This window comes from Enterococcus sp. GC34 (assembly GCF_040886645.1).
Classification (GTDB): domain Bacteria; phylum Bacillota; class Bacilli; order Lactobacillales; family Enterococcaceae; genus Enterococcus; species Enterococcus faecalis.
The window spans coordinates 115,343-163,709 of the sequence record NZ_JBFOEF010000008.1 but is presented as its reverse complement, the minus strand read 5'-3'; the positions used below and the strand labels follow the sequence as shown (position 1 = coordinate 163,709).

Sequence of the window (48,367 nt, the reverse complement as noted above, 5' to 3'; positions counted from 1 at the left end):
TAGTTATATACGGGAAGTAGCTCAGCTTGGTAGAGCACTTGGTTTGGGACCAAGGGGTCGCAGGTTCGAATCCTGTCTTCCCGATAATAATTTTCATGGGGCCTTAGCTCAGCTGGGAGAGCGCCTGCTTTGCACGCAGGAGGTCAGCGGTTCGATCCCGCTAGGCTCCATTCTTATTTTAATATAAGAGTTTCGCGGTGTAGCTCAGCTGGCTAGAGCGTCCGGTTCATACCCGGGAGGTCGGGGGTTCGATCCCCTCCGCCGCGATTATACATTTGGAAGAGCCTGGACCTTTAGCTCAGTTGGTTAGAGCAGACGGCTCATAACCGTCCGGTCGTAGGTTCGAGTCCTACAAGGTCCATTGTGACGTTGTTTATAGTATTATTTTTATCATGGAGGATTACCCAAGTCCGGCTGAAGGGAACGGTCTTGAAAACCGTCAGGCGGGTAAAACCGTGCAAGGGTTCGAATCCCTTATCCTCCTTTCTTAGGAATTAAATTTCCTTAGTCTAATTATCGCGGGGTGGAGCAGTCAGGTAGCTCGTCGGGCTCATAACCCGAAGGTCGTAGGTTCAAATCCTGCCCCCGCAATTGCTTTTGATTTCAAAAGCACATAAAAAGAAAAGTATGGTTTGGTAGTTCAGCTGGTTAGAATGCCTGCCTGTCACGCAGGAGGTCGCGGGTTCGAGTCCCGTCCAGACCGCCATGCGGGTGTAGTTTAGTGGTAAAACCACAGCCTTCCAAGCTGTTGTCGCGAGTTCGATTCTCGTCACCCGCTTTTCTTTTTGGGCCTATAGCTCAGCTGGTTAGAGCGCACGCCTGATAAGCGTGAGGTCGATGGTTCGAGTCCATTTAGGCCCATAATTTTATAAAATGGCCCGTTGGTCAAGCGGTTAAGACACCGCCCTTTCACGGCGGTAACACGGGTTCGAGTCCCGTACGGGTCATAGTTTTGTTACGGAGGATTACCCAAGTCCGGCTGAAGGGAACGGTCTTGAAAACCGTCAGGCGGGTAAAACCGTGCAAGGGTTCGAATCCCTTATCCTCCTTTCTTAGGAATCAATTTTCCTTGGTCTAATTATCGCGGGGTGGAGCAGTCAGGTAGCTCGTCGGGCTCATAACCCGAAGGTCGTAGGTTCAAATCCTGCCCCCGCAATTGCTTTTATTTTTTAAAGCATACATTTGCATAAAGCAAAAACGAATTGGTTTGGTAGTTCAGCTGGTTAGAATGCCTGCCTGTCACGCAGGAGGTCGCGGGTTCGAGTCCCGTCCAGACCGTTTTTGGCTCGGTAGCTCAGTTGGTAGAGCAATGGATTGAAGCTCCATGTGTCGGCAGTTCGATTCTGTCCCGCGCCATCCAAGAAAAATTTGCGGGTGTAGTTTAGTGGTAAAACCACAGCCTTCCAAGCTGTTGTCGCGAGTTCGATTCTCGTCACCCGCTTTTTTCTTATTTGGGGCCTATAGCTCAGCTGGTTAGAGCGCACGCCTGATAAGCGTGAGGTCGATGGTTCGAGTCCATTTAGGCCCATTTATTTCTTGGGGAAGTACTCAAGTGGCTGAAGAGGCGCCCCTGCTAAGGGTGTAGGTCGGGAAACCGGCGCGAGGGTTCAAATCCCTCCTTCTCCGTTTTTTCTTTTTAATGGCCCGTTGGTCAAGCGGTTAAGACACCGCCCTTTCACGGCGGTAACACGGGTTCGAGTCCCGTACGGGTCATAGTGAAGCATACAAACATTGTTTGTATGCTTTTTTTATTTTTATTACAAAAAAATGTCGTTGAAAGCGTTGACATTTGTTGTAAATATGTTATTCTTTGGATGTAGGGATAAGTAAATAGATGGATAGTGATTGTTTAAAGACAAGCTAAACCTAATTTTTTCATGAAGCGACAGGTGTGTCGTTCTTTTTGAAGAAATTGGGTTTTTCTTTTTTCAACGAAACACAAAGGAGGTGGGGCATTGATTATTCACAAAATTTTAAACAATAATGTGGTTATTACATTAGATGATGATAAACGAGAGCAAATTGTTATGGGCAAAGGAATTGCTTTTAAGAAACGCATTGGTGATTGGGTTCCTGATGAAAGCATCGATCAAGTTTTTTATTTAGCCAATCAAGAAACATCACTTAAGTTTCAAGAATTGTTAGGAAATATTCCTTTAGAGATGATGAAACTCTCGGATGACATTATTGTTTATGCAAAATCAACGTTGAAAAAGAGTTTGAATGATACCATTTATATTTCTCTGACGGATCATTTGTACACAGCTTTAGAAAGAAAAAAACAAGGAATTGCAATTAAGAATTTATTATTATGGGATATTAAACGTTTTTTTCCTGAAGAGTACGAAGTAGGAGTAAATGCTTTAAAAATGGTACAAAAGCGCGTAGGAATGGAATTGTCAACGGATGAGGCAGGTTTTATCGCATTGCACTTGGTGAATGCGGAGATGGAGGAAGAAGTCGGTAATATTTACGAATTGACAAAGTTGATGCAAGAGATTACAAATATCGTCAAATACTATTTTAAGGTAAGTTTTGATGAGGACTCTGTCTACTTTTATCGATTTAGCACACATTTAAAATTTTTCTGTTATCGCTTATTACACCAACGTGAAGTTGTCGAAAATGATGATGAAGAACTGTATGCGGTAATTAAAAAGAAATATCTCAACGCCTATCGTTGCGTGGAAAAGATCAGCTTGTATTTAAATGAGAACTATGACTATCAAGTTTCAAATGAAGAACGCTTGTACCTAACGATTCACATTGCACGAATTGTACAAACAACGGAACAATAAACGCACCACTTTGGATAGTGACATTCAGTTGGCTAAACCTTCAAATGAAAATAAATTTTTGGAGGAAAAAAAGATGGGAAAATATCATGAACTAGCAGAAAAAATTGTAAAAAATGTCGGTGGGCAAGAGAATATTAATAGTTTGACACATTGTATCACACGTCTTCGCTTCAAATTAAAAGATGAGAGTCAAGCGAATGATGATGTCTTAAAAAATATGGACGGTGTGGTAACTGTTATGAAAAGCGGTGGACAATACCAAGTCGTTATTGGGAACCATGTTCCAGCCGTTTATGAAGAAGTAGTTAGTATTGCAGGCTTGTCAGGAGAACGTGAAGAAGAAGCTTCCAGTGGGAATTTATTTGATCGCTTAATAGATATTTTAAGTGGTTGTTTCCAACCCTTTTTAGGGGCGTTAGCAGCGGCTGGGATGGTCAAAGGGTTAAATGCCTTATTGGTTTTCTTAAAGCTCTATACGGCTACGTCAGGGACTTATACCATGTTAAATGGGATTGGCGATGCAATTTTCTACTTTATGCCAGTTATTTTAGGTTATACAGCAGCTAAAAAATTCCGGTTGCATCCAATGGTAGGGATCGTGATTGGCGCAGCTTTATGTTACCCAACGATTCAAGGAAGTGCATTACAAACGGCCTTTGAAACAACAGCGGGTGCGGGAGCCGCAGCGCCGTATAATTTATTCGGCTTACCTGCCTATGATACATTTATGGGGATTCCTTGGGTCGGTGCGAACTATACAAGTAGTGTCGTACCAATCATCTTCATTATTGCTTTTGCGGCACAAGTTCAAAAAGTGTTTAAACGTATTATTCCAGAAGTTGTTCAAACGTTCTTAGTACCGTTTTTCGTCTTGTTGATTGCCTTACCAATTGGTTTCTTAGTAATTGGGCCAATCGTTAGCATGCTAACAGATTTATTAAGCGCTGGCTTTACAGCATTAATGAGTTTCTCACCAGCTTTGTATGGTTTGATTCTTGGTTTCTTCTGGCAAGTCTTAGTTATTTTTGGTTTACATTGGAGCGTTGTGCCATTAGCTATTATGCAAGTGACACAAGAAGGTTCAAGCCAAGTATTAACGGGATCATTTGCAGCTAGTTTTGCGCAAACAGCGGTTGTTTTAGCGATGTTCTTCAAATTGAAAGATAAAAAGTTAAAAGCTTTGTGTCCGCCAGCAATTATCTCTGGTATTTTTGGTGTAACAGAGCCAGCAATTTATGGAATCACTTTACCAAAAAAATGGCCATTTATTTATTCAATGATTGGTGGCGCTGTCGGTGGTTTATATTTGATGATCAACAATGTGACAGCTTATACAATGGGTGGTTTAGGAATTTTTGGTGTGCTAAACTTTATCAATGGTGATGATGCAAGTGGGATGATCCAGTCCTTTATTGCAATTGCCATTGCAGCGGTCGTTGGTTTTGGTCTAACATTCTTCTTCTGGAAAGACAATACAGTTGAGGAAGAAGAAGTGATTATTGATAAAACAACGATTAAAAAAGAAAATATTACAAGTCCAGTCAAAGGACGAGTGTTATCTTTAAAAAATGCAGAGGATCCTGCTTTTGCAAATGGAGCATTAGGAAATGGGGTCGTGATTGAACCAACGGAAGGTAAAGTGGTTGCACCCTTTGATGGAACGATTGTCACACTATTCCCAACAAAACATGCATTAGGTTTGATTTCAGATAACGGCACAGAATTATTGATTCATATTGGGATTGATACAGTTCAATTAGAAGGCGAAGGCTTTGAAGCTTTTGTAAAACAAGGTGACCGCGTGAAAAAAGGTCAAACATTAGTAACCTTTGATTTAGAAGGAATTAAAAAATCTGGGTTTAGTACACAAATTCCAATCGTTGTGACGAATACAGCGGATTATTTAGATATTTTGGAAGTCGGCAGTAATGAAGTTTCAACAAGTGATGATTTGCTGACCGCTTTAATATAAAAAGATGTGGAGGAAGAGAATTTATGGCATTTAGAAAAGACTTTTTATGGGGTGGCGCAACAGCAGCCAATCAATGTGAAGGTGGCTATAACGAAGGCGGACGCGGTTTGGCAAATGTCGATTTAGCGCCAACGGGTCCAGATCGTTTTCCAGTAATCACTGGTGAAAAGAAAATGTTTAACTTTGATGAAGAACATTTCTATCCTGCACAAGAGGCAATTGATATGTATCATCGCTATAAAGAAGATATCGCCTTATTTGGTGAAATGGGTTTTAAAACATACCGTTTATCCATTGCTTGGAGTCGAATTTTTCCAATGGGAGATGAAACAGAGCCGAATGAAGAAGGCTTGAAGTTCTATGAAGACTTATTCAAAGAATGTCATAAATATGGGATTGAGCCACTAGTAACGATTACACACTTTGACTGCCCAATGCACTTAGTGGAAGAATATGGCGCTTGGCGTAGTCGTAAGTTAGTAGGTTTCTATGAAAATCTTTGCCGTGTAATTTTCAACCGATATAAAGGATTAGTCAAATATTGGTTAACGTTTAACGAAATTAATATGATTTTACATGCACCATTTATGGGAGCTGGTCTATACTTTGAAGAAGGCGAAAACAAAGAACAAGTGAAATACCAAGCGGCTCATCATGAACTACTAGCAAGTGCAATTGCGACAAAAATTGCTCATGAGGTAGATCCTGAAAACCAAGTAGGTTGTATGTTAGCGGCTGGTTCCAACTACGCTTATACTTGTAAACCAGAAGATGTTTTCGCTGCTCGACAAGCAGATCGTGAAAATTATTTCTTTATTGATGTCCAATCACGTGGGGAATACCCTGCGTATGCTTTAAAAGAAATGGCCCGTAAAGGTATTCAAATTGAAATGGAAGAAGGCGACGAAGAACTTTTAAAAGAACATACGGTGGACTTCATTTCGTTCTCTTATTATTCTTCTCGTGTCACATCAACAGATCCAGAAATTAATGAACAAACAGCTGGTAACATCTTTGCCTCTGTGAAAAATCCTTATCTAAAAGCCAGTGAATGGGGTTGGCAAATTGATCCACTTGGTTTGAGAATTACGATGAATGACTTATATGATCGTTATCAAAAACCACTATTCATTGTTGAAAATGGCTTAGGAGCGGTAGACACACCAGACGAAAATGGTTATGTAGTCGATGATTATCGTATCGATTATTTGGCGGCGCATATTCAAGCGATGAAAGATGCCGTTGAACAAGATGGTGTCGACTTGTTAGGCTATACGACTTGGGGCTGTATTGATTTAGTATCAGCTGGAACAGGTGAAATGAAAAAACGCTATGGCTTTATCTATGTGGATCGCGATAACGAAGGAAATGGTACGTTAAAACGAAGCAAGAAGAAATCGTTTGATTGGTACAAAAAAGTAATCGCAACAAATGGTGAAGATTTAAGTAATTAATAAAATTAGCAACTATTAAAGGGCGTTTGACGTTGGTAGAAAAAACAAGGACTCTTCTGCCAGTGTCAATTCCCTTGATGGTTTCTTTGTGATGCCTAAAAACAGAGGGAAAGAGGGATTTTATGGGATTTCCAGAAAATTTTTTATGGGGCGGTGCAACAGCTGCTAACCAATATGAAGGTGGCTACCTTTCAGGAGGCAAAGGTCTGAGTACATTAGATGCAATTACTGGTGGTAGTCAAACAGAACCGCGACGGATTACGTATTTAACTAAAGAGGGCCAAAAAGCTTCGTGTACGCGCGATCAAGCATTACCCGAAGGAGCGATTGGTTATATCGATGAAGAGTTATACTACCCTAGTCATGTAGCGACGGACTTTTACCATCATTACGAAGAAGATATCGCCTTATTTGCAGAAATGGGTTTCAAATGTTTTCGGCTGTCTATCGCCTGGAGCCGGATTTGCCCAAATGGAACAAAAGAGATTAATGAAGAAGGCTTAGCCTTTTATGATAAAGTTTTTGATACTTTGCTGCGCCATGGAATTGAGCCCGTTGTGACGATTAACCATTTTGATATTCCGATGTATTTGGCCGATGAATATGATGGTTGGAAAAATCGTGAAGTGATTGATTTCTTTGTTTTCTTTTGCGAAACCATTTTTACGCGTTATCAGGATAAAGTGAAGTATTGGATGACTTTTAATGAAATTAATTTTTTAAGAAGTTGGACGCAAATTGGGATTCACAATAATGATAAACAAAGTAAATATCAAGCAGCGCATCATCTATTTGTAGCAAGTGCGAAAGCAGTTGAATTGGGACATTCCATCAATCCAGATTTCCAGATTGGTATGATGGTGGCTTATATCCCAAGTTATCCTTTGTCCTGCAAACCTGAGGACGTGATGGCAGCTGTTCAATTTAACCGAGAGCAAGAATTTTATATGGATGTCCAGGCTAAGGGCTATTATCCAGCGCATAAGCTCAAAGAATTTGAGCGTGAAGGAATGACAATTCAAATGGAGTCAGAGGATTTAGCGATTATTCAAAAAGGAACAGTTGATTATATCGGGTTTAGTTATTATATGTCGACTGTTTCGACTGCTTATCCCGAAGAAGTAAAATATGTCGGAGGCAACCAAATGCCTGCGGTTAAAAATCCTTATTTGCAAGAATCTGAATGGGGTTGGGCTGTCGATCCTTTAGGGTTAAGAATTTCATTGTGTCAGTTGTCAGATCGTTACAATATGCCATTGTTTGTGGTTGAAAACGGGTTTGGTGCGGTGGATACATTGCAAGAGGATGGCTCGATTGTCGACGATTACCGCATTGATTATTTTAAACAACATATTGAAGCCATGAGAACCGCAGTAGAAGAAGACGGGGTTAACTTAATTGGTTATACGCCATGGGGTTGTATTGACTTAGTTTCAGCAGGGACTGGCGAAATGAAAAAACGTTACGGTTTTATCTATGTAGACATGGATGACGAAGGTCAGGGAACCTTGAAACGAACTAAGAAAAAATCATTTAATTGGTACAAACAAGTTATCGCTAGTAATGGTGAAAACTTAACAACTGAGTAGAAAATGAGGGGAAATAAAAAATGAAAAAACGATTGACGATTGTGGGGATGCTTTTTCTGGCCATTTTAGTAATGGTTGGTTGTGGTAAAAATCAGCAAGCAACGACAAAAGAAAAAGAGACAAAACCTGAAGAACTAACTCTTTACATTGTGCGCCATGGAAAAACCATGTTAAATACGACGGACCGCGTACAAGGATGGTCAGATGCGGTCTTAACACCAGAAGGTGAAAAAGTTGTGACAGCAACTGGGATTGGTCTGAAAGATGTTGCCTTTCAAAATGCATATAGTAGTGATAGTGGCCGCGCCTTGCAAACTGCTCAACTTATTTTAGATCAAAATAAAGCAGGCAAAGACCTTGAAGTCGTGCGTGACCCAGATTTACGTGAATTTAATTTTGGTAGCTATGAAGGGGATTTAAACAAGACAATGTGGCAGGATATTGCTGATGATCAAGGTGTTTCCTTAGAAGAATTTATGAAAAACATGACTCCTGAATCCTTTGCCAACAGCGTAGCTAAACTGGATCAACAGCGCGAGGAAAGCAAGAATAACTGGCCTGCAGAAGACTATGCTACAATTACCAAACGTTTAAAAAAAGGCTTAGATAAAATTGTTGCCACAGAATCAGCCAATTCTGGGAATGGCAATGTTTTAGTGGTCTCTCATGGCTTGAGTATTTCAGCGTTGTTAGCAACTTTATTTGATGATTTTAAAGTCCCAGAAGGCGGTTTGAAGAATGCTAGTGTTACAACGATTCATTACAAAAATGGCGAGTATACTTTGGATAAAGTCAATGATGTCAGCTACTTAGAAGCAGGCGAAAAAGAATCAAAATAATCCCTGGCATCGAGAAACGGTCTAGTTAGGAGTTGGTGGAGCAACAGAAGGATTGCTTCACCAACTCCTATTGTTGTGTTCTTTTTTTATTAAAGGTAGAATCAGAAAGAAGAATTTTTTCATTGGGAGGAAATGAGATGAAAAATAGAACAAAATCACGTTGGAAAAAAATTGTCCTAGGACTCGGGCTTTTTTTAGTAATCTTAATCATCGGTTTGACTATTTTTATTAAAAATAGTACGTATCAAGCAACCGATTCAGCCTTAAAAATAAGCCAAAGTGCCACGCAAGAAAAAAACTATGATTATTATACAAACGGGCAAAAAAATGATACAGCACTGATTTTTTATCCAGGTGCATTGGTTGCGCCCGCTAGTTATAGTGAATGGGCGCAAGAAGTTGCTACGAAAGGTTATGATGTCTATGTTGTTCATTTTCCTTTGAATTTAGCGGTTCTTGCACCAAATGCTGCAGAACAAATTATAAAGGATCATCCACAACAAAACTTCGTTTTGGCTGGGCATTCTCTGGGTGGTGTGATGGCTAGTCGTTTTGTAGCGGAAAATGAGCAACGAATCAAAGGCATGATTTATTTAGCCAGCTATCCTGACGAAAAAGGTGCACTAAACAAGCAAAAACTGCCGGTTCTGTCAATAACAGCCACAAACGATGGTGTTTTAAATTGGACTAGCTACCAAAAAGCCAAACAGTTTTTGCCAAAAGATACGCAGTATGTATCTATCAAAGGTGGTAACCATGCAGGGTTTGGTAATTACGGTGTCCAAAAAGGAGACAACAAAGCGACAATTTCTAACGAGCAACAGCAAACAGAAATCAGTCAATTGATTGTAGCGTGGCTACAATCACGCCCCAATAAATAATTCGATGAGCCGAAATGTTATTTTTTCGGCTCATTTTTACTGCGATAAACAGAGGGGGTTACGCCTGTTTCTTTTTTAAAAGTGGTGGCAAAATATGCTGCGGTTTGGAAGCCAACTTTTTTCGCGATTTGTTGAATCGTAAGGGGTGAATGGAGAAGCAATTCTTGGGCTTGCCTAATTCGGACACTTGTTAAATAAGCTAATGGGGTTTGTTTCGTCTGTTCCTTAAAGGTTCGCTGCAAATGAAAGGGACTACCGTGGCAGGCTTGCGCTAAATAGTCTAAACTTAAAGGTTCCGCTGAATGCCGATCAATAAATTGCTTAATTTGAGCAACCCATTCCTTGTTAGGAACGACTTGCCCGGTTGGTTGACATCTTTTACATGGACGAAAACCAAGTGTTAAAGCTTCCTGAGCCGTTTTGAAAATCAGAACGTGGTTCTTGTTGGGCACACGGGAAGGGCACGAAGGACGACAAAAAATTTTAGTTGTGGTCACACCATAAAAAAAATCACCATCAAATTGCGTATTATTATTTTGAATGGCTTCCCAACGTTTCTGAGTAAGTCGATACGTTGTTTTCATTGTAAGCACACCTCCCGTTTTCTTCATTGTAAAAGAATCCCTAATAAAAACAAGTAAAAAGTGATAGGAGCGCAAGATTTTGAAAGCCAAAAGAATTATAATGAAGATAAGAAAACACGAGAAAGAAGTGTAGAAATATGGCAAAAAAGATTTATTATGCGCAACAAGAATGGCAGAACGATCACTATTATCTTGGTGTGACAGACGCTGGACTAGCTTTTGTAGGTTCAGCCAATCAATCGATAGAAGAGCTGAAAAACTGGTACCCTCAAGCACAATTAGAAGCTTCTGAAAAAAAACTGCGCCTTATAAAGAAGCATTAATAAGTTATCTTAACCAACATTCGACAACGTTTGCTTGCCCCATAGACATCGAAGGAACGCCCTTTCAAAAAGAAGTTTGGCAGGCGTTGCAAGAAATCCCTTATGGTGAGACAATGACCTATCAAGAAATTTCAGAAAAAATTGGGCGTCCACGTGCGGTTCGAGCAGTTGGCACAGCGATTGGGAAAAATCCTTTATTAATGGTCATTCCTTGCCATCGAGTCATCGGCAGCAAGGGACAATTAACCGGTTACCGTGGTGGTTTAGCAATGAAACAAGCATTATTAACATTTGAACAGTCTTAAAAGGAGGCGGCGATGAACAACTATCAATGGTATACAGAACAATGGGGAAAACCGACAAGAGAGGATGATTTGCTGTTTTTATTGTTGACGGTGGGTGTTTTTCAAGTTGGGTTAAGTTGGAAAGCAGCAGCAGGGAAAAAAGTAGCATTCATGAAAAATTTTTGCCAAATGAAGCCGGAAAAAGTTGCCGCGCTGTTGCCTGACGAAGTCGATCGAATAGTAGCTGATCCAGATATGATTCGCAATCGGCGCAAAATTGAAGCAACCATTAAAAATGCGCAAGCAATTTTAAAAGTACAAGAAGAATTTGGCAGTTTTGCCAATTATCTATGGCAATTTGTAAAAAACGTCCCCGTTTTATCTATTTATGAAGAAGCATACCAAGTCCCACGCACACAGCTTTTGTCAGATAACGTAGCAAAAGACTTAAAAAAAAGAGGATTTTCTTTTGTAGGTCCGATTGTCACCAATATGTTTCTGAAAGCTAGCGGGATTATCCAGGTGGAAATTTTAAATCCAGAATAAAGGAGTGTTAGGATGTTTGAAAATGAATCTCTTAGTTTTGAAGAAAAAATAATTATTCAAGCAGCAGAGCGTTATGTTCAACAAGAATTAGCCAACGAAGCAAGTGGCCATGACTGGTGGCATATTTATCGAGTGACACAATTAGCAAAAACAATTGCAGAGAAAGAACAAGCAAATTTATTTTTATGTATATTAACAGCATTGTTACATGATATTGGCGATGAAAAATTTAACGAAAGTGAAGAGGCTGGCTTGCTAAAGGTGCAACAATGGTTGGAAGCGAATGACGTATCAACAGAGCAAACGAATCACATCCTTTCCATTATTGCTAATATGTCCTTTAAAGGAGGAAATACTGGGAAAACAGTCACTACATTAGAAGGAAAAGTGGTCCAGGATGCGGATCGACTAGATGCCATCGGCGCAATTGGAATTGCACGGGTGATGGCTTATTCGGGAAATAAAGGCCGTTTAATTCACGATCCTCACAAACAACCTCGTGAACAGTTAACCCAAGAAGAATACCGGAATGGGGAAGATACTGCTATTATGCATTTTTATGAGAAACTTTTAAAGTTAAAGGAACAAATGAATACAAATTATGGTCGCTTATTGGCGGAAAAGCGTCATCAATTTATGGAACTTTATCTGGAGGAATTTTATCAAGAGTGGGATGGACACCGATAAATGAGGGCCAACTAAAACAGTCAGTACATTTCTTTTTGAATTTTAAGAGAACTCTTTTTTACAAATACCTCAGAAGTGGTAAAATGATGGATGAATAAACGGGTGGTTTATCTTAGTTTTACGTTACATATAGGAGGTAATTATGGAGACAAAAAAATCGAGTGGCATGTTTGCAGTTATTGCCGCACTGATTGCGAATATTTTAGTAGCGATTAGTAAATTTGTTGGTTTTGCTTTAAGTGGTAGTACCGCTATGATGAATGAAAGTATCCACAGTGTCGTGGACTGTAGTAATCAGGTATTATTACTTTTTGGGAATAAGCGCGCTTCTCGTGGACAAAGTGCGTTACATCAATTTGGAGAAGGCCGTGCAAAATACTTTTTTAGTACAATTGTTGCAACGATGCTCTTTTTTGGTGGGGGTGCGTTAGGCGTAATGGAGGCTATTCAGAAGTTACTGCATCCCTCTCATGAAGTAGAAAATGTGACTATTGTCATTGGTATTTTAATTTTTGGTTTGCTTGTGGAAGGTAGCTCGTTGCGTGTAGCGATGAAAGAAATCAAAGAATTGAATACAGAGAAGTTATCGCTCTTAAAATTTTTGCGAGAAAGTCGTCACAGTGAAATTTTAATTATTTTTACGGAAGACTTTTGTGCGGTTATTGGTTTGTGTTTAGCTTTGGTGGGGACCCTTTTAACGATGGTAACTGGGATTGCTGCATTTGATGCTATCAGTGGTTTACTGATTGGTTTACTATTAATGTGTGCAGCCATTTTCTTAGCGAAAGAATTTTATAGTTTGATTATAGGTGAAAGTGTGACCGCTACAGATTTAGCAAAAATTAAAACCGCATTTGATCGGGCGGATGTTGAAAAACTAATTGATGTAAAAACCGTTCATTTAGGCCCAACTGAAATTTTAGTAGCGGCAAAAATTGATGTGGTAGAACCAATGGAAGAAGATGCACCTGATGTTGTGAATGCGATTGAACGAGACATTCGCAGTAAAATGCCTGATAAAAAAATCTATATCTATATTGAAGTTGACGATTATGATGTGAATTACGTTCGTAAATAACAAATGAAAGAATAACTTTAAAAAACAATATGGGGGAAGAAACGATGCAAGAGGCAATTATAACAAGTACAGTAGATTTAACCAGTGGTGGTTGCAACGCCTGTGGTTTAGTGGAAGATACCGTCTACACATTAGCAATGAATGGAGTGGACATTCCGTTAGATGGCTTGACTGTTGCTCATCTAGTTTCTGCTGTTGTTGCCAGAAATGGATTTAAACAGGAGCTGCAAATGGATATGCTAGATGACGAATATATCCTTTATCGAAAAGAAGACACAGCAGTAACCTTTAAAGAAACGTACAATCATTTAAGCTACGATAACGGTTCTGAAAAAATCCAATCTAAAAATAAACTGGAAGATTTACCAAAACTTTTTGAACAAGTCAATCAAATCCTAACAACTGTTTTTGGAATTGAAACTGTCAATTTTATTATAGAATAAAGTACAAAATAGAACAGAAATTGGACAATCAATGAGTGAAAGAGATTGTCCAATCTCTGTTTTTTAATGTATAAATAGAAAATAAAGACAAAAAATGATTAAGTTAAGTGAACGCCTTTATCGACATAAATGATGTCACCGACCACACCACTAGCTAGTTCACTGACTAAAAAGGCACAAGTGTTTCCGACTTCTTCAATGGTTACACCTGTTTTATCTGGTGTCCGCTCATTAGAAATACTAATCAATTGATCGTAGTCTTTTACACCAGTCACAGCCAATGTTTTAATCGCTCCTGCGGAGATTCCGTTGACACGAATTTTATCTGCAGCTAATTCAAAAGCTAAATATTTCACGGCAGTTTCTAAAGAAGCTTTAGCAATCCCCATCATATTGTAGTTAGGAATCGCACGTTCGGAACCTAAATACGTCAATGTGACAATTCCTGAACCAGGATTTAAAAAAGGTTTCGCATAATGAGTGACTGCTAAAAGAGAGTAGCTACTAATATCTTGTGCTAATAGGAAACCATCACGAGTGATGTCACTAACGTTTCCAGACAATTCTTCTTTTTTGGCAAAAGCAATCGCATGGACTAGTCCATCGATTGTGCCCACTTCGTTTTTAATTGTTTCAAAGGCTGCTTGAATGGACGCATCAGAAGCAACATCGCACTCCACCAACAAATCATTTTCATCTGCTAATTTAACCACTTGCTTTTTCATGCGTTCGTTTTGATACGTATAAATAACATTAGCCCCTTGATCTTTTAATGCTTTTGCACAGCCCCAAGCAATACTTTTTTTGTTGGCAACACCCATTACGACGACATTCTTATTTTGTAAAAACATATAAAATCTCCTTTAATAAAAAATTTTTGTTGATAGAATAGGCTTTTCTTCATCAAAATGTAAAAGTTACATTTATTGAGTTGACGAATAAAATTTCAACTGGTATTATCTGTGTGAGAATGATAACAAAATCTTCTCAATTTTCTAATCTTGAAAAAAACAGACATTTTTCCTGATGTCTGAATTATTAACCAAAATACTTTGAAAGTCAAACTATTTTTCTTATTTTTTGAGAAAAAGTGCTGGAAACCGCATGAAATAATAGTTTGATAATCAAAATAAACTCGGAGGTACAGTATGAAAAGAGTGGTCATAACCGGCATGGGTGCCGTAACACCATTAGGCAATACCGTAAAAGAATTTTGGCATAATCTAGTGGATGGCAAGCTAGGAATTGGTAAAATTACTAAATTTGATTCTGAAGATACTGGGGTAGCTTTGGCTGGTGAAGTGAAAGAGTTTGACCCAAGTGCTGTTTTAGAACGCAAAGAGCAAAAAAGAATGGACTTATTTTCTCAATATGGCTTGGTCGCTGCTTTAGAAGCGTGGGAAATGAGTGGTTTAACAGAAGCAACGATTGACCCGACTCGTTTAGGTGTGATTGTCGGTAGTGGGATTGGCGGGATGACTACCTTACAAGACCAAGTACGGGTAATGGATAAAAAAGGCGCAAAACGCGTAACACCATTTTTCGTGCCTATGGTAATTGCTAATATGGCAGCGGGAAATATTTCGATTCGTCTAGGTGCAAAAGGACCTTCTCAAACTATCGTGACTGCTTGTGCTTCTGCGACGAATGCGATTGGTGAAGCTTTTCGCACGATTAAATATGGTTTAGCGGACATGATGGTAACTGGTGGCACAGAAGCCACAGTATGTGAAATTGGGATTGCAGGCTTTGCAGCATTGAATGCTTTAAATACAACAGAAGATGCGACTCGGGCTTCGATTCCTTTTGATAAAGAACGAAAAGGTTTTGTGATGGGTGAAGGCGCAGGAATGCTGGTTTTAGAAGAACTCGAGCATGCACAGAAACGTGGCGCAACTATCTACGGCGAAATTGTTGGCTATGGCAGCAACTGTGATGCTAGCCACATGACCGCTCCTTTAAAAGACGGTAGTGGCGCGGCGGCTGCGATGGAAATGGCGATTGCGGAAGCAGGGATTACGCCGGAACAAATTGGGTATATCAATGCTCATGGTACGTCAACCCCAGCGAATGACGCTGCGGAAACAACGGCCATCAAACGTGTCTTTGGTGAGCGAGCATCGCAAATTCCAATTTCAAGTACAAAGAGTATGACTGGACATTTATTGGGCGCGGCTGGCGGTATCGAAGCGATCGCTTGTGTGCAAACATTGCAAGAAGGAAAAGCTCATCCGACAGTAGGCTACCAAGTTGCTGATCCAGATTGTGATTTAGATTATGTCACAGAAGGTGCACGTGACATTACAGCGGACTATACAATTAGTAATTCGTTTGGCTTTGGTGGCCATAATGGTGTAATTTGCTTGAAGAAATGGGAGGAAAACTAGTATGAAAAAAGTAATGACTGCAACAGAAATTATGGAAATGATTCCTAATCGCTATCCGATTTGTTATATTGATTATGTGGATGAAATTATTCCAAATGAAAAGATTATTGCAACAAAAAATGTGACAATTAACGAAGAATTTTTCCAAGGACATTTCCCTGGAAATCCAACAATGCCAGGCGTTTTGATTATTGAAGCATTGGCACAAGTAGGTTCGATTTTAATCTTAAAAATGGATCAATTTGAAGGTGAAACGGCCTATATTGGCGGTATCAACAAGGCCAAATTCCGTCAAAAAGTGGTCCCTGGTGATGTCTTGAAATTACATTTTGAAATCGTCAAATTACGTGACTTTGTCGGCATCGGCAAAGCGACTGCTTACGTGGAAGATAAAAAGGTCTGCGAATGTGAATTGACGTTTATTGTGGGACGATAAGAATCAATCAATTTTGGATACGTTAGTTTCCCTAAGAAAAGGAATAAGTATATTGGCTTATTCCTTTTTAAATTTATATAAATAACACTAACGCAAAAAAACATGCTATAATCATAAAAAGCTTATGTGAAGGTGGTAAGCTTATGAGTAAAACAATTTACAGGAGGGTTTTTCTTTTGGATATTTCAGTAGAGTTTTCGGGACATAAATTGGCGAATGTGTTAATGAACGCATCAGGCATTCATTGTATGACAATTAAGGAAATGGACGAGTTAGCGGCTTCTCAAGCAGGTGCTTTTGTCGCTAAGACGGCAACACCTAATCCTCGTCAGGGCAATGAGGAGCCACGGTATTTTGATACACCATTAGGAAGTATTAACTCAATGGGCTTGCCTAATTTAGGGATTGATTATTATTTAGATTATCAGATTGCACGTCAAAAGGAATTTCCTGAGGAGTTACGCTTTTTATCTGTATCTGGTATGAATTATGAGGAAAATATCGCTATTTTAAAAAAAGTGCAAGAAAGTGAATACACAGGAGTGACAGAATTTAATTTGTCTTGTCCCAATTTACCTGGTAAACCGCAAATTGCTTATGATTTTGAATTAACAGAAAAGCTTTTAACAGAAGTTTTCCAATTTTTTACTAAACCATTAGGTGTAAAATTACCCCCATTTTTTGATATTGCACATTTTGACACAATGGCTGAAATTTTAAATAAATTCCCTTTAGTATACGTGAATAGTATTAATAGCATCGGTAATGGTTTATATATTGACAGTGACAAGGAAGAAGTGGTCATTAAACCAAAAGGAGGCTTCGGTGGACTGGGCGGCGAATATGTCAAACCAACAGCGTTAGCCAATGTTCGTGCGTTTGCGCAACGTTTGAAACCAGAAATCAAAATTATTGGAACGGGCGGTATTACATGCGGAAAGGATGTTTTTGAGCATCTTTTATGTGGTGCGACATTAGTACAAGTTGGCACACAATTGCATCAAGAAGGTCCACAAGTTTTTGAACGTCTAGCCAAAGAATTACAAGAAATCATGGCAGCAAAAGGTTATGAAAGTATTGAAGAATTTCGTGGGAAATTGAAAGAGATGTAACAAAAAACCGTCAAGAAATTTTCTTGACGGTTTTTTGTTATTTCACAGCCTTAACATTTTCCATAAAGGCTTCCAAATATTCAGGTTGTGTTAATTGTTGATTACAGGTGTCGCTATCATGGCAAATGTAATTGCCTTTTTTCGTGTAGGTTCCGTCGCCGCCTGATTTGGTGGTAGCTAGGAACATAGACACATTCGTGATTGTTTGACAGATGGAGCAAACACCTTTAACAATGGTGGGTGAAAGGGTGCCGTGGACGCCGATTAATTTATTTTCTCGATAAGCTAAGATAAATTTTTTCTGAGTCCCAGCGTCGTTCCAACCGACATAGGTATTGTTCCGTAAATCCATGTTTTCCCACTCAGGAATCTTTAACTTTTTCACTTTGCGAAAGACTTTCGTGACTTGTGGTGTTGAAGGTTCTTTAAAGGGCAACACGGTTTCTTTTAATTCATCTAAATATTTTTCAGCACGTGCGCGTGTTAAACGACGATCCATCACTTTGTCCAACAAAATCGTAACAGCAGGGTGTTCTTCTGGAAATAACCCATTGATTTTTTCGGCACATAGGGCCTGGACAGTTTTGACAGTCGTAGCATCGTTAACAGACGTATAGGTGTTCATTAACACAGCGACTTGTTCTTTAATTATGTTAAATTGGTAAGGTTGAATAGTTGGGTTCATGATTTTAAATTCCTTTCAAATAGACCGAGTACATACGCTGAAAGGCAATTTGTCTCACCAACGTATGTTTAGTGACAGACAACCTCATGTGTTTTTGATAAAGATAGCGTTTGACGTATCATATCATCACCCCCTTTAATGATTGATTTTTTCTATGTAAAAAGTGAAAATAATTGATGAAAGCTTGGTAATTCTAACGCAATTCAAGAAAAAAGGCAAGTTAAACTCGTTTTATTTCCCAATTCAATGTCTGGGGAGTGATAAACTTCTAAAAAAGATACGTGATTTCCTAGATTAATCCTAGGTTATTTGCTACAATAATGAAGAATTAACCAGAGAAAAGGAGAAATTACAATGATTGCAGCAAGCGATTTAAAAGCCGGTATGACTTTTGAGCAAGACGGCAAATTAATTAAAGTAATGGAAGCTAGCCACCACAAACCAGGTAAAGGTAACACGGTTATGCGTATGAAATTAAAAGATGTTCGTACGGGTTCAACAACAGATACAACAATGCGCCCAGATGAAAAAGTGAAAAAAGCGCACATCGATACAAAACCGGTTCAATATTTATACAGCCAAGATGATATGGCTATTTTCATGGATTTAGAAACATATGAACAATATGAAGTACCAACTGCTTTAATTGAAGAAGAACTAAAATATTTATTAGAAAATATGGAAGTAAAAATTCAATTTTATGGTGAAGAAGTCATTGGTTTAACTTTACCAACAACGGTAATCTTACGTGTTGCTGAAACGCAACCTTCAATCAAAGGCGCAACAGTAACTGGTTCTGGTAAACCTGCTACAATGGAAACAGGATTAGTTGTTAACGTTCCAGATTTTGTTGAAGCAGACGAATTATTAGAAATCAATACTGCGGAAGGTACGTATTTAAAACGTGCTAAATAAGTAGCAGAAAAACAGAAGGCTAGCCTTCTGTTTTTTTTTGGTCTATTAATTCTTTTACCTATAAGAAAACCATTGGTGTGATAGGAAATAGCAATCGTTAGAATCGTTGACACTAGAAAATGGGAAATGGTATAGTTTGGTCAACACATGACGAAGGAGGAAATCAACCATGACGAAAAAACAAGCTAGCCTTTTTTTAGAAACGGAAAGCTGTTGTTGTATGGTGCAAAATAGTGCAGCATACTCTTTTGTGATGGGGAAAACCTCCGTTATTTCTGAAAAATTGCCTAACACGATTCCTCTCTGAATCTAGACAACCAGAAATAAACAAAAAAGGTGCTGATGCGATCAGCACCTTTTTGTTTTATGTACATGTATTAGAAGGAGGAATTCGCTATGATTGTTCAGTCAATTTTAGACACAATCGGAGCAACACCATTATTTGAATTTACAAGTGAACAATATCCTATGCCAGAAGGCACTAAAATTTATGCGAAACTAGAATATTTGAATCCAGGTGGCAGCGTCAAAGATCGGCTTGGTGTGCATCTTCTCAAAGAAGCAATGAAAACGGGAAAGATAAATCAAGCCACAACAATTATTGAACCGACAGCGGGGAATACAGGGATTGGCCTGGCATTAGCAGCCAGTCAACTGGGCCTCAAGACAATCTTTGTTGTGCCAGAAAAATTTAGTCAGGAAAAACAACAGCTGATGCAAGCGTTAGGTGCTAAAATTGTCCCTTCGCCAACAGAGCAAGGGATTGTCGGAGCGATAACTAGTGCTCTAGACTTAGCCAAGGAAATTCCTAATAGTTACGTGCCGTTACAATTTGAAAATCCGGATAATCCTGCTGCTTACTACGAAGGATTAGGACCTGAAATTGTTCAAGACCTAGGCGGGAAGATTACTAGCTTTGTCGCAGGTTTAGGCAGTGGTGGAACATTTGCAGGTGTTGGCAGATATCTCAAAGAACAAAATAGTAAGACGCAATTATGGGGCGTGGAGCCAGAAGGTTCAATTTTAAATGGCGGACCTGCACACGGACATGAAATCGAAGGTATTGGCGTGGAGTTCGTGCCGCCTTTTCTTAAACAGATTCCTGTGGACGGCTTTTATACCATTTCAGACGAGGATGGTTTTTTCTGGGTCAAACAATTAGCCAAGAAAAGCGCTTTGCTGGTGGGAAGCTCCAGCGGCGCAGCGTTTGCGGCGGCATTAAGAGAGGCGCGCCGCTTACCAGCAGGCAGCACAATTGTAACTATTTTTCCTGACGGTAGTGACCGTTATTTATCAAAAAATATTTATTCTTAGGAGGAAAACTTTTATGAAATTCAATACCAAATTAATTCATGGCGGCATTAGTAAAGATACAACAACAGGTGCAGTGAGTGTTCCTATTTATCAAACATCAACCTTTGAACAAAATGGCGTGGGCCAGCCCAAAGAATATGAATATTCTCGTTCAGGTAATCCCACACGTCACGCGTTAGAAACCTTAATTGCTGAGTTAGAAGGTGGGAGCCATGGCTTTGCGTTTAGCTCAGGCTTAGCTGGTATCCATGCAATCATTTCTATGTTTGGACCCGAAGATCATATTTTATTAGGTGACGATGTCTATGGGGGGAGTTTCCGTTTATTGGATAAAGTATTTGTGGCAAATGGGTTAAGCTACACGATTGTAAACGCCAGTGACTTATCAACAATTGAAGCCGCAATTCAGCCAAATACAAAAGCCTTGTTTTTGGAAACACCAAGTAATCCACTGTTAAAAATTACAGATATTGAAGCGGCGGCTAAGCTTGCTAAAAAACATCAGTTGTTAACTATTGTCGATAATACATTTGCGACGCCTTATTTTCAACGGCCGTTAACGTTAGGTGCTGATATTGTGGTTCACAGCGGGACAAAATATTTAGGGGGCCATAGTGATGTAGTTTCTGGTTTAGTCGTAACGAATCATCCAGAAAGCGCAGAAAAGATTGCTTTTTTACAAAATGCGATTGGCGCTGTTTTAGGACCACATGATAGTTGGTTGGTCCAACGTAGTTTAAAAACATTAGGCGTCCGGATGGCAGCGCATGCCCAAAATGCTCAAAAAATCGCAGAATTTTTAGAAGCGCATCCAGCTGTAGCAACGGTGTATTATCCAGGACTAGCGAGTCATCCTGGTCACGAAATTGCACAAAAACAGATGTCGGGGTTTAGTGGTATGATTTCTTTTGAATTAGCCAAGGATGAGCAAGTCGTTCCTTTCGTAGAAACGTTGGAAATTTTTACTTTAGCGGAAAGTTTAGGTGGCGTAGAAAGTTTAATTGAAGTACCTGCCATTATGACTCACGCATCTATTCCCAAAGAAAATCGTGAAGCTGTGGGAATTAAAGATGGACTCATTCGTTTATCTGTAGGAATTGAAGCAGTCGAAGATTTATTGGCTGATTTAGAAAAGGGATTACAAGCATAAACAAAAGGCCCTCGTCTTTAGACGAAGGCCTTTTGTTTATAATTCTTCTCCATTCGTAGCAATCACTTGTTGATACCAAGCAAACGATTTTTTCTTTCGCCGTTCCAACGTTCCGTGACCATCGTTGTCCTTATCTACATAAATGAAGCCATACCGTTTCTTCATTTCGCCTGTACTAGCACTCACTAAATCGATGAATCCCCAAGGTGTGTAGCCCATCAAATCAATGCCGTCATACGCAACGGCTTCTTTCATCATCTCAATATGTTCACGTAAATAAGCGATTCGGTAAGTGTCGTTAATCGTTCCGTCTGGTTCTAGCTCATCAATAGCACCAAAGCCATTTTCAACAATAAAGAGTGGTAATTCATACCGATCATTGAACCAATTCATTGCATAGCGTAAGCCCATAGGATCGATTTGCCAACCCCAATCAGATGTTGCTACATAAGGATTTCGCACCAAGTCTTTTGCTTCATTGTAGTCAAAAGTAGGGGCCTTTTCTGCACCTTTCACAGCAAACGACATGTAATAGCTAAAGCCAATATAATCAACACAGCCATTAGCCAAATCAGTTAAATCTTCTTCTGTGACATCTAATGAAATGTTTTTTCGTTTCAAATAGCATTGAATTGCACTTGGATAATGACCGCGGACATGAACATCGGTAAACCAATAACGTTTTTTCATTGCGCTAACACTCATCATCATATCCTCAGGATTACAAGAATAAGGATAAATAGGCACCATCGCAATCATACAGCCAATTTGGAAGTCGGGATTGATAGCGTGGCCAATTTTCACTGCACGTGCGCTAGCGACTAGTTCATAATGAGCAGCCTGATACATAATTGCTTCGCGGTCTTCTCCTTCCTGGTAAGCAATACCAGAGTTAGTAAAAGGTGCAAAATCTTCTTCATAATTGGCTTGGTTGTTAATTTCGTTAAAGGTCATCCAATATTTGACTTTTTTCTGGTAACGAGTGAAACAGACTTCAGCAAATTTGACAAAAAAATCAATGACCTGGCGATTGCGAAATCCGCCATATTTTGTGACTAAATGATAAGGCATTTCAAAGTGAGACAGTGTCACGACTGGCTCAATGCCATTTTTCAAACACTCGTCAAAAAGTGCATCATAAAAACGAAGACCTTCTTCATTGGGCGTTTCTTCATCTCCGTTAGGAAAAATTCGTGTCCAAGCAATAGAGGTTCGGAAACAATTTAAACCGAGTTCTTTGAATAGTTGAATATCTTCTTGATAGCGATGGTAAAAATCAATCGCTTCATGGTTAGGATAGTGTTCATCCGGTAAAACGCCTGCGGTAATTTTACGAGGGACGCCATGTGCACCAGCAGTCATTACATCCGCCACGCTCACCCCTTTACCGCCTTGGTCCCAGCCTCCTTCTAATTGATGAGCAGCGACAGCGCCGCCCCAAAGAAAATCATTTTTCAAAATTGACATATCGTTTCAGTCCTTTGTTCAAATTTTTATACGTTTTGTGCTTCGACTTTTTCAAGGGTTTCTTCAGTAATCGGTTGATTGGTTTCTTCTGCGTAATTAAGTGCATCCATTTTTTTAGCAAACGGTAAATAGATAAAGAAACTCATCGTTAGTACCACTACTTGAAGCAACGCTGCTTGCCAACCACCAACTAAAAGTCCAGAAATGATTGGAGGAGTAGTCCAGGGAACTTGTACCGCAGTAAAGAGAGGAACCAGTCCTGTGTACAAGGCAAAATATGTCACAACAGAAGAAACAATCGGTGTGATAATGAATGGCACAGCCATGATTGGGTTCATCACGATAGGTGTAGCAAAGACAATTGGCTCGTTAATATTGAAAACAGCTGGCCCAATTGAAAGCCGACCTAATTGCTTAAACTGCGCTGATTTGGCAAAGAAAACCATGAACACGACTAACCCGATTGTCATGCCCGCACCAGTGACCGTTAAAAATTGATCTAAAAATTGTTGTGTAACAATATGGCCACCATTAGCCAGTGTTAAGTCTTTTCCAGATTTCAAAATTTCGGTGTTTTCTAAAGAGTTTGCTTGTAAAATAGGGCCCATGATACCGCCAACGATTGTTGACCCGTGAACACCAAAAAACCAAAAGAGCGGAATGACAAAACCTAATAGTAATGCGCCACCTAGTGAATCTGTGACTCCTTGAAGTGGTGATTGTAGCACTTCGTAAATAAAGTCAAAGAATGTCGTATTGAAGACTTTATCTAGAAGAATGAAAATTAGCATTGCACCAGTTACAATGACGCTGGCAGGAATTAACGCAGTAAAGGAATTGGCCACATTTTCTGGTACAGCTTCTGGTAATTTGATACGAATATCATGACGTAAAAACCAACTATATACAACGCCGACTAACCAACCAACAATAATAGCTGTAATCATCCCTTTGCCAGCTGTCCAATCTTTGTTGATGACATTGCCAACTACTGCGCCAGAAACCGCATCTTTGACTTCAGATGACATAAACAAAATGAAAACCACCATGGCAATCATACCCGCTGGGAGGCCTTCAAATCCCTCGCTTTTTACATACGAGTAGGCAATACCGATGACCGCAAATAACGACATAATCGCAAAAGATGCACCATATGCTTGATTGAAATAAACGGCCAGGCCACTTGCGTTAACCCATTCAGAAATAGCTGTAACTGGGAAATTCGCTAATAGAAGAAACACGGAACCAACAATGGTAAAAGGCATCGTGTAAAGCATCCCGTTCCGTAAGGCAGTAATTGCTTTGGTATTGACGAATTTTAGTACTGGAGGTAATAATTTCTCGTTAATCCATTCGTTCATAAAAATCTCTCCTTTGAAGAATAATATAAATGCAAATGTATCCGTTTACATATTTACTATATAAGCTTATTTGAAGAAAAAATAGACTTTTGCCTGAATGAGAAACATGTACCAAGAAAAAAAACACAAAAGCTCATGCTGTTTTAGACAGCATGAGCTTTTGTGAAAAACAACTAGGAAGGTGTTTCATCTAGTTCCTTTAAAAGTTGACTTGCTTGATGAGCTAGGAGTTCAATTAAAGCAATGACAGGGATTTGAGTGGTTGTATTGACTGATTTATCTGCAAATGGAGAACGTTCGTCGGGCATATAATAGGAGATGTTGTAGTCAGCCAAGCGGGCAATAGTTGAATGTTGATTGTTGGTAATGCTTAGCACTTTGGCGCCAGCTGTTTTAAAGTCGGTCATTTGTTTAATCATTTCATTGGTTTCCCCAGATACAGACAGAATCAAGGCTAATGTATTTTCAAATCCGCGCTTGGGGATAGGCGTAAAGGGGTCAGCAATACTGTAAGAATTGATATTTAAGTTGGCAAAATAACGACTGCCATAACTACCTAAAATTCCGCTGGTACCAATGCCAGTAAAGGCAACGTGACGTGCTTGAACAATCATTTGAATTGCTGGACGAAGCATTTCGTAATAGGTTTCTTGGTTTAATTTTTTCAAAAAAGCATCGACGTGAACCGTGGCATCATAAAAATTTTCAAATGTTTGTGTTTGTTTTGCTTCTTCTTTCACTGCATATTTTAATTCGGAAAAACCAGCATAGCCCATTTTGTTACAAAATCGTAGAATCGTTGAGGTGGAGACATGACAGGAAGTAGCCAGTTGGCGAATGGTCTGTTGAGGGATTTGGTGCAGATGTTCCAATACATAATGGTAAACGAGCATTTCTAATTCATTCAAGGTCTGAACCTTCTCTAAATCAAACAAAGTAATCCTCCTTTATATAAAAACTGAATATGTTATTTTTTTGTGTAAATCAAATAAACCAATTCTTATTTTTCTTGAAAAAAATGTAAAATAACTCAATAAAAAGTTTCTTATTTCCTATTTTACAAAAAGTAGCCCAATTATCCTAGTTTTTCTCTTTTTTCTTTTAAAAATAACAATGCGCACCCCTAGAGTTTTTTGTGAAAACAAGCTAAAATAGATAAGAAGAGAAAAGGAGGCGTTGATGTGGCACGGGAAGTAATTTTATTTATTGCAGCGAGTATTGATGGTTTCATTGCGGACAAAGCGGGCGGTGTTGCTTGGTTAGAAGAGAATATTCGTGGCGATGAAGAAGATCGTAGTTACGATGAAATGTATGAAAAAATAGACACTGTGGTAATGGGGCGGACTACTTATGATCAAGTGACACAAGAATTGTCCCCAGATGTGTATTTTTATGAAGACAAGCATTCTTATATCATTACCTCTCATCCAGAACCATCAACTGCTTCAAGAACTTTTACAAAGGAAGATCCCGTCACATTAATTCGTCGTCTCAAAGAAGAAGACGGCGCGGGAATTTGGATTGTTGGAGGCCCGAAAGTGGTTCAACCGCTTTTGGCAGCTGATTTAATTGATACCTTCATTTTGACGACAATACCACTGTTTCTGGGTGAGGGCATTGCTCTATACGAGACAATGGCTCAATCAATTCCAGTTCGTTTAAAACAGGTTTATCAAAAAAATGAGTTGGTTTATTCGATTTATCAACGTGAAAACAAAAATTAAAAAATAATTATTCGGTTGGGCAAGTTGCTTTCAAGGTTTTGAGTTTCTCATAGGGCGAGAGGAACAAAGCAACAGTTGTCTAGCCGTTTGTGTTGTTTTTGATTGACAAAGAAATGGTAGAGGAGAAAAAAATGAAACATCAGATCAAAAAAAGGTTGTATATTTCACCTGTTCAAACAATTGTCTTAGGCTTTTTTTTATTAATTGTTGTAGGCACAATCTTATTAATGATGCCTTTTTCTGCACAAGCTGGACAAAAAACGCAATGGATTGATGCTTTTTTCGTGGCAACTTCCGCCGTCTGTGTTACAGGGCTTTCGCCTTTGAATACGGCGGAACATTGGAGTCCTATCGGGCAAGTTATTATTATGATTTTGATTGAATTAGGCGGCTTAGGCTTTTTAACCGTTGCCACGATTTTCTTTAGTTTGCTGCGGAAAAAAGCGTCACTAAGTGTACGGATGTTGTATCAAGAAGCTTTAAATGTTAGTGAAGTTTCCGGAGTTTTTCGTTTAATGAAATATATTATGAAGTTTGCGGCCATTATTCAATTACTTGGAGCCTTCTTGTTGTCCTTTCAATTTGTGCCAACATTTGGGTGGAAAAAAGGGTTGTTTTTTAGTCTCTTCCATGCCGTTTCGGCATTTTGTAATGCTGGCTTTGATTTGCTAGGGGATAGTATGGTTCCTTATCAAAATTCGCCTTATCTTTTACTAGTCATTAGCTTTTTAATTATAGCTGGTGGCTTAGGATTTATTGTGTGGCGCGATATTTTTGCAATGATTAAAGGTTATAAAAATAAAATTAAGCACCGTGTTAGTATTCATACACGCCTTGCTTTAACGGTGACCGCCACCTTTTTAGTCTTAGGGACCGTTATTTTTTACATTTCGGAATATCGCCATTTTCCAGCTGACATGTCTTTTTGGCAGCGTCTTGTCAACAGTTGGTTCTTGTCGGTTACACCAAGAACGGCTGGCTTTTATTCAGTTGATTATTTGAAAATGAGTAATCCAGGCCTGATTGTCACGATTTTGTGGATGTTTATTGGTGGCACTTCAGGATCAACCGCTGGCGGCTTGAAAACCACTACGTTTGGTGTGTTATTTTTACAATTTCGTGCAATTTTTAAAGGGAAACAGCGAGTGGAATTCCATGAACGCACAATTCCTGAGCGAGTAGTGCTTCAAGCGTTTACTTTGTTCTTCTTGGCAACTTTTTTATGTGTAACTGCTTCGGTTATTCTCTCGTTTACAGAAACATTACCTTTAAAAAACGGGATTGAGTATATCGTTTTTGAAGTGGTTTCTGCATTTGGAACGGTTGGTTTAACAATGGGGTTAACACCAGATTTAACTGTTTTTGGTAAACTGGTGATTATTTTTCTAATGTTCGTCGGTCGTGTGGGTGTGTACACGGTGTTATTGTCATTAATTAAGAAAGGCTTGGAAAGTCAGTCGAAAGTTCAATATCCAAAAGAATCAGTGATGATTGGTTAATAGAGAAAGAGGGAAATAGAATGGAATTTTTAGGTATTTTATGTTTGATTTTAATTACAACGACTTTAGCAGGTGTTGCTTGTAAAAGAGTAGGAATTCCTGCGGTAATTGGGCAATTGCTAGTAGGGATTGTGTTAGGTCCAGCGATGTTAAATATTGTGCATCAAGATGTGTTTGTGCATGACTTTTCAGAAATTGGTGTCATTATGTTGATGTTTATTGCTGGAATGGAATGTGAATTGGAATTATTGAAAAAATATGCGAAACCTAGTGTCATGGTTGCTATTTTGGGCATCGTTTTACCGGTTGGTTTTACTATGTTGATTGGTCAGCTGTTTGCTTTTTCTTGGAAAGAAGCTTTTTTCCTTGGGTTAGTTTTAGCAGCAACGTCGGTCAGCATTTCAGTAGAAGTATTAAGAGAGTTGAATGTTTTAAGTAGTAAAGAAGGTGCAACGATTCTTGGAGCTTCTGTCGTTGACGATATCGTGGTCGTGATTATTTTAAGCGTCGCTGTCGGCATGATTGGTGCAAGTACAGGCGGCAATACAGAAGTCAGCTTTATTGTTAAGTTAATTGAACAAGGCTTATTCTTTATTGGGATTTTCTTTTTGGTCCGCTTTATTGCTCCCTATTTACTACGTTTAAGTCAAAAAATGAACATTGGGTCGTCTGTTATTATCATGTCATTGATTATCTGTTTGGGCATGGCTTATTTGGCTGATTTAGTTGGTTTAAGTTCTGTCGTAGGTGCCTTTTTTGCAGGGATTGCTGTGGGACAAACGGATGCAAAAACAGAAATTGATTTCAATATTGAAGCTATTGGCTATGCCGTGTTTATTCCCGTCTTCTTTGCCAGCATTGGCTTATCAGTGACATTTAACACGTTAGGAAAGGATTTACCTTTTATTTTGGTAATGACGATTATGGCGATTTTAACGAAATTACTGGGCGGCGCCTGGGGAGCGAAAATGGTTGGTTTCTCCAATACAAGTTCTTTAATGGTCGGTGCTGGGATGGTTTCGCGTGGGGAAATGGCATTAATCATTGCGCAAATTGGCTACCAATCTAAATTACTTTCAGAAGCGTATTATACGAGCATGATTGTGGTAATTATCTTAACGACCTTAGTTGCACCGTTCTTATTGAAATACTTTGTTAAAAAACAAGAATCTGCGTTGCAATAAAAAAAGATGAGCAGAAGTTGTTGACAAAAAAATAAAATAGCTATATGATGAGTTCAAGATAAACGACTACGTTTGTAGTCAATAACCTTGAACTCTTTTTTTATTGATGAAGGAGGAATTTAACGAGTATGGCAAAAGATAAATTAGCGACAATTACAGATGCAGAGTGGGAAGTCATGCGGGTTATTTGGACCCAAGGCAAGACCACGAGTCGTGAAGTGCATACACTTTTAAATGAGAAGAAAGAATGGAAATCAACGACCGTCAAGACGTTACTAAGTCGTTTAACAGATAAAGGGTTAGTTGGAACGGAGAAAGCAGGCAATAAATATATTTATTATCCGCTAGTAGAAGAACGTCGGAGCGTTGAAACGGTGGCAGACGAACTTTTAGCCAAGGTGTGCAGCCGTAAAGTTGGTTCCGTGGTAGAAACAATTTTAACAGAGAGTCAGTTGAGTTATGACGATTTGGATCGATTAGAGGAACTCTTGAAAGAGAAGCGCAAGACGGCGGTTGAATCCGTCCCTTGCAACTGTATTCCTGGTCAATGCCAATGTCATTTAATTTAAAAAGGAGTGAAAAAAATGGAAAGTAAAACGTTTGATATTGAAGGGATGAGCTGTGCTTCCTGTGCCCAAACGATTGAAAAGGCTACGGCGAAGTTACCTGGGATGGCAAAGGCAAGTGTCAATTTAGCTACGGAAAAATTAAGTGTCACGTATGATCAGACGGAAGTCACAGAAGAAGAAATTAAGGAAGCTGTGTCAGATGCTGGCTACAAGGCGATTAGCCCAACCCAGCAACGAACGTTTGCGATTGAAGGAATGAGTTGTGCTTCCTGTGCCCAAACGATTGAAAAAGCTGTGAACCAATTATCTGGTGTTCAACAAGCGATTGTTAATTTAGCCACGGAAAAACTGGTGGTTAGTTATGACGACCATCAAGTAACGAGTGCTGAAATTATCAAAGCAGTTACGGATGCAGGTTATCAGGCGACAGAAGAAGTCGCTGCCGGTGCAACAGCGGACCAAGATCGTGAAAAGAAACAAAAACATATTGCTGAGATGTGGCAACGTTTTTGGATCTCAGCGGTGTTTACAGTGCCACTTCTTTATATTGCGATGGGACACATGGTAGGCTTACCATTGCCGGATTTGTTGAATCCAATGACACATGCGACGGCCTTTGCAATGGTTCAATTGATTTTGACGTTACCCGTCCTATATGTCGGCAGAGAATTTTTCACAGTTGGTTTTAAAGCGTTATTTAAAGGGCATCCGAATATGTTTTCTTTGGTAGCTTTAGGAACCAGTGCTGCTTTTGTGTATAGTTTATATGGTACAGTCATGATATTCTTAGGAGACACAAGTTTTACAATGGCTCTTTATTATGAATCAGCGGGTGTTATTTTAACTTTAATTACATTAGGAAAATATTTCGAAGCTGTTTCAAAAGGGAAAACCTCAGATGCGATAAAAAAATTAATGGGTTTAGCACCGAAAACTGCCCATATTTTACGTGATGGCGCAGAAATTGAAGTGCCAGTTGATGCTGTTCAGTTGGATGACATTGTGATTGTTCGCCCAGGAGATAAAATCCCTGTTGATGGAGTGATTGTTTCAGGCAGTAGTTCTGTGGATGAAGCCATGTTAACGGGCGAAAGTTTGCCTGTTGAAAAGAAAGTCGGTGATGCAGTAATTGGTGCTAGCATCAATAAAAATGGCAGCTTTCAATTCAAGGCAACAAAAGTGGGAAAAGAGACGGCCCTTGCCCAAATCATTCAATTAGTGGAAGATGCGCAAGGCTCAAAAGCACCGATTGCACAATTAGCTGATAAAATTTCGGGTGTTTTTGTCCCAATCGTTATTGGTTTGGCTGTTCTTTCTGGCTTGGCTTGGTTCTTTTTAGGACAAGAGTCATGGATTTTCGCTTTGACAATTACCATTTCTGTGTTAGTGATTGCTTGTCCTTGTGCGCTCGGCTTGGCAACGCCGACTGCGATTATGGTGGGGACAGGTAAGGGCGCTGAAAATGGCGTTTTAATTAAAAGTGGGGATGCTTTAGAAACCACTCACAAAATTCAAACAATCGTGTTTGATAAAACAGGAACTATTACAGAAGGCAAACCGGTGGTTACGGATATTTTAGTTGCTGATTCAGCACTTTCAGAAGCTGAGTTACTAACATTAGCAGCTTCTGCAGAACAAGGATCAGAACACCCCCTAGGTGAAGCAATTGTGGGAGCGGCTAAAGAACGTCAATTGCCATTAGCAGAAGGAAGCGATTTTTCAGCGATTCCAGGTCACGGCATCCGTGTGACAGTCAACGAACGAGTCCTACTTTTGGGCAATATAAAATTAATGAAAGAAGAAGGCATTGAGCTATCAACGTTTGTTCAACAAGCGGATCGTTTGGCAGAAGAAGGGAAAACCCCAATGTTTGTGGCAAAAGATGGTTCGTTTGCGGGTATCATTGCGGTAGCAGATACTGTGAAGGATAGCAGTCAAACAGCCATTGCACGTTTGCATAAAATGGGGATCGAAGCCGTGATGATTACGGGAGACAACAAGCGTACTGCAGAGGCGATTGCGAAACAAGTAGGTATCGATCGTGTCTTAAGTGAAGTTTTACCAGAAGATAAAGCGTTAGAAGTGAAAAAACTACAAGCAGAAGGCAAAAAAGTTGCGATGGTGGGTGACGGTATTAATGATGCACCAGCACTTGCCCAAGCAGATGTGGGGATTGCTATTGGTTCAGGCACAGATGTTGCAATGGAATCGGCCGACATTGTGCTAATGCGTAGTGATTTAATGGATGTGCCTACAGCAGTTGAATTAAGTAAAGCGACCATCAAAAACATCAAAGAAAATCTTTTCTGGGCATTTGCCTATAATACATTAGGTATTCCAGTGGCTATGGGTGTGTTACACTTATTTGGTGGACCTTTGTTAAGTCCGATGATTGCAGCAGCAGCTATGAGTTTTAGTTCAGTCTCTGTCTTACTAAACGCCTTACGCTTAAAAGGATTTAAACCTTCGACGGTGAAAAGAACTAGTGGAAGTCAAAAATAAAATTGAAAAGGATGAAGTGAAATGGAAAAAACAGTAAAAATTGATGGGATGAAATGTGATGGCTGTGTTCAAGCGGTCACTGAAAAATTTAGTGGAATTGACGACGTAACGAATGTTGCGGTTCACTTGGCAGATCAAACAGCCGTTGTGACAGCAGATCGTGAAGTAAGCCAGGATGAACTGAATACCACGTTGGCAGATACAAAATTCAAGGTTGTCAGCGAATAACAAAAAAACAGGGCCTACCATCATGAGTAGACCCTGTTTTTTTGTTATGGAAGTTTTGCTTTGATTTCCTGATAAATCTTAGTTGTTTCTTGACCCTCACGCGCAGTATAATAATAAACTTTCTCCCGCGTTTCTATTTTCAGAATCGGATGACTTTTTGTATAAATTAGTAAATAAGCAGGTTTTCCAGCGACTTTAAATTCTCCTGTTAAGTAACTATCTGTCGCAGCACCCATTGTGCGGATGCGTTCTTGAGGTAAGTCATCAATCAAAGAAACAGCAGTGATTTGGTTAAAAGGAATTGACCTCGTTTTTGCTAATGGGGCAGATAACTCAATTTGTTTCTTTTCAATAGTTGCTTGAAAGGCATGACTAGAAAAATCATTTATAAACATTGGCACTGTGGCAAAGAACAGCACCGCAATCGTTAAAATACCAGTAGCGGCTAGAATAATTTTCCCAGCAGGCCGTCCTAGGTTAATAGATAAATTCATACCAATGCGATCAGGAACCATGATTTTGGGGTCCTTTGGATTGATATAAATCCCATACCGCCAATATTGATCGTCATCCCCATAGCGATAATCACCAGCCTGTAAAACGAATTGATCTTGTTTTTTGCGCATTGAAAATAGGTAGTAGAAGAGAAAGCCTACATAAACAAACAAAAGAATAAAATAACAAAAAGTAAGAGCCATCGCAACCGTATAATCAATGACAATTGTGAAAGTTGGTAAAATGGTTAGCGGTGCAAAAACTAAGGCGGATAAAACCATTAAAACAGACCAATGATGCCGAAATAAATCATTGATTTGCTGATTAATTTTTGAGTCACTAGTTAGCGGTTTGACAGGTAAGCGCGCAATAAAATAATAACCGCCAATGAACAAACTTAACATCAAAACAGTAATTAAGAAAAGAATCCAGGAACCAATCGCCGTTTGCAAGGAATAAAAGCCCCCAGCAAAAGTAAGAATAATCGCAGGTAAAAACCACCAAAATGAAATAAGTTTCTGGTTTTTATTTAAAACTAATTGCGTGTCGATTAAGAGAGGACGCTTAGGTAGCAACCAGCCGTTTTGCATTTTTAAAGCGGCCATTTTGCGAATATAAACAATTTGCAGATAGTAGCCACTGCCAATAAAACTAAATAAAAGTAACAGAAAAAGGAACAATAAAATCGAATCATAAGGAATAAATAACAAAGGTAAACTAAGAACACTAAAAACGGCTGCTAGTTGAACCAAGCGTTTTTTATAACGTTTTCGGATTGCTTGAACGCTGGGATCTTGTAGTTTATCTTCTGGTAAAGTATTTTCCAAAATAATATTTTTGTGAGGATTTGCATAAATCCCCATAGTAAATGCCATAAAAAAAGCGACAGAAACTAGGATGAAATAAAAGAATACCGCCATTATAATGCACGCCCTTTCGAATCAAAATTTTGATAAATTTTCTGAATAAGTGCTTGGATTTCTGCTTCGGATTGCTGATGTAAAAAACTTTCAGCCAACAGAAGTTCTAAACGCTCATGCAATTGCTGTTGCCAAACAGCGGTAGCAGGTAACTTTGCGGCAATTTTGGTGCCGTTACGACGGTCAGTCACAATATAACCTGATTGCTTTAACTTATTATAAGCTTTTGAAACAGTCATCATATTGACCCCGATTTCGTCCGCCAATTGTCGGATAGAAGGCAAACTTTCATTGGGAACCAGTTCACCTTTGGCAATGCCTACAATGATTTGATCAATGAGTTGCTGATAGATGGGCTGTTCGCTTTGTTCATCTATTTCTAAAAGCATCGAATCACTCCTGTCTTATTTGTGCTATCTGTATTATATATACTAATACAAAAAGAGTTGGAAAGCAAGGAATTTAGAGTAAATGGTTGTTTCTGTTTAAAGAGAAGCATATAATGAAGAAGAACGTAAAATGAAAGGACGATGAAAATATGACAGCAATTGAACCAAAATTAACAGAGAAATTCCATCAAGATTTCTTGAACAATAATAAACAAAATGCCTTACAACGTAGTGTAGTAAAAAATGGTATCAGCGCTTCAGGTGAATCTGTACAAGGAGCCGTGAATAACGTACCCGTCTTTTCAGTCGACTTAGCTACTGGAAAAGTGGCCAATCAAAAACAAAGCGGTCGCTGCTGGATGTTTGCGGCATTAAATACATTTAGACATAGAATGTTAAATGCGTTTCAATTAAAAGATTTTGAATTATCACAAAACTATACATTTTTCTGGGATAAATATGAAAAATCAAACTATTTCTATGAAAATATTATTGCAACAGCCGATCAACCGTTGACTAGTCGTAAAGTGGCCTTTTTATTAGCTACACCACAACAAGATGGTGGGCAATGGGATATGATCGTTTCAATTTTTGATAAATATGGCGTAGTGCCTAAAACGGCAATGCCTGAAAGCAGCAACAGTTCCAATTCACGTGATTTAAACAACTATTTAAATAAAAAATTACGCAAAGATGCAACAATTTTACGTAGTTTAATTGAAAAAGGCGCTTCTGCTGAAGAAGTCCAAAAAAACAAAGAAGCAATGTTACAAGAAATTTATAATTTCTTAGCAATCTCTTTAGGAACGCCGCCAGAAACCTTTGATTTTGAATACCGTGACGAAGAAAAAAATTATCATTTGGATCAAAATCTAACACCGCAAACATTCTTTGAAAAATACGTTGGCGTTAATTTACATGATTATGTAAGTATTATTAATGCTCCTACAGAAGATAAACCCTTCAACAAAACATACACTGTTGAAATGTTAGGGAATGTTGTCGGCGGCAAAGAAGTTAAATATTTAAATGTAGAAATGGCTGCTTTCAAAAAATTAGCTGCTGCACAATTGGAACAAGGCGAATCTGTTTGGTTTGGTTGTGATGTCGGACAATCTTCAACACGTGACACAGGAATTATGGCATTAGACGTTTACGATATGAACGATCTTTTTGATATTAATTTTACGATGACTAAAGCAGAACGTTTAGACTTTGGTGAAAGCTTAATGACACACGCCATGGTTTTAACAGGTGTTGATATCGTGGATGGCCAAACAACAAAATGGAAAGTGGAAAATAGCTGGGGTGAAAAAGTCGGTGAAAATGGCTTCTTCGTTATGAGCGATGCGTGGATGGACGAATACACTTATCAAATCGTTGTGCACAAAGATTTATTAACTGACGAACAGAAAAAAGCTTGGGAACAAGCGCCAACTGTTTTGGCACCTTGGGATCCAATGGGAGCATTAGCATAAAACAGAAAAAGAAGGCCCCCGCCGTCATGGCGGGGGCCTTCTTTTTACGTTGGGCGGCGAACTTCACGGATTTCGCCCAATGTTGTATAATCATTGCCTGCTAAACGAGCAATCGGTTGGAGTTTTTCAGGTAAAATGTACTGATGTTCTTCATCGAAAACGGCTGAATCAAAATAGAAATCGGTAATTTCTACAATGAATAAATCCGTAATAATTTGACCTTCATGGTTAGCAATAGGTACATATTGATGTAAGCGAGCTTCCATCCGAATCGGCGCGGCTTTGATTGCTGGAACAGTAACAGTCTGGCTGGCAATGGTTTCAATACCAAATGTGTCAATTTCACTGATCTCTGCTGCTAAAGACGCCGAAGTCTGATTCATTTGAGTAAGAACGTCTTCGTTAACGAAATGGATGACAAGTTCTTTAGTAGCCAAGATGTTTCGTGCCGTATCTTTAGGCTCTTTGTCTGGTCGTAAAATGGACAACGTTGCTAAAGGAATTTCAGCTGCCGCCGCATTAAAGAAACTAAAGGGAGCAGCGTTGACGACACCTGTAGCTGTATCTTGTGTTGTAACCCAAGCGATTGGCCGAGGAATAATACTTCCTGATAAAAATTTATACGCTGTTTTTGCAGATAACTCGTTACTATTGTAATGAATCATAGGAACCTCCTAGAAAAAATACTAATTTCTTTGAACATTCGCATCTGAAGTATCGAAAGGACGCACAAATTCTTCAATCCCTGCCCGTTTTGGTTCTAAAAATGGCGGTAATGATAATTTTTCGCCAGCGTGTTCATAGGTTTCATCCTCTAAAAATCCAGGACCATCGGTTGCCAGTTCAAATAAAACATGTGTTGCTGCCAAGAAATATTCAGATTTAAAGTAAAAACGTTCCACAAAGCCAGAATTAGGAAATTCCAAACGATTAATTTTTTCAATCCAGAAACGTAGTGCTTCCTCATCGGCAACGCGCAAGGCTAAGTGATGGACATTGCCGTAGCCTTCTTGAGCCGCTGGCAAATCTTCCCGATGCTCTACGATAATGCTGGCACCATTCCCACCTTCGCCAACTTCAAATAAATGGAAACTACCTTCAGCATCAATCAATTTGAACCCTAAAACTTCAGTTAAAACTAGTTGCAGATGTTCGTAATTTTCGACAGTTACAAAGGCTGGTCCTAAGCCGATTAAAGCATGTTCACTAGGGACGTTAGATTTTTTCCAAGGCGTGCCAGCTGCAACACCTTGGTTCTTTTCATCAGAAATAAGTTGGTAACGTTGATTGTCAAAGTCTTCAAATTCTAAATACTTTTTACCAAAACGTTCTTGAATTTCTCCATGATCAATTGCATATTCATTAAAGCGTGATACCCAGTAATCCAAAGCAACATCATCTTTTACACGGAAGGAAGTACGAGAAATTGTATTCGTTCCTTTGGTTCCTTTAGGTAAGCCTGGGAAGTCAAAGAAAGTCATGTCTGTTCCGGGAGAGCCGGCATCATCAGCAAAAAATAAATGATATGTTTCAATATCGTCTTGGTTAACAGTCTTCTTAATTAAACGTAGACCTAAAATATCGGTGAAAAAGTGATAAATTTTTTCAGCACTTGAAGTCATGGCAGTGACGTGGTGTAAACCTAAAATTTGTGTATTCATAATAAAAATCCTCCTAAAAGAAAAATAATTTTTTAATTAACTAACTTACTAAAAGTAAGTTTAAGTGATTAGTCCTAAAAATGCAAAAGAAATGTCTCGAATTCGAACTATTATTTTTTAGTTGATTTTTTTTAAAAATAAGAATATAATAACCTGAGATATTTTAATACATAAACTTTCGTAAACATCGCCGGATGCTTGCGACTAAAGTGTTAATGAACAGTTCTTAGGCCATAGCTGAACTGTTTGTTGGCACTTTTTTTGTTTGGAAGGGAAGGAAAACAAGATGAGTAAAGCTTGGTTAAAAGTTATTTTTGGCGCTTTTTGTGAAGTGATTTGGGTCATTGGCATGAAGCATAGCACAACATGGTGGGAGATTTTAGGGACAGTAATCGCAATCTTTATCAGTTTTTATGCGCTGATTAAAGCAGGAGAGGAATTGCCAGTCGGCACAGCCTATGCTGTATTTGTCGGCTTAGGTAGTGCTGGAACTATTGTAACAGATCATTTTTTATTCCACACACCATTGGGCATAGGAAAAGTTCTTTTTCTGTTGCTGTTATTAATAGGTGTAATTGGCTTAAAAATGGTAACTGGAAATAAAGAGGAGGAAACAAGATGAGTTGGTTATACTTAGTTATTGCAGGCTGTTTTGAAATCTTTGGCGTAGGTTCAATTAAATTATTTACAACAAAAAAAGACTTACGTTCATTGTTAATTTTAATTCTAGCGTTTAGTGGTAGTTTCTTATTCTTATATTTAGGGATGAGACAATTACCGATGGGCGTTTCTTATGCAGTTTGGACAGGAATTGGTACAGCAGGAGGCGCTATTTTAGGAATGCTCTTAGGTGAATCAAAAGACCCACGCCGGATATTTTTTATTTTTTTAATCATTGTTTCTGTGATTGGTTTAAAATTAATTGGTTAGAAAGTGAGAGAACATTGTTTGGATTATTGAAAGACAGGTGAGTAAAATTTAAAAAGAGACAGAACCAAATGCGTTGTTCTGTCTCAAAATAGCTTTTATTTTACGAGGTTACTATAACGTGTCGCAAATTCATTGTTGTAGGACTTGCCGTTGACATCTTGACCAACGTCCCAATTTGCAGACCAAGTCATTAAGCCACGGATAGGATTACCGTCTTTTGCTAACTGATCAAAAGTTTTGGCTACAGGGGTAGCCTCAACGACATAGCCGCTACCAGCAGCATCCCGATTTGCTGGTAAACCAAGGACTAATTTATCGTTTGGTATCTGTAGATAGCCGCGCGTGCCATGGATTAATGAATCAGACATATAATAGAGGAACTCGTATTTTAGAGCATCGTTGCTTTGAGCAACCCAAGTCATAATTTCATCAACCCAGACACCGTCGCCGCCTTGGTTATATAATTGTGGGGCAATGTAATCATAATAACCATTTAGGGAAGTAATGTATGTTTCATAAGCGGCACCAGGTTTTAAATAAGGGAATTCTGGTGCCATCGTAATGATGAAATTTTTTCCTTGTGCTCGATAATGGTCTTTGACTATTTTCAACGCAGCAGGGATAACGGTTTGGTTGTCGCCAGCAGTAATCGCCAATTGCTCTAAATCGATGTCTAAACCATCAAAGCCGTATGTTTCCACTTGACGAATGATTTCATTCGCAAAGGCTTGTTCATCGCCTTTGACTAATTGAATATGTGCATCTGCTCCACCAAGTGCCAATAAAACTGCGCGACCTTGACTATTTAATTGTGCGACTTCTTGTCGGAAGGCAGTGTCCGTTTGGTTATAAGGCTTGAACGTAGGAATCCGTGTCAGACCATCGCTTTTCATGAAGGAAACCGGTACGACATTGTAGGCTTGATTTACTTCTGAAAGGTTCAGTGATGCTGATGTTCCTTGTTTGTAACCATCGCGTCCTTTTGAGGCCCAGTTATGCCAATATCCAACCAACACTTTTTTACCAGAGATATCTACCATCGTATCCGCAGCATCTGCAGAAGCTTGAGTAGGCGTTAACCACAAGCCAACTGCTACGGTTGAAAGAAGGAGAAAAGCAGGAATTATTTTTTTTAACTTCATTTTTTGAGAACTCCTTTAATTTAGTTTAAGATGTGAGTGTTTTTACTGAATGTTCACATCAATCGCTTGGTAAAAGGCGTTCACCGTATCACCAATGCCCCAAACAGCGTAAATGACATGATAACCTTTGCGGTCTGTCGGAATATTAATTGTTTGTTTAACAACTTTATTAGGAACTTCTTGTTTGCCGTCAATTGAAGCAATTTTGTCGAAGTTTTTAATGTCTAATGGTTGATTGGGATTCCAGCCATTTTTAGTAATATAGTAATCCCAAGAAGCAGTTCTATGTTGGGCAGTTAAGTTCCAAGTGATGTCAAGGGGACCTGTGGTAATGTTTGTTTTGTGCCAACGAGTAGCTGTTTGTTCATCCAAAGGTTCAAAACCTGAGACACCTGCACTGGCTAATTTACCAGTAATAAACGTATTTTTGGGCGCTTCGATACTTTGAGGTTCCCATTGTGCACGACCAACATTTGTATTTAAGTTACCACCAGCAGAACTACCAAAGAAAGCACGACTTCCAGGACTTGCTACGTAACCATGAGCCTCCGAAACAGTAGGGGCCAATGCAGCGCCACCTAAAACAAAACTAAAAGCCAGGACGATTGTTAATAAACTCTTTTTCACGAAAAAAACCTCCTAAAAAATTATTTTGTATGCGCTTACAGATAGGAATATAACATAATAATCTTTCGGATACAAATAATAAGAAATGTTATTTTTAAAAATAAAACAATATTTTTTAAGTAATATTAAGAATGTTTTTAAATAATATAAATAATAGTGTTTTTCAAAGTTTTGTTAATTTTTCATTCGGAATCGCAATTGAAGAAATCACGTGGTATACTTTTAAGAAGAAACAATGACACGAAAGTAGTCATTGGAAAAAAGGAGATTATTTCGTGGGAAAAAAACATACATCCTCTTATGAAGTTGCCTACTATGACGGCGATTTTACTGGTGCAATGAAGATACCGGCTTTGTTAGCGGTTGTCATTAAAGTATCAGAAGAACAAACAGAATTACTAGGAAGAGATGCAGCTTATGTCGCCCAATTTGGCCTAGGCTGGGTCATCACCAACTATGAAATAGAGATTCACCGCTTACCAAAAGTTGGTGAAAAAGTAGCAATTACAACGCAAGCTATGAGTTATAACAAATATTTTTGTTATCGTAACTTTTGGGTTCATGATGAAGAAGGCAATGAATGTGTCTTTGTGAAATCAACCTTTGTCTTAATGGATCAAAAAAATCGGAAAATCAGTAGTGTGCTACCAGAAATTATTGCACCTTTTGATTCTGAAAAAATCACTAAAATTTATCGCCATGAAAAAATTGAAAAAGTCACAGAGGGGAACTTTTTACCTTATCGTGTGCGTTTCTTTGATATTGATGGCAATCAACATGTTAATAATGCGATTTACTTTAATTGGTTATTGGATGTGTTAGGGTATGACTTTTTAACAACGCATCAACCGAAAAAAATTCTTGTGAAATTTGACAAAGAAGTAGAATATGGCCAAGAAGTCGAAAGTCATTACGAAATTGTCGAACAAGAAAATCACTTGAAAACGCGCCATGAGATTCGGATTGATGGTCAAACCTATTGTGAAGCGAATATCGATTGGACCAACTAAGTTGAGATGACGGTTTAGAAAAATAAAAAGTTACGCAGAGGAGGAAGGACATGATTCGCTTAGGATTAACATCTTTTAGTGAACACGACTATTTAACTGGAAAAAAACGGGCCACGCTTTATGAATATGCCAGTCATTTACCGCTAGTTGAAATGGACACGGCGTATTACGGGATTCCTCCCAAAGAACGAGTAGCTGAATGGGTCAAAGCAGTTCCCGAAAACTTTCGCTTTGTCATGAAAGTTTATAGTGGAATCAGTTGTCAAGGTGAGTGGCAGACCTACTATGCAAGTGAAGAAGAAATGATCACTGCTTTTTTAGAAAGTATGGCCCCATTAATTGAAAGTAAAAAATTATTCGCCTTTCTGGTACAATTTTCAGGAACATTTGGTTGTACGAAAGAAAATGTCGCTTACTTGCAAAAAATTCGTCACTGGTTTAAAGACCTACCCATCGCCATTGAATTACGAAATAATTCATGGTATCAACCAAACTTTGTAAAACAAATGTTGCAATTTATGAAAGAAAATCAATTTTCACTTGTGATTGTAGATGAACCGCAGATTCCTACGAATCCAGTGCCCTTTTATCCGTATGTAACGAATCCTAATCTCGTGCTCTTCCGGTTTCACGGACGTAATGCGGCTGGCTGGTTAGCCAATGATGCAGAGTGGCGTAAAAAAAGAACCCTCTATCATTATAATACGCAGGAAATCGCTGATTTAAGCGAAGCTGTTTTAAAAATGTCGCAAGAAGCTAAAGAAGTGGGCGTGATTTTTAATAATAATTCTGGCGGCGATGCCGCAGAAAACGCTCTACAGATGCAAAAAGTCTTGAATTTGAGTTACGATGATTTGAATCCAAAACAATTAGATTTATTTTGAGAAAGAAGGTAGCTGAATGTCTGAAAAGCAATCCCCTTATGAAATGGCTTGTGCCTTCCACGAGGTTTTTAATCCACAACAACCAGAGCAACCAACTGCTTTTTCGCCAGAGTTAGCTAGTCGACGAGCAGAGTTTAAAGTCGAAGAACTTGTGGAATTTTTATATAGTGCTGCTGATAATGACCAAGTACTTTTTCAACAATTGGTCAACGGATTAAAAAAATCTGTCGATAAAGCAGAGCAGAAAGTCTTGGCGAAAGGCAAACCAGTATCTGATCCTTTAGTGGAGGAAGTGGACGCACTAGTCGATTTATTGTATTTTACTTATGGTTCGTTTTGCTTAATGGGCGTCAATCCAACAAAAATTATTGAAATCGTTCATCAAGCCAATATGGGAAAATTATTTCCAGATGGGCAGCCACATTATGATCCGGAAACAAATAAAGTATTAAAACCTGAAAATTGGGAACAAGATTTTGCGCCAGAAGCTAAAATTAAAGCGGAAATTCAACGCCAATTGAAAATTACTGAGACCAATGAAAAAGACGAATGAGAAAACTCATTCGTCTTTTTCATTAATCATGGAAGAACGTCCGATATAAGGCTTTGATGGCTTTTTCCTCTTGTTCTTTCTTGATACCAAACATAATACTTACTTCCGAAGATCCTTGGTTAATCATTTCTAAGTTGATTTTTTCTTTGGCTAACGCCATTGTACTTTCAGCAGTAACCCCAATTCGTTGGCGCATGCCTTCCCCGACAATCATAATCATGGAAAGGTGATGCGTGATGCGTAACTCATCAGGCGCTAAAACTTCTTGGAGTTGGGCCATCAGTCGATTTTCAATTTCAGTTGTTAACTGGTCTTCTCTTAAAACAATCGTGATGTCATCAATTCCTGAGGGCATATGCTCATAGCTTAAGGCTAATTTTTCTAGTACTTCTAAAAGCCGTCGCCCAAAACCTAACTCTCTATTCATTAAATACTTACTAATGTAAATACTTGCAAACCCTTGATCACTAGCAATTCCTACAACAGGGGCATGCTTCACTTTGCGAGAAGTAGTAATTAGGGTGCCAGGATGATGTGGGTTGTTAGTATTTTTGATAACGACTGGAATATTTGCGCGATAGGCAGGCATTAAGGCTTCATCGTGGAGGACGGCAAATCCTGCATAAGCTAACTCCCGCATTTCTCTGTAGGTCAATTCTTGAATCGTTTGAGGCTGTTCAATAATTCCAGGATGGGCGACATAAATTCCGTCCACATCGGTAAAGTTTTCATACAAATCTGCTTGAACACCTGCGGCAACAATGGACCCTGTGATATCGGAACCGCCACGAGAAAAAGTACAAATTTCGCCGGCTTCTGTATAACCAAAGAAACCTGGAATAACCAAGATTTGTTGAGTCTCACGATAGGCACTAATTTTCTCTAAAGCTTTTGGTAAAATGCGGGCATTGCCTGGCTCAGGTGTCACTAGGAGACCTAATTCTTTTGGACTAATGTAGCGAGCATCTAAGCCATTCTGATTGAAAAAACTGGCAACAACTTTTGCATTATTGTCCTCGCCGCTAGCTAAAAAATAGTCAAATAAAAAAGCATTGTTTTCTTTTGGTAAAGTGGCTAATTGGCGAATCGAAATAGCAATATCAGCTAAAACTGCTTTATCCAAGTGTAATTCATCAAAAAGATCTTCATAACGACGAATGATGGCAGAGATTGTCGATTCAATTTCCTCATTATTTAAGTAGCGCTGATAGTATTGAATCAATAAATCAGTCACTTTAATATCTTGCGGGGTTCGCTTTCCAGGAGCGGATACAACGACAAACGTTCGGCGCGGCTCTTCCTTGACGATTTGTAAGACTTTCTGTAACTGTGGTGCTGATGCTAGCGAGCTACCGCCGAATTTAACTACGTTCACGTTTATCACTCCTGTTTTTAATTATTTTCTCATTTGTAGATTAGTAAAAGGATACCGAAAAACATTTAGAAAAGCAACCACTTATTTTCAGAAAGTTAGGAAATCATGAAAATATTTGTTCTTCATTTTTTCTTAAAATTTTGTTAAACTGTAAAGATATGAGTCGTAACGAAGGAGTTAAATAGTATGACAGAATCCAAAACTGCCATTATTTTTGATATGGACGGTGTCCTAGTAGATAGCGAAGCTTATTATTATGAGCGACGTAAAGCATTTTTAGCGGAATTTGATTTGACCATTGAGGGCCTAACCTTGCCGGAATTAGTCGGTGCGGATATGCGTTCATTATGGCAAAAGATTGAACAAGTCAACAAAAAAGAGCTAGATATTGCTTTTTTAAATGAACAATACATAGCCTATAAAAAAGCGCATCCGATAGATTATTTAGCTGTGCTTGATGAAAATGCGAAACGTGTTTTACAATTTTTAAAAAGACAAGGCTATAAAATCGGATTAGCTTCTTCTTCCACAAAAGACGCAATAGAAGAGGTTTTGACAGTGGGGCAATTAAGTAGTTATTTTGATGCGGTCGTGAGTGGGGAAGATTTCGAAGAAAGTAAACCGGCGCCGGATATTTATCTGCACACGTTACAAGAATTAGCTGTTGCGCCACAGGAATGTATAGCCATTGAAGATTCAGAAAAAGGCATTGCTTCTGCCAAAGAAGCTGGGCTAGAAGTTTGGGCTATGCGTGATGAACACTTTGGGATGGATCAAAGTCAAGCGGATGCCTTCTTAACACAACTAAGTGATATTTGTAAAAAAATTAGTGAAAATCGGATCGATGAAAGCAGTGAATCAACCCCTTCGTAAGAAGATCGCGGGTTTTCTTAAAAAAATTTGTTATAACTAGTGAATGAATATACAGTTTGTGCTATAATTTTCTATAGGTATTTCTGCAAGAATGCCCTTTTTCAAGGGTCAGGAACAATAGATAACCGTGTGAAGAGAACAAACAACCTTTCTTTTATTATAGAAAAATTATCGGAGGAGCCAAAATGAAGAATAATTGGATTATCATTTTAGTACTAGTAATCGTTATTATTGCTGCGGTGCTATACTTAATTGGTTATTTTATGCGCAAAAAAAATCAAGAACAATTAGATGAATTAGAAGTTCGTAAAGAAGCCCTGTTTGACTTGCCAGTCTTTGAAGAAATCGATGACATTAAAAAAATGCATCTAGTTGGACAGAGTCAAAATAGTTTCCGTGAATGGAATCAACGTTGGGTAGAACTATCAACGCGTTCTTTCGCCGAACTAGAGAGTCAAATTTATGAAGTCGAAAATCAAAATGAAATTTTCCGTTTCATGAAAGCGAAGAAAGCAGTCGTGGAAGCGAATGAAACGATGACCGAAATGGAAGCCGAAGTGGAAGTCATTCGTAATGGCTTGAAAGAATTACGTGAAAGTGAAGAGCGCAATTCATTAGAAGTTCAAAAAGCTTTGGATGTCTATGAAGAATTAAGTAAATCACTAAAAGATGATAAAGCTAGCTTTGGTCCAGCATACTCCGAAATCCAAAAACAATTAAGAAACGTCGAAATTGAATTCACACAATTTGTCACACTAAATACATCGGGGGACCCAATCGAGGCTCGAGAAGTCCTAGAAGATGCGGAACGTCATACGTATGAATTGGAAGACTTAATGAAACGGATTCCACCAATGTATGAAGAATTAAATGAAACTTTCCCAGATCAATTAAAAGAAATCGAAGAAGGCTACAACCAATTATTAGCTGACGATTACGTGTTCCCTGAACAAAACTTTGCTGAAGAAATTCAACATGCGAAAAAACGTGTCGAGAATTCAATGGCTGATTTAGAGAAAACAGAGATTGCCGCAGTAGAGGTCGCAAATCGCGACACAGCAACGGCGATTGATGCATTATATGAAGTGATGGAACGTGAGATTGAAGCGAAGAAATATGTCGTGACCAATCAAAAAATTATTGACGATTATATTTCTCATTCCTTAAAAAATAACCGTCAATTAATGATTGAATTGGACCATGTATCACAAAGCTACACCTTAAATAACAACGAGCTAGGACGTAGTCGTGGTTTCCAAACGGAAATTGAAGAAATTATTCGCCGTCAAAAAGACTTGGAACCTCGAATGAAAGAACATACCGTTCCTTACTCTGAAATTCAAGCGTTCTATAAAGAATGCTATAAGATTTTAGATGATATTGAAAATCAACAATTAGAAATTGATGCTTCATTGAAAGAACTAAGAAAAGGCGAAAAAGTCGCCCAAGAAAAAGTCGACGAATACGAATTCCGTTTACGGAGTATCAAACGGTATGTTGAAAAGCAACGATTACCAGGTTTGTCTGCTGATTACTTAGAATTTTTCTATGTGGCAACGGATCGAATTGAAGATTTAAGCCGAGCCTTAAATAAAATGCGCATTAACATGGATGAAATCAATCGTTTGTGTGACTTATGCGAAGATGATTTAGAGTTATTAGATAAGAAAACAAAAGATTTAGTCAATGCAGCAGCTCTGACAGAACAAATGATGCAATATGCAAACCGCTATCGTCATACTCACGAGAACATCCGAACGGCTTTAGATAAAAGCATGTATTTATTCTCGACAGAATTCCGTTATCAAGATGCATTAGATGAAATTGGAACAGCATTGGAAGCTGTTGAGCCAGGGGCGTTCAAACGAATCGAAGATTTTTATTTTAAAAATATCAATAACCCTAATCTAACAGCAATTTAATTAAACAATCACTAAACAGAGGTTTGTCGACAGACAAGCCTCTGTTTTTATGGCGTGGGGGTGACTTGAAGTGATACTTTAGAAAGTATATAATGGGAAAGAATTTTAAAAAAGAAGGGTGACAAATGATTTATTTTGATAATAGTGCAACTACACCGATTTACCCCCAGGCTTTAGATACATATGTAAAAACCAGTCAGCGGATTATTGGCAATCCGTCTAGTCTGCATGACTTAGGCAACCAAGCGAATCGTCTCTTACAACAAGCACGGAAGCAGATTGCGGAGCTAATCAATGTTTCAGCAAATGAAATCTATTTTACAAGTGGCGGAACTGAAGGAGATAACTGGGTTTTAAAAGGAACGGCAATCGAAAAACGAGAATTTGGTAATCATATTATTATTTCTGCAGTGGAACATCCAGCAGTTACAGAAACAGCGGAACAATTAGTCGAACTAGGTTTTGAACTTTCTTATGCGCCAGTGGATAAAGAAGGTCGTGTAAAAGTCGAGGAACTACAGAAATTAATTAGAAAAGAAACGATTTTGGTTTCTGTTATGGCAGTGAACAATGAAGTGGGAACGATTCAACCAATTAAAAAAATCAGCGAGGTTTTAGCGGAGTTTCCTAAAATTCATTTTCATGTAGACGCGGTTCAAGCAATTGGGAAAGTTAATTACTCAGAGTGGTTAACGGATCGGGTGGATTTTGCAACGTTTTCTGCACATAAATTTCATGGACCACGAGGCATTGGTTTTATGTATTGGAAACAAGGAAAACGTTTAGCGCCGCTTTTAACAGGAGGCGGGCAAGAAAACAACCAACGCAGTGGGACAGAAAACGTGCCAGCAATTGTGGCAATGGCCAAAGCGTTACGTTTGCATTTAGAGAACGAACAACAACGGCCGCAGCATGTGGCGACATTACGGAGTTATTTATTAAAGGCGCTAGAAGAATTTCAAAATGTAACTGTTTTTTCACAAGATAATGAACATTTTGCGCCACACATTTTATGTTTTGCTTTGAAAGGGATTCGTGGCGAAGTGCTGGTCCATGCATTGGAAGAAAAACAGATTTATATTTCGACTACGAGTGCTTGTTCTAGCCGGAAAAAAATGGCTAGCAGCACCTTGTATGCCATGCATGTGCCAGGGGAATTAGCGACTTCCGCTGTGCGCATTAGTTTAGATGAAAGCAATACAATGGCAGAAATTGAACAATTTATGATTGTTTTCAACCAACTTTATCAAAAATTTTCTCGTGTAAATTAATAAAAAATAAGTCGGAGCCTAGAAATAGGCTCCGACTTATTTTTTGTTCTCTTTATCGATTGAAGCGGTAGCCACTTCCCCAGAGTGTTTCAATTGGAGAGTCAGAAAGATTGGCTTTTTTTAATTTTTCCCGAATCCGTTTAATGTGAACAACGACAGTCGAAACCTCAGTATCTAAGGCATCAAACCCCCAGACACTTTCAAAAAGTTCTTCTTTATTCCACACACGGTTAGGATGTTCCATCAAGAAAACCAACAATTTGTATTCTTTGCTTGTAAAAATAACTTCATTTTCTAAAACAAACACTTTGTGGGCGGCAGTGTCGACAGCGATTTCATTGATTTTTAGTAATTGTGGCGGTTGCTCTGCCTTGCTTAACAATTGATAGCGGTTCATATGGGCTTTTGCTCGAGCGACCAATTCATTGGGACTAAACGGTTTAATTATATAATCATCCGCACCTAAGCCAAGCCCACGAATTTTATCAATATCTTCTTTTTTAGCTGAAACAATCATGATCGGCGTTTGCTTTTTTTTCCGAATTGCACGACAGATTTCAAAACCATCCATAGTTGGCAGCATCACATCTAAAATAATTAAATCAAAGGGCTCATTTAAAGCTGCTTCCAATCCTTTTTTTCCATCATGTTCGATTGTGACAGTCATATCGTTAATTTCTAAATAATCTTTTTGCAAATCAGCAATACTTGGATCATCTTCAATAATTAATACATGTGGTTTCATTTTTCATCCTCCAACAACGGCAGCGTAATTATCACGTTGGTGCCGTCTCCTTTTTTACTTGTGACAGTGATTGTTCCCTGA

At 38.7% G+C, this 48,367-nt stretch carries 46 protein-coding genes, 18 tRNA genes and 2 pseudogenes (1 of these 66 only partly in view); 51 read left to right on the top strand and 15 right to left on the bottom strand.

Annotated elements, in window-relative coordinates; genetic code table 11:
• Positions 1–10: 10 nt before the first annotated feature.
• The 24 genes from AB3I72_RS10075 to AB3I72_RS09960 all read left to right on the top strand — a co-directional run bounded on the left by AB3I72_RS10075 (position 11) and on the right by AB3I72_RS09960 (position 9,533).
• A tRNA-Pro gene (locus AB3I72_RS10075) sits at positions 11–84 on the top strand.
• A 13-nt stretch (positions 85–97) separates the two neighbouring features.
• A tRNA-Ala gene (locus tag AB3I72_RS10070) sits at positions 98–170 on the top strand.
• 23 nt (positions 171–193) lie between these two features.
• A tRNA-Met gene (locus AB3I72_RS10065) sits at positions 194–267 on the top strand.
• 20 nt (positions 268–287) lie between these two features.
• A tRNA-Ile gene (locus tag AB3I72_RS10060) sits at positions 288–361 on the top strand.
• 33 nt (positions 362–394) lie between these two features.
• Positions 395–484 (top strand) — tRNA-Ser (locus AB3I72_RS10055).
• A 33-nt stretch (positions 485–517) separates the two neighbouring features.
• Positions 518–591: transfer RNA gene (locus AB3I72_RS10050), tRNA-Met, on the top strand.
• A 38-nt stretch (positions 592–629) separates the two neighbouring features.
• Positions 630–706, top strand: a tRNA-Asp gene (locus AB3I72_RS10045).
• A 1-nt stretch (position 707) separates the two neighbouring features.
• Positions 708–778: transfer RNA gene (locus AB3I72_RS10040), tRNA-Gly, on the top strand.
• A 9-nt stretch (positions 779–787) separates the two neighbouring features.
• Positions 788–861 (top strand) — tRNA-Ile (locus AB3I72_RS10035).
• A 14-nt stretch (positions 862–875) separates the two neighbouring features.
• Positions 876–947 (top strand) — tRNA-Glu (locus tag AB3I72_RS10030).
• A gap of 12 nt (positions 948–959) precedes the next feature.
• Positions 960–1,049: transfer RNA gene (locus tag AB3I72_RS10025), tRNA-Ser, on the top strand.
• 33 nt (positions 1,050–1,082) lie between these two features.
• A tRNA-Met gene (locus AB3I72_RS10020) sits at positions 1,083–1,156 on the top strand.
• Positions 1,157–1,204: 48 nt separating this feature from the next.
• Positions 1,205–1,278 (top strand) — tRNA-Asp (locus AB3I72_RS10015).
• A 5-nt stretch (positions 1,279–1,283) separates the two neighbouring features.
• A tRNA-Phe gene (locus tag AB3I72_RS10010) sits at positions 1,284–1,356 on the top strand.
• 14 nt (positions 1,357–1,370) lie between these two features.
• Positions 1,371–1,441 (top strand) — tRNA-Gly (locus AB3I72_RS10005).
• A gap of 13 nt (positions 1,442–1,454) precedes the next feature.
• Positions 1,455–1,528, top strand: a tRNA-Ile gene (locus AB3I72_RS10000).
• Between the two features lie 10 nt (positions 1,529–1,538).
• Positions 1,539–1,626: transfer RNA gene (locus tag AB3I72_RS09995), tRNA-Ser, on the top strand.
• A 15-nt stretch (positions 1,627–1,641) separates the two neighbouring features.
• Positions 1,642–1,713: transfer RNA gene (locus AB3I72_RS09990), tRNA-Glu, on the top strand.
• Positions 1,714–1,955: 242 nt separating this feature from the next.
• Positions 1,956–2,798 carry a BglG family transcription antiterminator LicT gene (gene licT, locus AB3I72_RS09985; RefSeq protein WP_002355181.1) on the top strand — a complete coding sequence of 281 codons (843 nt, stop codon included), beginning with the start codon at positions 1,956–1,958 and terminating at the stop codon, positions 2,796–2,798.
• Positions 2,799–2,871: 73 nt separating this feature from the next.
• Positions 2,872–4,770, top strand: coding sequence for a beta-glucoside-specific PTS transporter subunit IIABC (locus tag AB3I72_RS09980; protein WP_368023892.1), 1,899 nt, complete (start codon positions 2,872–2,874; stop codon positions 4,768–4,770).
• A gap of 23 nt (positions 4,771–4,793) precedes the next feature.
• Positions 4,794–6,224 carry a 6-phospho-beta-glucosidase gene (locus tag AB3I72_RS09975; RefSeq protein WP_002355183.1) on the top strand — a complete coding sequence of 477 codons (1,431 nt, stop codon included), beginning with the start codon at positions 4,794–4,796 and terminating at the stop codon, positions 6,222–6,224.
• A 122-nt stretch (positions 6,225–6,346) separates the two neighbouring features.
• The gene (locus AB3I72_RS09970) at positions 6,347–7,813 is read left to right on the top strand and encodes a glycoside hydrolase family 1 protein (protein WP_002373156.1); all 1,467 of its coding nucleotides are present in this window, start codon (positions 6,347–6,349) and stop codon (positions 7,811–7,813) included.
• 20 nt (positions 7,814–7,833) lie between these two features.
• On the top strand, positions 7,834–8,652 hold the full coding sequence (locus AB3I72_RS09965; RefSeq protein WP_002355185.1) for a histidine phosphatase family protein: 819 nt from the start codon (positions 7,834–7,836) through the stop codon (positions 8,650–8,652).
• 137 nt (positions 8,653–8,789) lie between these two features.
• Positions 8,790–9,533: an alpha/beta hydrolase gene (locus AB3I72_RS09960; RefSeq protein WP_368023891.1), complete on the top strand. Its 744-nt coding sequence runs from the start codon at positions 8,790–8,792 to the stop codon at positions 9,531–9,533.
• Positions 9,534–9,550: 17 nt separating this feature from the next.
• Here AB3I72_RS09960 and AB3I72_RS09955 read toward each other — a convergent pair whose 3' ends face one another.
• Positions 9,551–10,144 (bottom strand): bifunctional transcriptional activator/DNA repair enzyme AdaA, encoded by a 594-nt coding sequence (locus AB3I72_RS09955; RefSeq protein WP_368023890.1) that lies wholly within the window; start codon positions 10,142–10,144, stop codon positions 9,551–9,553.
• Between the two features lie 110 nt (positions 10,145–10,254).
• Here AB3I72_RS09955 and AB3I72_RS09950 point away from each other — a divergent pair.
• The 5 genes and pseudogenes from AB3I72_RS09950 (at position 10,255) to AB3I72_RS09930 (ending at position 13,478) form a co-directional block, all read left to right on the top strand.
• Positions 10,255–10,745: pseudogene (locus tag AB3I72_RS09950) on the top strand (methylated-DNA--[protein]-cysteine S-methyltransferase).
• Positions 10,746–10,757: 12 nt separating this feature from the next.
• Entirely contained in the window at positions 10,758–11,270 is a 513-nt protein-coding gene (locus AB3I72_RS09945; protein ID WP_002355189.1) for a DNA-3-methyladenine glycosylase I, read from the top strand.
• 12 nt (positions 11,271–11,282) lie between these two features.
• Complete coding sequence (locus AB3I72_RS09940) at positions 11,283–11,957, top strand: HD domain-containing protein (RefSeq protein ID WP_002408651.1); 675 nt, start codon at positions 11,283–11,285, stop codon at positions 11,955–11,957.
• 142 nt (positions 11,958–12,099) lie between these two features.
• On the top strand, positions 12,100–13,035 hold the full coding sequence (locus AB3I72_RS09935) for a cation diffusion facilitator family transporter (protein ID WP_016614499.1): 936 nt from the start codon (positions 12,100–12,102) through the stop codon (positions 13,033–13,035).
• 29 nt (positions 13,036–13,064) lie between these two features.
• A complete protein-coding gene (locus AB3I72_RS09930; protein ID WP_002389555.1) occupies positions 13,065–13,478 on the top strand; it encodes a DUF4809 family protein in 414 nt (137 codons plus the stop codon).
• Positions 13,479–13,576: 98 nt separating this feature from the next.
• Here the strand turns inward: AB3I72_RS09930 and fabI are convergent, their stop codons facing one another.
• Positions 13,577–14,329 carry an enoyl-ACP reductase FabI gene (gene fabI / locus AB3I72_RS09925; protein WP_202522288.1) on the bottom strand — a complete coding sequence of 251 codons (753 nt, stop codon included), beginning with the start codon at positions 14,327–14,329 and terminating at the stop codon, positions 13,577–13,579.
• 297 nt (positions 14,330–14,626) lie between these two features.
• Between fabI and fabF the strand changes: the two genes are divergently transcribed.
• From fabF to AB3I72_RS09910, 3 genes are all read left to right on the top strand, one after another.
• A complete protein-coding gene (gene fabF / locus AB3I72_RS09920) occupies positions 14,627–15,865 on the top strand; it encodes a beta-ketoacyl-ACP synthase II (RefSeq protein WP_002358339.1) in 1,239 nt (412 codons plus the stop codon).
• 1 nt (position 15,866) lies between these two features.
• A complete protein-coding gene (gene fabZ, locus AB3I72_RS09915; RefSeq protein ID WP_002355197.1) occupies positions 15,867–16,301 on the top strand; it encodes a 3-hydroxyacyl-ACP dehydratase FabZ in 435 nt (144 codons plus the stop codon).
• Positions 16,302–16,444: 143 nt separating this feature from the next.
• On the top strand, positions 16,445–17,413 hold the full coding sequence (locus AB3I72_RS09910) for a dihydroorotate oxidase (RefSeq protein ID WP_162783146.1): 969 nt from the start codon (positions 16,445–16,447) through the stop codon (positions 17,411–17,413).
• Between the two features lie 37 nt (positions 17,414–17,450).
• Here the strand turns inward: AB3I72_RS09910 and AB3I72_RS09905 are convergent, their stop codons facing one another.
• Complete coding sequence (locus AB3I72_RS09905; protein WP_002408654.1) at positions 17,451–18,098, bottom strand: FusB/FusC family EF-G-binding protein; 648 nt, start codon at positions 18,096–18,098, stop codon at positions 17,451–17,453.
• 354 nt (positions 18,099–18,452) lie between these two features.
• On the opposite strand from AB3I72_RS09905, the gene efp reads away from it, so the two are divergent.
• From efp to AB3I72_RS09885, 4 genes are all read left to right on the top strand, one after another.
• The gene (gene efp / locus AB3I72_RS09900) at positions 18,453–19,013 is read left to right on the top strand and encodes an elongation factor P (protein ID WP_002355202.1); all 561 of its coding nucleotides are present in this window, start codon (positions 18,453–18,455) and stop codon (positions 19,011–19,013) included.
• Between the two features lie 169 nt (positions 19,014–19,182).
• Positions 19,183–19,320, top strand: coding sequence for a hypothetical protein (locus tag AB3I72_RS09895; protein WP_002366057.1), 138 nt, complete (start codon positions 19,183–19,185; stop codon positions 19,318–19,320).
• 89 nt (positions 19,321–19,409) lie between these two features.
• Positions 19,410–20,327 carry a PLP-dependent cysteine synthase family protein gene (locus tag AB3I72_RS09890; RefSeq protein WP_137685718.1) on the top strand — a complete coding sequence of 306 codons (918 nt, stop codon included), beginning with the start codon at positions 19,410–19,412 and terminating at the stop codon, positions 20,325–20,327.
• 13 nt (positions 20,328–20,340) lie between these two features.
• A complete protein-coding gene (locus AB3I72_RS09885; protein WP_368023889.1) occupies positions 20,341–21,477 on the top strand; it encodes a cystathionine gamma-synthase in 1,137 nt (378 codons plus the stop codon).
• A 36-nt stretch (positions 21,478–21,513) separates the two neighbouring features.
• Here the strand turns inward: AB3I72_RS09885 and genA are convergent, their stop codons facing one another.
• The 3 genes from genA to genR form a co-directional block, all read right to left on the bottom strand.
• Positions 21,514–22,944, bottom strand: a complete 1,431-nt coding sequence (gene genA / locus AB3I72_RS09880; RefSeq protein ID WP_010816274.1) for a 6-phospho-beta-glucosidase GenA — start codon at positions 22,942–22,944, stop codon at positions 21,514–21,516.
• 26 nt (positions 22,945–22,970) lie between these two features.
• Positions 22,971–24,305 (bottom strand): PTS sugar transporter subunit IIC, encoded by a 1,335-nt coding sequence (gene genB / locus AB3I72_RS09875; protein WP_368023888.1) that lies wholly within the window; start codon positions 24,303–24,305, stop codon positions 22,971–22,973.
• Between the two features lie 173 nt (positions 24,306–24,478).
• Positions 24,479–25,240, bottom strand: coding sequence for a transcriptional regulator GenR (gene genR / locus AB3I72_RS09870; protein WP_002362941.1), 762 nt, complete (start codon positions 25,238–25,240; stop codon positions 24,479–24,481).
• A gap of 246 nt (positions 25,241–25,486) precedes the next feature.
• On the opposite strand from genR, the gene AB3I72_RS09865 reads away from it, so the two are divergent.
• The 6 genes from AB3I72_RS09865 (at position 25,487) to AB3I72_RS09840 (ending at position 32,011) form a co-directional block, all read left to right on the top strand.
• The gene (locus tag AB3I72_RS09865) at positions 25,487–26,029 is read left to right on the top strand and encodes a dihydrofolate reductase family protein (protein WP_002355209.1); all 543 of its coding nucleotides are present in this window, start codon (positions 25,487–25,489) and stop codon (positions 26,027–26,029) included.
• Between the two features lie 113 nt (positions 26,030–26,142).
• Positions 26,143–27,528 (top strand): TrkH family potassium uptake protein, encoded by a 1,386-nt coding sequence (locus tag AB3I72_RS09860; protein WP_029679736.1) that lies wholly within the window; start codon positions 26,143–26,145, stop codon positions 27,526–27,528.
• Positions 27,529–27,548: 20 nt separating this feature from the next.
• On the top strand, positions 27,549–28,712 hold the full coding sequence (locus AB3I72_RS09855; RefSeq protein ID WP_002355211.1) for a cation:proton antiporter: 1,164 nt from the start codon (positions 27,549–27,551) through the stop codon (positions 28,710–28,712).
• A gap of 128 nt (positions 28,713–28,840) precedes the next feature.
• Positions 28,841–29,281: a CopY/TcrY family copper transport repressor gene (locus AB3I72_RS09850; protein WP_002358353.1), complete on the top strand. Its 441-nt coding sequence runs from the start codon at positions 28,841–28,843 to the stop codon at positions 29,279–29,281.
• Between the two features lie 15 nt (positions 29,282–29,296).
• Entirely contained in the window at positions 29,297–31,783 is a 2,487-nt protein-coding gene (locus AB3I72_RS09845) for a heavy metal translocating P-type ATPase (protein ID WP_368023887.1), read from the top strand.
• Between the two features lie 21 nt (positions 31,784–31,804).
• The gene (locus AB3I72_RS09840; RefSeq protein WP_368023886.1) at positions 31,805–32,011 is read left to right on the top strand and encodes a heavy-metal-associated domain-containing protein; all 207 of its coding nucleotides are present in this window, start codon (positions 31,805–31,807) and stop codon (positions 32,009–32,011) included.
• A 44-nt stretch (positions 32,012–32,055) separates the two neighbouring features.
• Here AB3I72_RS09840 and AB3I72_RS09835 read toward each other — a convergent pair whose 3' ends face one another.
• Together AB3I72_RS09835 and AB3I72_RS09830 are read right to left on the bottom strand one after the other, a co-directional pair.
• Positions 32,056–33,426, bottom strand: a complete 1,371-nt coding sequence (locus tag AB3I72_RS09835) for a DUF5808 domain-containing protein (protein WP_002408661.1) — start codon at positions 33,424–33,426, stop codon at positions 32,056–32,058.
• Complete coding sequence (locus AB3I72_RS09830; protein WP_002358356.1) at positions 33,426–33,815, bottom strand: GntR family transcriptional regulator; 390 nt, start codon at positions 33,813–33,815, stop codon at positions 33,426–33,428. The genes AB3I72_RS09835 and AB3I72_RS09830 overlap by 1 nt, the downstream gene beginning before the upstream one ends.
• 149 nt (positions 33,816–33,964) lie before the next feature.
• Between AB3I72_RS09830 and AB3I72_RS09825 the strand changes: the two genes are divergently transcribed.
• Positions 33,965–35,293, top strand: a complete 1,329-nt coding sequence (locus AB3I72_RS09825) for an aminopeptidase C (protein ID WP_368023885.1) — start codon at positions 33,965–33,967, stop codon at positions 35,291–35,293.
• 44 nt (positions 35,294–35,337) lie between these two features.
• On the opposite strand, the gene AB3I72_RS09820 is transcribed toward AB3I72_RS09825, so the two are convergent.
• Both AB3I72_RS09820 and AB3I72_RS09815 read right to left on the bottom strand, forming a co-directional pair.
• On the bottom strand, positions 35,338–35,958 hold the full coding sequence (locus AB3I72_RS09820) for a flavin reductase family protein (RefSeq protein WP_002383902.1): 621 nt from the start codon (positions 35,956–35,958) through the stop codon (positions 35,338–35,340).
• Between the two features lie 21 nt (positions 35,959–35,979).
• Positions 35,980–36,954 carry a ring-cleaving dioxygenase gene (locus AB3I72_RS09815; protein WP_368023884.1) on the bottom strand — a complete coding sequence of 325 codons (975 nt, stop codon included), beginning with the start codon at positions 36,952–36,954 and terminating at the stop codon, positions 35,980–35,982.
• Between the two features lie 265 nt (positions 36,955–37,219).
• Between AB3I72_RS09815 and AB3I72_RS09810 the strand changes: the two genes are divergently transcribed.
• Together AB3I72_RS09810 and AB3I72_RS09805 are read left to right on the top strand one after the other, a co-directional pair.
• Positions 37,220–37,576, top strand: coding sequence for a multidrug efflux SMR transporter (locus AB3I72_RS09810; RefSeq protein ID WP_002386054.1), 357 nt, complete (start codon positions 37,220–37,222; stop codon positions 37,574–37,576).
• Entirely contained in the window at positions 37,573–37,884 is a 312-nt protein-coding gene (locus AB3I72_RS09805; RefSeq protein ID WP_002361148.1) for a multidrug efflux SMR transporter, read from the top strand. Before AB3I72_RS09810 ends, AB3I72_RS09805 begins: the two co-directional genes overlap by 4 nt.
• Positions 37,885–37,979: 95 nt before the next feature.
• Here AB3I72_RS09805 and AB3I72_RS09800 read toward each other — a convergent pair whose 3' ends face one another.
• Both AB3I72_RS09800 and AB3I72_RS09795 read right to left on the bottom strand, forming a co-directional pair.
• Positions 37,980–39,026, bottom strand: a complete 1,047-nt coding sequence (locus AB3I72_RS09800; protein ID WP_002383898.1) for a chitinase — start codon at positions 39,024–39,026, stop codon at positions 37,980–37,982.
• 42 nt (positions 39,027–39,068) lie between these two features.
• Complete coding sequence (locus AB3I72_RS09795) at positions 39,069–39,653, bottom strand: lytic polysaccharide monooxygenase (RefSeq protein WP_002355225.1); 585 nt, start codon at positions 39,651–39,653, stop codon at positions 39,069–39,071.
• A 275-nt stretch (positions 39,654–39,928) separates the two neighbouring features.
• Here AB3I72_RS09795 and AB3I72_RS09790 point away from each other — a divergent pair, with 275 nt between their 5' ends.
• Genes AB3I72_RS09790 through AB3I72_RS09780 form a run of 3 tightly spaced genes read left to right on the top strand, consistent with a single transcriptional unit; the run spans position 39,929 to position 42,100 of the window.
• Positions 39,929–40,663 carry an acyl-ACP thioesterase domain-containing protein gene (locus AB3I72_RS09790; RefSeq protein ID WP_061100702.1) on the top strand — a complete coding sequence of 245 codons (735 nt, stop codon included), beginning with the start codon at positions 39,929–39,931 and terminating at the stop codon, positions 40,661–40,663.
• Positions 40,664–40,713: 50 nt separating this feature from the next.
• The gene (locus AB3I72_RS09785; RefSeq protein ID WP_002358361.1) at positions 40,714–41,547 is read left to right on the top strand and encodes a DUF72 domain-containing protein; all 834 of its coding nucleotides are present in this window, start codon (positions 40,714–40,716) and stop codon (positions 41,545–41,547) included.
• Between the two features lie 16 nt (positions 41,548–41,563).
• Positions 41,564–42,100, top strand: a complete 537-nt coding sequence (locus AB3I72_RS09780) for a haloacid dehalogenase (protein ID WP_002355230.1) — start codon at positions 41,564–41,566, stop codon at positions 42,098–42,100.
• 22 nt (positions 42,101–42,122) lie between these two features.
• Here AB3I72_RS09780 and AB3I72_RS09775 read toward each other — a convergent pair whose 3' ends face one another.
• Positions 42,123–43,475 carry an aspartate kinase gene (locus AB3I72_RS09775; protein WP_002385384.1) on the bottom strand — a complete coding sequence of 451 codons (1,353 nt, stop codon included), beginning with the start codon at positions 43,473–43,475 and terminating at the stop codon, positions 42,123–42,125.
• A 186-nt stretch (positions 43,476–43,661) separates the two neighbouring features.
• Between AB3I72_RS09775 and AB3I72_RS09770 the strand changes: the two genes are divergently transcribed.
• The 3 genes from AB3I72_RS09770 (at position 43,662) to AB3I72_RS09760 (ending at position 47,541) form a co-directional block, all read left to right on the top strand.
• On the top strand, positions 43,662–44,348 hold the full coding sequence (locus AB3I72_RS09770) for an HAD family phosphatase (RefSeq protein WP_002355232.1): 687 nt from the start codon (positions 43,662–43,664) through the stop codon (positions 44,346–44,348).
• A 185-nt stretch (positions 44,349–44,533) separates the two neighbouring features.
• Positions 44,534–46,270, top strand: a complete 1,737-nt coding sequence (gene ezrA / locus AB3I72_RS09765; RefSeq protein WP_002375789.1) for a septation ring formation regulator EzrA — start codon at positions 44,534–44,536, stop codon at positions 46,268–46,270.
• A gap of 125 nt (positions 46,271–46,395) precedes the next feature.
• Positions 46,396–47,541, top strand: coding sequence for a cysteine desulfurase family protein (locus AB3I72_RS09760; protein ID WP_002385381.1), 1,146 nt, complete (start codon positions 46,396–46,398; stop codon positions 47,539–47,541).
• A gap of 52 nt (positions 47,542–47,593) precedes the next feature.
• Here the strand turns inward: AB3I72_RS09760 and AB3I72_RS09755 are convergent, their stop codons facing one another.
• Together AB3I72_RS09755 and AB3I72_RS09750 are read right to left on the bottom strand one after the other, a co-directional pair.
• Entirely contained in the window at positions 47,594–48,286 is a 693-nt protein-coding gene (locus tag AB3I72_RS09755; protein WP_002355236.1) for a response regulator transcription factor, read from the bottom strand.
• Positions 48,283–48,367, bottom strand: a pseudogene (locus AB3I72_RS09750) (sensor histidine kinase); it runs 1,258 nt beyond the window's last position. The gene AB3I72_RS09755 and the pseudogene AB3I72_RS09750 overlap by 4 nt, the downstream one beginning before the upstream one ends.

What these genes read in the sequence shown, in the direction of transcription:
- AB3I72_RS09980 (WP_368023892.1), top strand. Translation starts at nt 2,872, where the DNA reads ATGGGAAAATATCATGAACTAGCAGAAAAAATTGTAAAAAATGTCGGT.
- AB3I72_RS09975 (WP_002355183.1), top strand. Translation starts at nt 4,794, where the DNA reads ATGGCATTTAGAAAAGACTTTTTATGGGGTGGCGCAACAGCAGCCAAT.
- AB3I72_RS09970 (WP_002373156.1), top strand. Translation starts at nt 6,347, where the DNA reads ATGGGATTTCCAGAAAATTTTTTATGGGGCGGTGCAACAGCTGCTAAC.
- AB3I72_RS09965 (WP_002355185.1), top strand. Translation starts at nt 7,834, where the DNA reads ATGAAAAAACGATTGACGATTGTGGGGATGCTTTTTCTGGCCATTTTA.
- AB3I72_RS09960 (WP_368023891.1), top strand. Translation starts at nt 8,790, where the DNA reads ATGAAAAATAGAACAAAATCACGTTGGAAAAAAATTGTCCTAGGACTC.
- AB3I72_RS09955 (WP_368023890.1), bottom strand. Translation starts at nt 10,144, where the DNA reads ATGAAGAAAACGGGAGGTGTGCTTACAATGAAAACAACGTATCGACTT.
- AB3I72_RS09945 (WP_002355189.1), top strand. Translation starts at nt 10,758, where the DNA reads ATGAACAACTATCAATGGTATACAGAACAATGGGGAAAACCGACAAGA.
- AB3I72_RS09940 (WP_002408651.1), top strand. Translation starts at nt 11,283, where the DNA reads ATGTTTGAAAATGAATCTCTTAGTTTTGAAGAAAAAATAATTATTCAA.
- AB3I72_RS09935 (WP_016614499.1), top strand. Translation starts at nt 12,100, where the DNA reads ATGGAGACAAAAAAATCGAGTGGCATGTTTGCAGTTATTGCCGCACTG.
- AB3I72_RS09930 (WP_002389555.1), top strand. Translation starts at nt 13,065, where the DNA reads ATGGGGGAAGAAACGATGCAAGAGGCAATTATAACAAGTACAGTAGAT.
- fabI (WP_202522288.1), bottom strand. Translation starts at nt 14,329, where the DNA reads ATGTTTTTACAAAATAAGAATGTCGTCGTAATGGGTGTTGCCAACAAA.
- fabF (WP_002358339.1), top strand. Translation starts at nt 14,627, where the DNA reads ATGAAAAGAGTGGTCATAACCGGCATGGGTGCCGTAACACCATTAGGC.
- fabZ (WP_002355197.1), top strand. Translation starts at nt 15,867, where the DNA reads ATGAAAAAAGTAATGACTGCAACAGAAATTATGGAAATGATTCCTAAT.
- AB3I72_RS09910 (WP_162783146.1), top strand. Translation starts at nt 16,445, where the DNA reads ATGAGTAAAACAATTTACAGGAGGGTTTTTCTTTTGGATATTTCAGTA.
- AB3I72_RS09905 (WP_002408654.1), bottom strand. Translation starts at nt 18,098, where the DNA reads ATGAACCCAACTATTCAACCTTACCAATTTAACATAATTAAAGAACAA.
- efp (WP_002355202.1), top strand. Translation starts at nt 18,453, where the DNA reads ATGATTGCAGCAAGCGATTTAAAAGCCGGTATGACTTTTGAGCAAGAC.
- AB3I72_RS09895 (WP_002366057.1), top strand. Translation starts at nt 19,183, where the DNA reads ATGACGAAAAAACAAGCTAGCCTTTTTTTAGAAACGGAAAGCTGTTGT.
- AB3I72_RS09890 (WP_137685718.1), top strand. Translation starts at nt 19,410, where the DNA reads ATGATTGTTCAGTCAATTTTAGACACAATCGGAGCAACACCATTATTT.
- AB3I72_RS09885 (WP_368023889.1), top strand. Translation starts at nt 20,341, where the DNA reads ATGAAATTCAATACCAAATTAATTCATGGCGGCATTAGTAAAGATACA.
- genA (WP_010816274.1), bottom strand. Translation starts at nt 22,944, where the DNA reads ATGTCAATTTTGAAAAATGATTTTCTTTGGGGCGGCGCTGTCGCTGCT.
- genB (WP_368023888.1), bottom strand. Translation starts at nt 24,305, where the DNA reads ATGAACGAATGGATTAACGAGAAATTATTACCTCCAGTACTAAAATTC.
- AB3I72_RS09860 (WP_029679736.1), top strand. Translation starts at nt 26,143, where the DNA reads ATGGTAGAGGAGAAAAAAATGAAACATCAGATCAAAAAAAGGTTGTAT.
- AB3I72_RS09855 (WP_002355211.1), top strand. Translation starts at nt 27,549, where the DNA reads ATGGAATTTTTAGGTATTTTATGTTTGATTTTAATTACAACGACTTTA.
- AB3I72_RS09850 (WP_002358353.1), top strand. Translation starts at nt 28,841, where the DNA reads ATGGCAAAAGATAAATTAGCGACAATTACAGATGCAGAGTGGGAAGTC.
- AB3I72_RS09845 (WP_368023887.1), top strand. Translation starts at nt 29,297, where the DNA reads ATGGAAAGTAAAACGTTTGATATTGAAGGGATGAGCTGTGCTTCCTGT.
- AB3I72_RS09840 (WP_368023886.1), top strand. Translation starts at nt 31,805, where the DNA reads ATGGAAAAAACAGTAAAAATTGATGGGATGAAATGTGATGGCTGTGTT.
- AB3I72_RS09835 (WP_002408661.1), bottom strand. Translation starts at nt 33,426, where the DNA reads ATGGCGGTATTCTTTTATTTCATCCTAGTTTCTGTCGCTTTTTTTATG.
- AB3I72_RS09830 (WP_002358356.1), bottom strand. Translation starts at nt 33,815, where the DNA reads ATGCTTTTAGAAATAGATGAACAAAGCGAACAGCCCATCTATCAGCAA.
- AB3I72_RS09825 (WP_368023885.1), top strand. Translation starts at nt 33,965, where the DNA reads ATGACAGCAATTGAACCAAAATTAACAGAGAAATTCCATCAAGATTTC.
- AB3I72_RS09820 (WP_002383902.1), bottom strand. Translation starts at nt 35,958, where the DNA reads ATGATTCATTACAATAGTAACGAGTTATCTGCAAAAACAGCGTATAAA.
- AB3I72_RS09815 (WP_368023884.1), bottom strand. Translation starts at nt 36,954, where the DNA reads ATGAATACACAAATTTTAGGTTTACACCACGTCACTGCCATGACTTCA.
- AB3I72_RS09805 (WP_002361148.1), top strand. Translation starts at nt 37,573, where the DNA reads ATGAGTTGGTTATACTTAGTTATTGCAGGCTGTTTTGAAATCTTTGGC.
- AB3I72_RS09800 (WP_002383898.1), bottom strand. Translation starts at nt 39,026, where the DNA reads ATGAAGTTAAAAAAAATAATTCCTGCTTTTCTCCTTCTTTCAACCGTA.
- AB3I72_RS09785 (WP_002358361.1), top strand. Translation starts at nt 40,714, where the DNA reads ATGATTCGCTTAGGATTAACATCTTTTAGTGAACACGACTATTTAACT.
- AB3I72_RS09780 (WP_002355230.1), top strand. Translation starts at nt 41,564, where the DNA reads ATGTCTGAAAAGCAATCCCCTTATGAAATGGCTTGTGCCTTCCACGAG.
- AB3I72_RS09770 (WP_002355232.1), top strand. Translation starts at nt 43,662, where the DNA reads ATGACAGAATCCAAAACTGCCATTATTTTTGATATGGACGGTGTCCTA.
- ezrA (WP_002375789.1), top strand. Translation starts at nt 44,534, where the DNA reads ATGAAGAATAATTGGATTATCATTTTAGTACTAGTAATCGTTATTATT.
- AB3I72_RS09760 (WP_002385381.1), top strand. Translation starts at nt 46,396, where the DNA reads ATGATTTATTTTGATAATAGTGCAACTACACCGATTTACCCCCAGGCT.
- AB3I72_RS09755 (WP_002355236.1), bottom strand. Translation starts at nt 48,286, where the DNA reads ATGAAACCACATGTATTAATTATTGAAGATGATCCAAGTATTGCTGAT.